The organism is Burkholderia sp. BCC0398 (assembly GCF_902833245.1).
Lineage (GTDB): Bacteria > Pseudomonadota > Gammaproteobacteria > Burkholderiales > Burkholderiaceae > Burkholderia > Burkholderia sola.
In genome coordinates this window covers 115344-170596 of the sequence record NZ_CADFEM010000014.1, presented here as the reverse complement: position 1 = coordinate 170596, position 55253 = coordinate 115344, and the positions used below count along the sequence as shown (strand labels likewise).

Genomic DNA, 55253 nt, shown 5'->3' with positions numbered 1-55253 from the left:
GCGACCTGCGATTGCGGATCGTCCTTGTAGATGTCGAAGCCGAGCGCGAGCACGAGCGCATCGGGCTGGAACCGCGCGAGCGCGCGCAGCGCGTCGTCGAGCCGCGCGAAGAACGTCGACTCCGGCGCGCCGTGCGGCATCGGCAGGTTGAGGTTGAAGCCGTCGCCGGCGCCCGCGCCCGTCTCTTCCTCGTAGCCCGCGACGACCGGGTAGAAGTTGGTCGGGTCGCCGTGAATCGATACGTACAGCACATCGTCGCGGCCGTAGAAAATCTCCTGCACGCCCTGCCCGTGATGCATGTCGGTATCGAGGATCGCGACGCGGCGATGGCGGCCGAGCAGCGCCTGCGCGGCGATCGCCGCGTTGTTCAGGTAGCAGAAGCCGCCCGCCGCGTCGCGGCGCGCATGATGGCCGGGCGGCCGGCACAGCGCGTAGGCTTCGCGTGCGCCGTCGTTGACGTCGGCCGCCGCGGCCAGCGCGCCCTGCGCGGACCAGTACGCCGCGCGCCACGTGTTCGCGCCGACCGGGCAACTGCCGTCGGCGAGATAGCGCGCGGCTTTCGCGAGCACGCCGCGCAACGGGTTCGGATCGCGCACGAACACGTTCGACATCACTTCGTCGCCCCAGTCGTCGGGCATCTGCTTCCAGTCGCGGTGCGCATCCTCGAGAAAGCGCAGGTAGTTCATGTCGTGCACGGCCGCGATCGGCGCGGTGCCGCGGTCGGTCGGCTCGCGCACGTCGAAGTCGAGCGACCGGACGGCCGCGACGAGCCGCGCCGCGCGCTCGGGCACTTCCTGCGGTTCGCGCATCTGGCCGCGCGACAGGTAGCTGCGCGGATGGTGCAGCAGTTGTTCGGGATGGAAATAGGTTTTCATCGTCGTCCTCGTCGATTAGCCGGATCAGGCGCCGTGCGCGGCGGCAGCCGCGTCGATGCGCGCCGCGATGCCCGCGCGCGCGAGCACCGCATGGAGCAGCACGTTCGCGCCGCGCGTCACGTCGTCGGGCAACGCATCCTCGGCTTCGTTGTGCGACAGGCCGTCGACGCACGGAATGAACACCATCGCGGTCGGGAAACGACGCGCGAGCAGGATCGCATCGTGGCCGGCGCCGCTCACGATCCGCTCGTGCGTGTAGCCGAACGCAGCCGCGGCCTGCGCCACCAGCCCCACGCAATCGCGATCGAACGGCGTCGCCGGGCTGCGCCAGCAGGTGTCGATCGCCACTTGCACGCCGCGCGCGGCGGCGATGCGGGCGCACGCCTCGCGCAGGTCGCGCTCCATCGCATCGACTTCGGCATCGTCGTGATGACGCAGGTCGACCGTGAACGTCAGCTCGCCGGCAATCGTGTTGCGCGATGCGTGGCGGATGCCGACCTGCCCGATCGTCGCGAGCCCGCGCGGTGCATAAGCGGCGACGATCCGTTCGAGTTCGAGCGCGATCTGCGCACTCGCGAAATACGCGTCCTTGCGATACGGCATCGGCGTCGTGCCGGCGTGCGCGGCCACGCCCGTCACCGTCACGTCGAGCCAGCGGATCGCCTGCCCGCCCGTGACGATGCCGATCGTCGTGCCGTTCGCCTCGAGCACGGGCCCCTGTTCGATATGCGCCTCGAAATACGCGTCGACCGCACCGCCCGCTGCGCGCGTGCCGCGATAGCCGCATGCGTCGAGCGCCGCACCGAGCGTGACGCCGTCGGCGTCCTGCTTCGCGAGCGCGTCGTCGAGCGGCAGCGCGCCGGTGAACACGGCCGACCCGAGCATCGCCGGCGCGAAGCGCGCGCCTTCCTCGTTGGTCCACGACACGATCTCGAGCGGCTTGTCGGTCGCGATGCCCGCGTCGTTCAGCGTGCGCACGAGTTCGAGCGCGGCGAGCACGCCGTAGACGCCGTCGAAGCGGCCGCCTTCCGGCTGCGTGTCGAGATGGCTGCCGATCAGCACGGGAGCCGCCTGCGCATCGGCGCCGTCGCGACGCGCGAACAGGTTGCCGACCGCATCGACGCTCACCGTCAGCCCCGCGTCGCGGCACCATTGCGCGAACAGGTCGCGCCCGCGCCGGTCGTCATCGGTGAGCGCGACACGCCGCACGCCGCCGCGCGGCGTCGCGCCGACGCGCGCCATGTCGGCCAGGCTCTGCCACAGGCGGGCGCCGTCGATTTCCAGCAGGTCGTTCATTGGGATTCCGGATCGATTCGTTTGTTGAGGTTCAATGCGAGCCGAGCGCTTCGGCGGCGGCCGGCTGCGCGGCGTGGCGCGCGTCGAGCGCGACGATGCAGAGCAGCGAGATGCCGGCGAGACACGTGTAGAACACCGCGAGCGGCCACCACTGGCCCGTGAAGCGATGCGCGAGCCACGTGCCGACGAGCGGCGTCAGGCCGCCCGCGATCGCGCCGCAAATCTGGTAAGCGAGCGAGATCGCCGAATAGCGCACATGGGCGGGAAACACGTCGCTGACGAAGCCCGCGATCACCGAATAGAAGCCGGCCATGCAGACGACGGCGAGCGCGATGCCGGCGATCAGCGACGCGGACGTGCCACCCTGCACGAGCATGAACATCGGATACGGCGACAGCATCGCGAGCAGCGCCGCGAGCTTCAGGAAGCGTGCGCCGCCGATACGCTCGGCGATCCACGCGGCGAGCGGCTGCGCGAAGAACTGGATGATCGCGACCGCGAACAGGCTGTCGAGGATCAGCGAGCGCGACACGCCGACGTACTGCGTCGTGTACGCAATCATGAACGTGTTCGTGAAATAGACGCCCGCGATGCCGATCGTGTTCGCGCCGATGCAGAGCAGCACGAGCCCCGACGCGGAACGGAACACTTCCGCGACCGGCAGCTTCACCGTGCGGTTCGCTTCCTTGACCCGCGCGAACTCCGGCGACTCGTTCACGCCGAGCCGGATCAGGATGCCGACCACGAGCAGCACCGAACTCGCGAGAAACGGCAGGCGCCAGCCCCACGCGAGGAAGTCGGCCTTGTCCATCGACGTGACCGCGCGGAATGCGATCAGCGACAGGATCAGCCCGGCCGGGCTGCCGAGCTGCGCGAACGATGCGAAAAACGTGCGGCGCCCCTGCGGCGCATGCTCGCCCGCCATCAGCACCGCGCCGCCCCATTCGCCGCCGACCGCGATCCCCTGCACGACCCGCAGCGCGACGAGCAGCACCGGCGCGAGGACGCCGACCTTCGAATAGGCGGGCAGCAGCCCGACGCAGACGGTCGCGACGCCCATCATCATCAACGTCGTCATCAGCGCCTTCTTTCGGCCGATGCGGTCGCCGAGATGGCCGAAGATCACGCCGCCGAGCGGACGCGCGAAGAAGCCGACCGCGAACGTCGCGAACGACGCCATCGTGCTGACGAACGGGTCGTGCGACGGGAAATAGAGTTCGCCGAACACGAGCGCGGCCGCGGTCGCGTAGATGTAGAAGTCGTACCACTCGATCATCGTGCCGATGAACGCGGCCGTCGCGGCGCGTGCCGGCTGGCGGGCGGAAGGAAGGGACTGAGTCATGCGGGCTCCTGACGCGCGCCGCGGCGGAGCGGCACGCACTATCGTGAGGACGGCCGTCTGTCGCGGCCTCGCGCCGCACGCTGCGGCGCCCCCCTTTATCGGTGGCCGCAAATCATTAGTCAAATTTCAAGTTATTATTCTCTATATAAATTCAACTAATGCCTGCCGCCGCCTGCCCGGAGACCCGATGCGCCCCGACCTCGCCCCGTTCCTCAACGATCGCCTCGACTGGAACCTGCTGCGCACCTATCTGGTGATCATGCAGGAGCGCAGCGTGAGCCGCGCGGCCGCGCGCCTGCACGTCACGCAGCCGGCCGTGAGCCAGGCGCTGCGGCGGCTCGAGGAGACGCTCGAGCGCCGGCTGATCGAGCGGCGCGGCGCGCACTTCGCGCCGACGCCGGCCGGCGAAGCCGTGTACCGGATCGCGAGCGACATCTACGGCGGCATCTCGCGCCTCGAAACCGAAATCGACGACAGCACCGCCGACCTGACCGGCTCGATCCGGCTGCTGACGGTGAGCCGCATCGAATCGCCCGTCTACGACGAATTCCTCGCGGATTTCCATCGCGCGTATCCGCGTATCGATCTGCAGATCGAAGTGATGCGTTCGTCGGACATCCTGTCGTCGCTGCTGCAGAAGACGGCCACGGCCGGGCTCGGCCTGTGCCGCACGCCGCACGACAAGCTGGAGATGCGCTGCTTCCTGCGCCAGCGCTATGCGATCTACTGCGGCCGCCATCACCGGCTGTTCGGGCAGACGCAATTGCGGATGGACGATCTGCTCGCGGAGAATTTCGTGTCGTTCACGAGCGACCAGATCGGCGACAGCCTGTCGCCGCTCACCGTGTTTCGCGACCAGAAGGGCTTCACGGGGCGCATCGTCGCGTCGTCGCCGAGCCTCGACGAAGTGCGGCGGCTGATCTTCGCGGGCTATGGCATCGGCTGCCTGCCCGAGCACATCGTACGTGACGACATCGCGCAGCAACGGCTGTGGCGGTTGCCGCCCGACGACGGGCTCGTCGATGTCGACGTGTTCCTGCTGTGGCATCGCGACCGCAAGATGAATGCGGCGGAGCATGCGTTTCTCGACGCGATGGAGCGCTGCATGCAGCGCTACTCGCTCGCGGAGCGGCTGGGGAAATGATGACGCGGGTGCGCCCGATGCACGCGCCGGGCGCACGCGGCCCGGCGCATTGCGTGCGTCAGAAGCGATGCACGATGCCGAGTTGCACGCCGCGCGCATTCGCGCCCGGGTACGCGAGCGGCAGGCCGGGGTTTGCTGCGCCGGCAAGCGTGTAGTCGGCCTGGTTGCGGTTGCGCAGGTACGACAGCGCGCCGTAGAAGCTCGTGCGCTTCGACAGGTCGTACTCGTACATCAGTCCGAGCTGGTCCGCGTTATTGCGTTGCGACGACTGGTCGTGCAGGTACGCGTAGCCGAGCGCGATAGCGTTCGCCGGGTTGATCTGATATTTGACCGACAGCCCGTACACGCGCGAATCGATTCCGAGGTCGGCCCACTTCACCGCGGAGAACCCGCCATACACGGTGGCCTTGCCGATTGCGTACGATGCGCCGGCCATGATCGTGCGATCCGTCGTGGTCGCCGCGGCGTTCTTCAACCACTGGCCCGCGACGAATGCGCCGAACGGGCCGTGTTCGTAGGTCAGGTCGAACTGCCGGCTGGAGCCGGCCGAGCGCACGCCGCCCGCGTCGCCGAACCCGAAGTACAGCCCGCCCTGGAAACCGGCTATCTCCGGGCTCTGGTACGACAGCGTATTGCTCGTGCGGAATGCGAACACGGTCAGGTTGTCCATGCCGGACGCCTGCGTGACGCCGCCGAACGCATCCTGCCCGCCCTGGTCGTTGAACAGCGGCGAATTCTGCCGGCCCGCGCGCACCTTGCCCCACTGCCCCGCGATGCCGACCCACGCCTGCCGGTTGAACATCGTGCCGGCGCTCGCGAGCGAGCCGTCGTTCGGGTTGAAGCCGTTTTCCAGCGCGAACTCGATCTTCTGGCCGCCGCCGATCTCTTCGCCGCCCTTCAGCCCGAACCGGCTGCCCCACTGGCCGCCCGAGTTGATCGCGGCCGTATAGCCGTTGCCCGTGTTCACGTATTGCGCGAATTCGTCGATCACGCCGTACAGCGTGACGCCGTCCTGCGCGAGCGCGGCGTCCGAACCGGCGACGCAAGCGGCCGCGACGGCCATCCGAAGACCGGCATGCACCGGTCGCGCCCGGGAACGATGTCCTCGTGCGTTCATTTTATTAGTCATGCTATTCAATGAAAGGAGAATGGAACGACGCCGGGCACGATGGTCCACCATGCCGGCATCGCGGATAACGAAGAGGATGTGCGGTGCGATTGCCGGTCGCGCCGGTTCGGCGCGTCGGGCCGCTCAGGCCGGCGGCAGACCGGCCCGACGAACGACGTGATACGTCGGTGTCAGACCTCGCCGCGTTCGAGCGGCAGGATCAGGCGTTCGGGAATGCTGCGTCGCGACGCGCGGGCGCCGACGTAATACAGCACGGCCGGCACGACGAGGCCGAGGATCCACGAGATGTCGGTGCCGCCGAGCGCATCGACGAGCGGCCCCGTGTAGATGTGCGTCGACATGAACGGCAATTGCACCAGGATGCCGACCACGTAGATCGTGATCGCCATCACGTTCCAGCGACCGTAGCGGCCGTCGGGATCGGACAGCGCCGGCACGTCGTAGCGCGAACGCGTGAAGCAGTAGTAATCGACCAGGTTGATCGCGCTCCACGGCGTGAAGAACGCGAGCAGGAACAGGATGAACGCGGTGAATTCCTTCAGGAACGAATGACGGCCCGCGAGCGCGATCAGCGTCGATACGCAGATCATCCCGAAGATGTACACGAGGCGGCTCTTCGACGATACCGCGCCCTTGCCGCGAAAGCCGCTGACGATCGTCGCCATCGACATGAAGCTGCCGTACGCGTTGAGCGCAGTCACCGTGACCTTGCCGAACGCGATGCTGAAGTACAGCAGCGCGGCCACGGCGCCCGTCGAGCCGAGGCCGACGATGTACGACACCTCATGGTGCGCGAACTGGCTGCCGGCCAGCGCGGCCGCGAACACGCCGAACACCATCGCCGCCTGCGCGCCAATTACCGAACCGAGGCCGACCGCGAGAAACGTCGCCACCGACGACGTCGAACGCGGCAGGTAGCGCGAATAGTCGGCCACGTACGGGCCGAACGCGATCTGCCACGACGCGGACAGCGACATCGCGAGCAGGAAGCTCGCGAGCGAGAAATGCTTGTTCGCGAGCAGCGCGCCGACGTCGTGGTTCGCGAACAGCTGCGCGAACATGTAGACGAACGCGACGATGCCGACCACGCTCGCGATCCGGCCGACGAAGTGGATCGCGCGATAGCCGAACACGGTCAGCACGACGATCACGGCCGCGAACAGCAGGATGCCGGCCGCGTCGTCGACGTGCAGCAGTTGCGCGACGGCCTGCCCGGCCAGCACCGAGCCGCTCGCGGAAAAGCCGATGTACATCAGGCACACGAGCACGATCGGGATCATCGCGCCATACACGCCGAACTGCACGCGGCTCGAGATCATCTGCGGCAGCCCGAGCTGCGGCCCCTGCGCGCCGTGCAGCGCCATCACCGCGCCGCCGACGAGCTGGCCGAGCAGCAGCGCGACCAGCGACCAGAACACGTCGCCGCCGAGCACGACCGCGAGCGCGCCCGTGACGATAGCCGTGATCTGCATGTTCGCCGACAGCCACAGCGTGAACTGGCTCAGCAGGCCGCCGTGGCGCTCGGCGTCGGGAATGAAGTCGATCGAGCGTACCTCGATCAGTCCGCCGGCTTTTCCACTGGAATTCGTTGACACGGGTCAATCTCCAAAATACTCAGGACCACACAGGGTTTGAACAGGACAGGAAGCTGCGAGCCGCCCTTTCGGCTCGACGGATGCGGGGCGCCGTGGATCGCCGGCATGCGCCACGCACGCACGGTCTGCACGCTGGCGCGCAAGCGGCACGACGTGTGCCGACATTGCCAGCGGATGATCTTGTATATACAACTTGCGAGATATCGGTGATTACCCGGAATCAATCGATTTTCGAAATCGTCCGAGAGATCCGTGCACGTCCGGGCGATTTCGCCGCAAGTCTGGCGTTGGAAAAATGAAAGGTCAGGCGCTGGATGAAATGACTGCCGGGATGGACATCGTGCACGCCGCGCTCGCCGAGCAGTTCGGCACGCTCGACGGAAACGCAGACGAATGGCCGGACGGGCGCACCCGCCCGCGCCGTATCAGACCAGTTGGTCGGATGCGACGACCTGCACGCCCGGCCGTGCATCGATTGCCGCGTCGAGCAACGCGCGCGCAATCCGCGACGCGGGATTCACGCGCCACTTCGCCGGCAGCACCGGCGCGGCGGCGCTCAGCGCGAACGCGAACAGCCGCTCGCCGAACCGGAATTCGTCGCGGCTGCCGCCGATCAGGCCCGGCCGCACGTAAGTGAGCGAATCGAACCCGACGCCGGCGAGCGCCTGCTCGACCTCGCCCTTCACGCGGTTGTAGAAGATGCGCGACGCAGCATCGGCGCCGAGTGCGGAATTCAGCACGTAGGTCGACGTGCCGTGCCGGTGCGCGAGCCGCGCGACCGCGAGCGGATAGTCGTGATCGACGCGCCGGAAGGCCGCCTGCGAGCCGGCGGCCCGCATCGTGGTGCCGAGCGTGCAGATCACGGCATCCGCGTGCCACCAGTCGCCCGTGTCGGGCAGATGGTCGAAATCGACCTCCAGTGCGCGCATCTTCGGATGCGGCGTCAACGGCCGGCGCGCGAGGACGATCACCTGGTCGACCCGCGCATCGGCCAGCGCGACGTCGAGAACGTGGCGCCCGACGAGTCCGGTCGCGCCGACGAGCAGCAGTTTCATGTCTCGTGCTTCCGTGTGGAGCCTGCGTTGGCGGACCCGAAGCGGCCCGGTTTCCGGCTATCGACATGATCGTCGGCTGACGTGGCGTCGACAACCCTCCGCTCGTCTCGAAAAATTACGGCGCTGTCGGGTGCGGTCCCGCGCGACCGAATGTCGACTGAAACAACATGACGTTCATCAGACGCCGCAAGCGCCGCCGATACGTGCGTGACGTACCGGCGGCGCCCCGTCAGGCAATTACGTCAGACATGCAGCGCATGTCCGAGCGCGCGCAACGCCGCTTCCTGCAGCGCCTCGCCGAGCGTCGGATGCGCGTGAATCGTGTCGCCGATGTCCTCCAGCCGCGCGCCCATCTCCAGCGACTGCGAGAACGCCGCGGCCAGCTCCGACACCCCGCGCCCGACCGCCTGCCAGCCGACGATCAGGTGATTGTCGCGCCGCGCGACGACGCGCACGAATCCGTCGGTCGCCTGCAACGTCATCGCCCGCCCGTTCGCGGCGAACGGGAACGATGCGCTCAGGCAATCGACGCCAGCCGTGTGTGCATCGTCCGGCGACCAGCCGGCCGTCACGATCTCGGGATCGGTGAAGCACACGGCCGGGATCGACGCGGGCGTGAATTCGCGACGCCGGCCCGCGATCAGCTCGGCCACCATCTCGCCTTGCGCCATCGCGCGATGCGCGAGCATCGGCTCGCCCGCGACGTCGCCGATCGCCCAGACATTGCGCATCGACGTGCGGCATTCGTCGTCGATCCGCAGCGCGCGGCCGTTGCGATCGAGCATCAGCGTCTCGAGCCCGAACCCGTCGACGCGCGGCCGACGGCCCACGGCGACCAGCACGCGGTCGGCCGGCAACGTCTGCTCGGCGCCATCGGCTGCCTGCACGCGCACCGCGCCGTGCGCGTCCAGCCCGAGCACCTTGTGGCCGAGCCACAGCCGCACGCCGAGCCGCGCGAGCGAATCGGCCACCGGCCGCACGAGTTCGGCATCGTACGCAGGCAGCACGCGCTCGGCCGCTTCGACGACGCTGACGTCGACGCCGAGCTTCCGATAGACGGTCCCGAGTTCGAGCCCGATATAGCCGGCCCCGACGACGACCAGCCGCTTCGGCAGCGTCGCGGGCGACAGCGCTTCGGTGGACGACACGACGTGCCCGCCGAACGGCATCGACGGCAGCTCGACCGGTTCGGAACCGGTCGCGAGCAACAGGTGTTCGCAACCGATCCGCACCGTATGGCCGCCGCCGACGACTTCGACGGTCTTGCCGTCGATCACGCGCGCTTCGCCGTGCAGCACGCGCACGCCGTTCTTCTTGAGCAGCGTGCCGACGCCGCGCGTCAGACGATCGACGATGCCATCCTTCCATGCGACGCTTCTCGCGATGTCGATCTCGGGCGTGCGCACGCGGATGCCGAGCGCGCCTTCGCCGGCATGACCGCACGCCTGTTCGAACGCGTCGGCCACGTGGATCAGCGCCTTCGACGGAATGCAGCCGATGTTCAGGCAGGTGCCGCCGAGCCGGTCGCGTTCGACGAGCACGGTCGGAATGCCGAGCTGGCCCGCGCGGATCGCGGCGACGTAGCCGCCCGGGCCGCCGCCGATGACGAGCAGTGTGGTGTGTTCGTTCTTCATCGGCTCACTCCACGAACAGCAGCGCCGGGCGTTCGAGCACCGCGCGCACGGCCTGGATGAATTCGGCCGCGTCCGCGCCGTCGACGACGCGATGATCGAACGACGACGACAGGTTCATCATCTTGCGCGCGACGATCGCGCCGTCGCGGATCATCGGCCGCTCGACGATCCGGTTCACGCCGACGATGCCCACTTCCGGATGATTGATCACCGGCGTCGACACGATGCCGCCGAGCGCGCCGAGGCTCGAGATCGTGATCGTCGACCCGCTCAGCTCGTCGCGGTGCGCGCGGTTCGCGCGCACCGCGTCGGCGAGCCGCGCGATTTCGGCGGAGATCGACCACACGTCGCGCGCTTCCGCATGACGCAGCACGGGCACCGTGAGGCCGCCGTCCGTCTGCGTCGCGACACCCATGTGCACCGCGCCGTAGCGCGTGACGACGCCCGCTTCGTCGTCGAAGCGCGCGTTGATCTGCGGGAAGTCGCGCAGCGCGATCACCATCGCGCGGATCAGCAGCGGCAACGGCGTGAGCTTGCCGCGCGTGTCGCCGTGGCGGCGGTTCAGTTCCGTGCGCAACGATTCGAGTTCGGTCACGTCGATTTCCTCGACGTAGCTGAAGTGCGGAATGCGGCGCTTCGCTTCCTGCATCTTGCGCGCGATCGCGCGCCGCAAGCCGATCACCGGCACGTCGGTTTCGTCGTGGCGTTCGTTGTAACCGCGCGGTTGCGCCCCTCGCGCCGAACCGCCGCCGGTGCGCGCATACGCATCGAGATCCTCATGCAGGATCCGCCCGGCTTCGCCGGTGCCGCGCACGTAGCGCAGCTCGATGCCCATGTCCCATGCACGCTGGCGCACGGCCGGCGACGCGAGCGGCCGTTCGCCCGGCGCAAGCGCCGCGCGCGGCTGCGCGGCCGGTTCGTCGCGGCGCGGTTTCGCCGGTGCGCGATGCGCGGCGGGCTGCACCGGCGGCTCGGCCGGCACGTCCGCCACCGGCTTCGCCGGCGCCGCCGCCGCGACCGGTGCGGTTGCTACCTTTGTTTCCCGCACCGGTGCCGCGGCCTTCAGGTTGCCGTCGCCTTCGACTTCCAGCCGAATCAGCTCGCTGCCGACCGCCATCATCTCGCCGATCCGGCCGCCCAGTTCGATCACCTTGCCCGTCACCGGCGACGGAATCTCGACCGCCGCCTTGTCGGTCATCACGTCGGCGAGCGGCTGGTCTTCCTTGATCGTCTGCCCGACTTCCACATGCCAGGCCACCAGCTCGACCTCGGCGATCCCTTCGCCGATATCCGGCATCTTGATGACATGAATCCCCATCTCACGCCTCCATCACGCGTCGCAACGCTTCACCGACCCGGGTGGGCCCCGGAAAGTACGCCCATTCCTGCGCATGCGGATACGGGGTGTCCCAGCCCGTCGTGCGCTCGACCGGCGCTTCGAGGTGGTAGAAGCAGTGTTCCTGGACCAGCGACACGAGCTCCGCGCCATAGCCGCAGGTACGCGTCGCCTCGTGCACCACGACGCAACGCCCGGTCTTGCGCACCGACGCGACGACCGTGTCGAGATCGAGCGGCCACAGCGTGCGCAGATCGATCACTTCCGCGTCGATGCCCGTCTCCTCGGCCGCGGCGAGCGACACGTGCACCGTCGTGCCGTACGTCAGCACCGTCACGTCGTTGCCGGGCCGCACGACGGCGGCCGTATCGAGCGGCACCGTGTAGTAGCCTTCCGGCACCGCGCTCGCCGGATGCTTGAGCCACGACGTGACGGGCCGTTCGTGATGGCCGTCGAACGGCCCGTTGTACAGCCGTTTCGGTTCGAGGAAGATCACCGGATCGTCGTTCTCGATCGACGCGATCAGCAGCCCTTTCGCGTCGTACGGATTCGACGGCATCACCGTGCGCAGCCCGCACACCTGCGTAAACATCGCTTCCGGGCTCTGGCTGTGCGTCTGCCCGCCGTAGATGCCGCCGCCGCACGGCATCCGGATCGTCATCGGCGCGGTGAACTGGCCGGCCGAGCGATAGCGCAGCCGCGCGCCTTCCGACACGATCTGGTCGGATGCCGGGTAGAAATAGTCGGCGAACTGGATCTCGCAGACGGGCCGCAATCCGTACGCGCCCATCCCGACCGCCGCGCCGACGATCCCGCCTTCGGAGATCGGCGCATCGAACACGCGCGATTTCCCGTATTTGTTCTGCAGTCCTTCGGTACAGCGGAACACGCCGCCGAAATAGCCGACGTCCTGCCCGAACACGACCACATCGCTGTCGCGCCCGAGCATCACGTCCATCGCGGAGCGCAGCGCCTGGATCATCGTCATCGGCTGCGTGGCCGTCCCTGTCTCGTGTTGCGCCATGATCACGCTCCCAGTTCCTGGCGCTGACGGCGCAGGTGCGCGGGCAGCTCCTTGTAGACGTCGTCGAACATCGAGGCCGGCGACGGAATCCGGTCGTCGGCCAGCGTCCCGTATTTCTCCGCTTCCTTCTGCGCGGCGATCACCTCGGCCTCGAGCTCGGCCGTCAACGCGTCGTGCGCGCCGTCCGACCAGATGCCCTTCACGATCAGGTGACGCTTGAAGCGCTCGATCGGATCCCCGAGCGGGAAATGGGACCAGTCGTCGCTCGGCCGGTACTTGGTCGGATCGTCCGACGTCGAATGCGCGCCCGCACGGTAGGTCACCCACTCGATCAGCGTCGGGCCGAGGTTGCGACGCGCGCGTTCGGCGGCCCAGCTGGAGGCCGCGTAGATCGCGAGGAAGTCGTTGCCGTCGACGCGCAGCGACGCGATCCCGCAGCCGACGCCGCGCCCGGCGAACGTCGTGCCCTCGCCGCCCGCGATCGCCTGGAACGTCGAGATCGCCCACTGGTTGTTGACCACGTTCAGCACGACCGGCGCGCGGTACACGTGCGCGAACGTGAGCGCGGTGTGGAAATCGGCTTCGGCCGTCGCGCCGTCGCCGATCCACGCGGACGCGATCTTCGTGTCGCCCTTGATCGCCGACGCCATCGCCCAGCCAACCGCCTGGATGAACTGCGTCGCGAGGTTGCCGGAAATGGAGAAGAAGCCGGCTTCGCGGTCCGAGTACATCACCGGAAGCTGGCGCCCCTTCAGCGGATCGCCTTCGTTCGACATCAGCTGGCAGATCATCCGCTCGAGCGGCACGTCGCGCGCGATCAGGATGCTTTGCTGCCGGTAGGTCGGAAAGCACATGTCGCCGTCGCGCAGCGCCATCGCGTGCGCGGTGCCGATCGCCTCTTCGCCGAGACTCAACATGTAAAAGGAGATTTTCTTCTGACGCTGCGCGATCATCATGCGCGCGTCGAAAATGCGGGTCTTGAGCATCGCGCGCAGCCCGGCGATCAGCCGTGCATCGTCGAGATCGGGGGCCCACGGGCCGACGGCCTTGCCGCTGTCGTCGAGCACGCGCACGAGGCTGCGGGCGAGATTGGCGGTGTCTGCCGCGGCAACGTCGATCGGCGGGCGGCGGACGGCGCCGGCCGGCGATAGATGCAGGTAGGAAAAGTCCGTCTTGCAGCCCGGGCGCCCGGTGGGCTCCGGCACATGCAGACGCAATGGCTCTGACAGGCTCATCGTGTCGTCTCCACGCTCGATTGTGTCTCACGCTGTTTGGGAACGCGCGGGCCGGTTGCCGGCCTGCGCGCGAGCTGACGCGCGGATAAGCACGTCAACCTTGGAAATCTATGCCTGGCAGCGACGGGCGTCGATGCCCAAGCCGCTCGTTCGTCGTGAGCAGATTTGCCATGGTGGCGATCGGCGAAGGACGTGTTTGCTGCAGCGCATCGTCGCTGGGCTGGCGGCGACGACGAGCGGGCATCGAGGGACGGACGGATCGGTGTCGTCCCGATCATGTGAGGGTACGAAGCAAAAGACCCCGCGAAATCCTGGATCGTCGCGAGGTCTTTCGTCGGATGCGGGCGCTCGTGCGCCCGGTTGCCGGCTTACTGCGGCGTGCGATCGATCACGCGTCGGGACGGAACAGATCGAAGCGACTGTCGGGCGTCACGTGTACATAGGCCGACGGGCCGCCCGCACGAAGAATGATGCCCGCGCCGAACGTGTCGAAGATGCCGTCCTTCAGCAGGTCATGGCGGATATGGACCGCGACGACCTCACCCAGCACCAGCGTGGCCGGCGTCTCGACGCCGTGGTGATCGCGCAGCCGGATCACGTCGGTCACCTTGCATTCGAAGTTCACGCCGCTTTCCGCGACGCGCGGCACGTCGACGAGGCGCGACGGCACCGCGGTCAAGCCGCCGAGTTCGAACTCGTTCACGTCGTACGGCACGGCGGCGCAGGTCTGGTTCATCCGCTCGGCCAGATCGCGCGTCGCGAGGTTCCACACGAACTCGCCGGTCTCCTGCACGTTGCGCACGCTGTCCTTCGCGGCGGTGCTCGAAAAGCCGATGATCGGCGGCCGATAGTTGAACGCGTTGAAGAAGCTGTACGGCGCGAGGTTCAGCGTGCCGTCGCTGCCGCGGGATGAAATCCAGCCGATCGGGCGTGGGCCGATGATCGCGTTCAACGGGTCGTGCGGCAGGCCGTGGCCTTGCGACGGCTCGTAATAGTGATGGGTCGATTCGGTCATGACGGATGGTCTTGCGAGAGGTAAACGAGAGGAAGGCTGTCGGCGGGACGCGTTGGCCGGTGGCGACGCAGGCGCCCGTGCGACGTGCCTGGCAGTATCACATGGCGCGGTTTTCGGCGCAGTGAAGCGCATCGTGGGCGGCGCGGACGCGCCGCTGCATGTGCGTGCGCCAAATAAAAAACCCGCGAGCGCTGCGTTTCTCACGGGTTTTTTACGCCTTCGTTGAATCGAATCGCGTCGACGCAATCGATGGTGCCGGGGACCGGAAACTAGAAGCGTGCTGAATCAAATACTTATGGCAGCATGGTGCGGATTTGTAGCAGGGAGGGGAATGTGGCGCGCCGGTCGGATCGGAGCCGAACCGGCGCCCTTCATCATACCGGAACGCCGGATGATGGAGTGACGGTCAAGGCCGCCACCACCCGCGCAATCGCATGATCCGTCACGTTCGGGAACGGAAACGCCGCACGGCCGATCTGCTGGATCGCGCCGGCGTGCTCCCAATCCGGCGGCAGGTCTGGCACGATGTCGTTCCCGTTCTTGAATAGGTTCAGCGGCACCGCCGCCAGCACTGCGGCGACGCTCCCGTTTGTGCTCACCCTGGGCGGCTCGAAGCCATAGACGGCCGCCGGCTGATTCCCGCCGGCCACCATCGCCGCCGCGGCCATGATCGCGATCGCTGCGCCGAGCGAGTGCCCGACGAGCGTCACCGGCCGGCCGTCGATCGCGGCGAGCACGTCGACGGCGATCGCTCCCCATGCCTTCCAGAACCCGTGATGCACCTGGCCGATGCCGATCACGTCGATCGGGTGTGCGTCCAGGTCGGCCGCGACGCAGTCGAGGTTGTCGGTGCCCGGGAAGGCGACGACCAGGCCGCCGGCCGTCTGCCGCACGATGGCGCGCGAGGCGCTGTCCGCTTTGCCGATGTCCGGCTTCGCGGAATACGCCTCCTGCGCGAGCAGCGCGTATTCGCGCGGGGTCATTGCAGCGGTGCGCCTGCAAGCGGCGTCGAGGCAGCAGCCGGCGCCGCCGCCGTCAGAATCTGATCGATGAGCGCCTGAACCATCGGGCCAAACGTCTGCAGGCCGAGAAGAACGGCCTGTTGCTGAGGCAGCGCGGGGACGGCCTGCACGATCGTGATCGCGGCCGGCAACAGCGTGTCGTGGAACGCCTTCAGGTCGGTGACGTTCAGCTGCGCACCGGCCTTGCAGATGGCCTGGTTCGCCGGCAGGATCGTCTTCGAGATCGCGGCCTGTTGGTCGGCATTCAGCAGCGGCGACGTTGCGAGGATGGCCAGATCGCCGTTGACGATCGTGCAGCCGGTCTGGAACTGCTGTTGGACGGTCGGCAGTGAATTGCAAGCGACGATCGCGACGGACGTGACAACGCCTGCCGCAAGCAGCATGAGCTTCTTCATGGGAGATTCCTTCTGGAGTGGCGCCGCGAAAGGCGGCTAGATGGCTACTGCGGACTTGCGGCTTATGCGGCTTCCTTGGCTGAGGTGCGCGCGTTGATCCAGTTGACCGCCGCATGGAGCGCCACGGCAACCGCGCCGGCGATCAGCGACGAAAGACTGGCGGGCACCGGGCCGCGGCAACCGCCAAGCACCCAGTCGACAGTTGGCACGAGATCGAGAGCCCCGATGGTGATGCCGCCGGTCACGAGGCTGGATTTCACGGGCATGACTTACTCCTTCTGGCATTGGACGAGCTCGTCCGGGGTGAAGACGAACCCGGCCTTGCGAGGGAACGCCTGGAATACAAAGGTCGGGAACGACCGGTGATGAATGCCGTGCGTCGGCGATCGGTGGAACTTCGCCGACAGCGGCAGCATGTTCACCATCGCGTCGACGAAGGTCTCGGGCTTGGCCGGATCGAACGCATGCCAGTCGAAGCCGCGCAGCTCGACGAGCTTGCAGACGAGCCAGAGGAACGATTCCTCGACCGGATACAGTTCTTTCGTCGGTCGATCGGTCGCGGGATCGAGCACGGGCAACGCCTTGACGTCGCCGAGCGCGACGCCGCGCACGGTCGCCCAGTCGATCGCGTCCGAATCCGCCCACTCGCAGAACAGGTGGTGATACTCGGGCGCCGGCTGCCCGCTGATCGAACAGCGCAGGCCGGCCGCATGCCCTTCCTTCTTCGTGTGCCGGAACGTCGCCGATTCAGTGCGCGGCGGATGGTCCGGGTAGTACTCGACCTCGACCTCGGTCACGCGCACGGCGTGCTCGCCGGCGATCTTCGGCAGGCTGGCGAGGCCCTCGGCCGTGCACTTCTCGCAGCGCTGCTCGAGCGCAACGTCATGGCTGCATAGGGTCATGTCTGGTCAAGAAATGAAAAAACCCGGCACGCGGCCGGGCGGGATTGCGAAATTTCGAAAAATCGAAAACTGGCTCGTCAGGCCACGCCGAGCGCCTTCTTGCAGGAATCCCAGAGCGCCAGGCGGTCCGGCATGCCATTCGGTGTTGCCGCCGAGCGCGGATTGCCGAGGTTGATCGCGCGACTGATCGCGAGGAAATCGCCAGCATCTGCGAACGCGCTGAGCGCGTGGTCGGCCCAGAACTGAGCCGAGGCATGCGCCGCAGTGGAAGGCTGCGCGATCAGGTCTGGGTTGCCCTCCAGGTCGACGTCGATCTTCTGGCCCATCTCACGGAAGTTGTAGCGGCCGGTGATCTGCAGCAGGCCGCCGCCGCGGTACCGGAAGCCGTCGCCAGCCTGTGTGTTACCCAGCTCGGCTGCCTTCGCCGCTGGCGGCTCGTACGCGCGCTGCGCCGGCGTCGGCCCCCAGATCTCGCGAAGCCACTGGAAGCCGCCCGTCTCGTGCCCGCATTGCGCGAGAAACGCTGCCTGCCGGGCAGGCGAGTCGATCGCATACAGCGCCATCGCGGCCGACAGCGGGTCGGCCCACGGCGTCGCGCGTGCGAGCGGGATCTGCAGCGCGGCAGCAAGAGTTTGTGGTGTCATGGTCATCCCAGAAGAAGCTTCACGACCGCGTTCGCCCAGTCGGGAATGGGTTCGTGTCGCATGTAGCGAAAGACGATCACGCCGACCGTGCCGAACGCGATCGTCGGGCCGGCGACGTGCCGGACGAGGAATCGCCACGCGTCAGCAAGACGGCACAGCGCGCGCACAGCGCGCGCTCCGCCCTCCCATGTGTCGACCATCGATTGCGTGTTCGTTTGGATCAGGGAGACCGAGGCGACGATGGCATCGATCTTTTCGTCCTGCCGCTGAAGGTGCGCCTTTACGGCCGCGTCACTCGCGTCGATTCGCTGCTCGAGCTTCGAGAAGCGACGATCGCCCGCGCGCAGGCGTTCCTCGACGCGCGCGTTCCCCGATACGTTGTCGGTCATTCATCCCCCGGAAATGAAAAGCCGCCCGAAGGCGGCTGATGGTCTTGTGCGGCCCGAAGGCTGCGTTTTCCGTTACTACTTTTCCGGCTCATCCGGCATTCGGCGCATGGATATAATGCCGATCTCACAGAAAGCTACGGGGAGGCAGCTCCCCTCCCCTTACCGAGGACCCTCCATGGATCGACCGCGCTTGCACAATGCCGCCCCGTTTTCTATGACTCCCGAGCGAAACTTCGCCGCCGGTGGTGAGGCACGTCGCCTGGTTGACATCACGCGTGCCTATTCCGATGAAACGGTGATCTGGCAGGAGTCGGTCTACGAAGAGGCGCGCGCTGTCGCGGAGCGCGTCGGCGCGGAACGAATCGTCGACATCGGCGTCGGTGGCGGCCAGAAGCTGAGCGCGAAATTCGAGGGTTTCAGTGCGGATCTTCTGCAGGTCGACTGGGCGGACAATCGGGAAAAGCCGGACGGCGTAGTGATGCCGCGCTTTTTCCGTGCCAATCTCGAAGACGGCCCGGATCTCGACAGACTGCTCACCGAGCTCAACAGCAGAAAGTCGACGGTCATCATTCTGTCCGACGTGATTGAGCACCTGGACGATCCGCGGCTCTTGCTACGGACACTTCGTGCTGCCCTCAAACTGCATCCGAACAACCGCCTGGTCATATCGACGCCGGATCGCGAGCGAATCGACGGACTTGGTTCTGGCGCCATTCCCGACAACCCGACGCACATCCGCCAATGGACTATCGGGGAGTTCTCGGTCCTGCTCGAGTCCTCCGGCTTCCGGCTGGACAACATCAAGCTAGCTCCCGAAAACAAATTCGACAAGTTCGATCGCACGATCATCGCCGAGGCGTCGTGTGATGCGGAGTTCTATGCGGAGTTTCTCCGCAGCAACAACCTTCCGCCGAGCTCGGACCACCTCGCCATCACGACCGAGCACTCCAATGCTCTGACAACCGGCGGTATTGGCACCTACTATCAGGTATGTGAAGAGCATTCCGGCCATAAGCGTCTCGTCCTGTACTGCGGCGGCGCTGGACTTCCCGAAGACTGGGCGGCCTACGCACAAAAATCAGGCTGGCTTCATTGCTCCGCGATCTGCGGTCGGTCGGAATCCAGCCTTCAAAATATCGCCGACGTTGACCACCACGAAGTATTGGCGGCGACACTGTGGACGATCTTCATCTACGATGAGATCAAGCTCATCGAGTATCAGGATTACCGCGGCATCGGTGTGCATGTCGCGCAAGCCAAGCGCGCCCGCATGTTGCCGGCGAGTGTGTTCATCATGGCTTACGCACATGGGAATCACCTCTACCTCGACAGCGCGGCGGGGAACATCTCGCAGGAGCGCGACCTCGCAGTCGACGCTCGAGAGCGCCTGAGCGTCGAGCTGGCGGACTGCGCGGTGTTCGCCTCGAGGTACCTAGAGGATCTGTACATCAACGTTGGCGGCTTTCAAACACGTCGCCACGTGTTCCAGCCATACCCCATCAAACTCAGTGACGCTGAGCTCGTCGAGACCGAATATAGCAAGATCAGCACGCTCGTTTTCTACGGCAAACACACCGAGCAAAAGGGGTATTTCGATTTCTGCGAAGCCGTCCTCGAACTCTTCGAGAACGACGAATATCGCGCCACTGCGAAGCAGATCAATCGTATCGTGGTACTGGGCTCAACGAACCCAGATCCTCGCCTGAGCCAAATCCCCGGCGTCCGACTCGAATCCGGAATTTTCCCGCGCAATGACGTTGTCAAGATGGTGAGCGATCTTGCGCCTCATTCGCTGTTCGTTCTCCCCTATAAGGGCGACAACCATCCACTTTCGGTGTTCGAAGTTGTTGACGCACATTGCCAGATCCTCGCCTATGATGCGGGCGGCGTCCCGGAGCAGATTCCGGCTGAACTTCACGATCGGCTGCTCTCGAAGCCGAACTACAAGGCGCTGGCTGCATCCATGCATCACTCCGTCGGCCTTCAATTCTGGGAACGGTGTGACCTGATCAAGCACACGAAGGCGTCAATCTCGTGGCATTACAGGAATCACAGCCATAACTACCTGAACCTGATCGAGTCGTTCAAGCAGTACAAGCCGGAGTCCGACTCGCCGAGCGGCGATGTCAGCATCATCGTTCCGAACTACAACGGTACTGCGGCACTCCTGGACGATGTGATCACCGGTATCCGAAATTCCTTCAAGAAACCGCACGAAGTCATTTTTGTTGACGATGTCTCGACGCCAGAAAACTTCGACTTGCTCAAGAGCCGCGGAGAGCATGTAGAAGGCATTCGCACGAAGGTCATTCGCAACGAAGTCAATCTAGGGTTGGCCGGAACGCGCAATGTCGGCCTGTCACAGGTGACGACGCCTTACGTGTGCGCGCACGACAACGACAACATCTTGCTGAACCGCTTCCTCGACATCGCAACGCGCATCATGGACGAAAACCCGGAGATCGCCGCGGTGACATCCTGGACGGTCGCGTTCAACGATGGCGATCAGTGGCAAGCAGACAGCACTACCACGCTCAAATACAAGTGGCGCCCGATCGGGTCGGACATCGGACTCGGCCTGAAGGACAACACATTCGGCGACGCGATGGCTGTGTATCGCACCGATGTCATTCGCGAACTCGGCGGATGGGACCAATCGTCAAAGGCCCTCTGGGAGGACTGGCAGTTCTTCCTGAAGCTCGCCGCACATGGAAAGCAGATCCTGACCATTCCAAAAGAGATGATCCTCTACCGAGTCAGGCCAAATTCGATGCTGCGCTCTTACCCGAAATTTAACGGGTGGATGCGTATCGCGAATGCCATTCCCGGCATCCCGACCAACCAGAGATTCGGATTCATGCGTTCCGTCACGACGCCAGACTGGAAGTTCGTGCAAGATCGGTGGTCACTTCAGTGGCAAGTCAAGCATCTGTCCGACGAGTTAGACCGCCTCAATGGGGAGGTTCGTCGGCTGATGCCGGCCGAAGCAGCCTCGCACCAATTCCCGTATTTGATCAGCGAGATCGACAGGCTGCGGAAGATTGAGCAAAGCACAACATGGCGCGCGACGCGTAAACTGCGTTCCATAGTCTCCCATCGCCCACTGCTGCGACGAACCCTGAATTTCGGCGCGCGATGTGCCGCCGCCATCGTTCGTCGCCTTCGATAGCGCGCGAATAGGCAGCATCAGGGCACACGGCTGATGGAGACCCAGTTGTTCGCAGCAGTACTCGACAGGGCAAGCGCTGCCCCTGTGTTCTGATACAGACCCAGGGTCATCGTTTGCCCAGCCGTCAAGCTCACGATCGTGTTGACACTTACAGTCCGCGCAGTCGAATTCGCCGCCTCGACGAAGTACGGGCTTTGTGCTACTACAACGGCATTCGCCGTCACGACCCAGCCGAGCTGGTTACCCACGGCACCGGCTGTTGCTGCAAACTGGGCGGACGCGCTCACACGGTAGTAGCCCGTGGCCGGCGCCGTGAATACCCCCGTCGTTGCGTTGAAGCTGCTGTTCACTCGATCGAACAGCTTCGTCCAGTTCGTGACGGTCGTCGTCGTTGCGTTCGGGATCGATTGGCCACTCGAGTTCTGGTACACCAGCGCATCGTTGCCGCTGGCCGACAGCGTCGTGAATGCTCCAGTGCTGCCGCTGATGGGGCTATTCGTGATGCCGTCAGGCATGGTGACGGCACCCGTTGAGTTCGAAACCGAAATAGGACTATCTGCGAACGAGCCTCCGACATAGCGGTCGAGAGCAAAGGAGTTGCTCGATGACGTCGCATGAAGCGCCCAGTTCTGAACGCCGTTGTTCTTATAGATGGTTCCAGGGAATCCGGTCCCGCTCGTATCGTTGAGGGTAAAAATCGGCCCGGCATACGATAGCGTCATGGCCCCATTGGCGGTCAATCCGTCCGCGATCGTCACCACTCCGGTCGAGTTCGATACCGAAATCGGATTATCTACATACGAACCGGAAACATATCGGCCTAGGTTCCACGAAAGAACCGTCCCGTACGATTTCGTTTCCCATAGCTTGGTCCCATTGCTCCGATATTCGATTGAAGCACCGACACTTGCTCCGGTGTCATTCAGCACGAATACCGGCGCCGCATAACCAAGAGAAACGCCGCCCGTGAACGTCGCTCCCGCGATCGTCGGATTCGTGCCGAAAACAAGTGAACCGCTACCGGTTTCGTCCGAGACGATGCTGGCCAACTGCGCCGATGTCGTTGTGGCGAACTGATTCAGGCCTCCGGACGTCAGCGCCAATCCAGTCGAGCAGTGGAACCCCGTTCCGCTCTGCCAATTCAATGCGTTCCCTGCAGAACTGCACGAAGGCATCGCATAGGCAGTCGGGCTTGCGCTCGATCCGGTCGCATTTGCGATCACGGTGTTCGCCGCGATCGCGGCAATACCGTTGACGCCGATACTGCCCCACACCGGCGAAGTGGACGAACCAGTGGAAACGATCGCCTGGCCTGTCGTAGACCCGGCCGGGTTGATGAGGCCGGGCGAGACGAAAGTTGTTGCGTAAGCAAGCGCACTGATCAACAGCAACGCACAGAAAGCACCAAATTTCTTCATGGAATATCAGCCTGCAGAATAAGAAATCATGTCCAGATATACCGTTTGTCCAGGCGATCCGCCGGCAATGTTTGGCACGACATTTCCATTCGTGTCAACGATTACTGATGCCAACGTCCCAGTCGAAGTCAGAGCGGCGAAATTAGCTCGCTGCGGGGGCCAATAGGCTTGGGGAAGCGTAAATGCAGGAGACCCCAGCGTTCCGGCGACGACAGCGCCGCGGAGTTGCACTTTCCCATCCGAAGACTTCTTATAGCCGACCGCGTATGCGCCCAGTGACCACCCATTGGTCAACGACCCAGAAGTAACCACTGCAAACGGCGCCGGCGCCACAATGAAGCTACCGGCGTTGTAGTTGTGTCCAACATCGACGTCGGATGCGGTGGCGTCCCACGCCACCGACATTTGGTACCCAGTGTTGTTGCTGAATGACCCACCACTCCAATTTTGGAACGTTGACGTTGCACCACCACCCGGACCGCCCAAAACGCCACCGGTATTCAGCGCAATCCAGTTATCCGAGACATCGATGCTGTAGCAAAGTCCCTGATGGTAGAACTCGAGATTGACGCAATACTCGATGTAGCATCCGATCACGCGCACACTGCTTGAGCCCGCCGCCAACGAATACACGCTCGCGCATTGCTCAAAATCGCAATTCTGAATAACGATATTGTTCGTCGCGCCGTCGATCCTCAAAAATTGGCCAGTGCTTCCGCCGACGCTATACCCCTTGCAACTGTCGAGAACGATGTTGTGTGCCGGGCTCGACGAATAGATCGCCTGAACTTTCGTCCCGATCCACTGGCAGTTTCGGAAGCGCGTCGCGTAGCACTCCGTCATCCAGACGCCAACCTGCAGCGCACCGAACTGGACATCCTCGAAACGGATGCCGTTCATATTCAGGCATCGGAATCCGATCGTCGAGATAGATTGCCCCGGAAGCACATACATACCGGCGATCACACAGTCGACGCCGCCCGCCGCTGAACTTCCTTGCCCCAGGTCGAACATCGGGCCGGCAGGCAACGATGATCCCGCCTGAAATGCTGTAGCACCTCCGGCGCCAATCAGTCTGAGGGTTTTCGCCGTGTTCTTCGGGATCGAAATCTTCGCGTTGATCAACCACGTACCAGCCGGCGCGTAAATCTGCCCTCCATTGGGAAGAGACAGTACGTAGTTGATGGCGGCCTGTAGTGCAGCCGAGGCATCCAGCCCCGGCACTGCACCGAATGCCGGATCGGTAATGTGTATTTCGTCGTTGATCCGGCAATAGAGCTTCGAGCCGATAGCGACTTTGACATCGGTCACCGTTCCGTCGGATGGTGTGCCGATCGATCCGGCATTCGCGCCCTTGACAACGACTTGCTGGGTACCGGCCGGGATCACCGGGTTGAACGTGAGCGTTTTCCCGCTAAGCGTGCAATCGAGTTGCGGCACCCCGTCGAAATAGACGTCGATAGCATTGATCGACCCATAGCTGCCAGCGAGCGTCAACGACGGCGTCGTACCAGGGGTGAAATTCGTTCCTGCGACGAACGTTTCGACGGATCGATTTGCAGCCAATGCCGCCCGCAATTGGGCAACGGTCCCCTTCACCGTCACACCGGACTGCGACATGTACACCAGGTCGGTGTCGGTGAAACCGCTTGCTGGCGGGAACCCCGTAAGTCTGACGCCTGCGCCAGTTGTCATGTGTATCGTTCCCAGAAAAGCAAAAGGCGCCAAAGGCGCCCCGGTCTGCAATTGATGGCTACGTCACGCTAAGCTTGTTCGCCGCGCTTCAAATGGCCAAGCCCATATCGGACCAAAAATCGATTTAGACGTGCGTCGCAAAGCTTCATGCTGTCGGGGTGCTCGGCCAAGCCGGCGAGGCTTTCGTCAGATCGACTCGGCTGATGTCGACCCGATATTTCTTCCACGCGGTGAGCAGCGCTTTTTCGCCGTCGGTCGCCATGCCGAGATCATCCGCATCCTGAAGCGGAGCGATCGACAAGGCCGCTGAGGCAAGAAGTCGATCTCGAACCGCTGCATTCGCCTGCATGACTACCTGAGCGGTTGGCGCCGGCGGATCTACCGCAACGACACAACCGTCTTTGACGGTGATCGTTTTTCCTTCTTGGCTGTTCGCTGCGAGCAAAACAGCATACTGATCGGCGGCGACCTCGACGGCGTCGACCGGAATTCTGCAATCGGGGTTGTCAACAGCCACGCCGTCGACAGTGATCGTGCGCGGGCCGAATTCGCTATCCAGATACCACCCATTCGAAAAATAAAATCGAGTCGTCATTGTTACCATCCGATAGCGAGCCAGTTGATCGACTCCGTCGATGTCCCGTAGTTTTGCAGCGCGATCTGACTGAGGCTCGCAGAGGACGCATTCACCGCGTGATCACTGCCCCCACTGGCGCGCGTCGCGAATACAGCCAGCACGCCGCTCGGGAATGCAGTCGCATAGTTGACGTTCAACGTGCTGTTCGCCCCCACGGAAGCGATGCCGAACTGAACGTACATCTTTCGAAGGACGCCGGCAGTAAAAGGAATCGCTAGGAACCCTGGATTGCTGATCGACCCCGTGAACTGATCGAGCCGCAGAGCCTGGGTGTTGCTCGTAGCTTGCGCCACGTTGAACGCCTGTGATGCACTCCCCGATACAGTTGCAAAAAGCAACTGAGCAGCCGCCAGAACTTGGTTGTTCGTTCCCTTGGCGGGGGCGATGTTTGCGGCAGTCAAAAACGCCAGCAGCTCAGCCTGAACCGCATTGAACCAGTCCGCATCGAGCACAGTGGCCGGTGTCGCGGTCGCCGGGTTGCCATTTGTCCACCATCCAGGCGAACCGGCAGGCGCCGGCGTCGGCTGGCTGACTGCTGCGCCGCTGGAATCGATTTGATACATGCGCTCTCCCTCTTGTTTCTTACAGGATCACCGGAAGGCCGATGCTCGTTACAACCGGATGTCCAAAATCATCGATCACCGAGTTGTCGAATACTGGCGTGATGTACTGGAACATCACTGTGGAGTGAGCGGGCTTCACCGCGCTGATTTCGCATTCGAGCACGCTGTTCCCCCAACTCGCGAGCGGATCGCCGGCCGCCGATTGACCGGCTCTGGCCACCGTCACCGTGCTGAGCGGCACATTGATAGCCCATGCAAAGGCCCAATCCACCCCATTGCACGGGTCACCACACACGGCCTGCCCCGCGCGGGCCGGCGCGAAGCTCTCGACGGTAATCTGGTAACCCAGGTTCGCGGCAAACTGGACGAAATACGCCGCTGACTGCCCCCCACCATTTGAAAATCTAGCGACGACTTGCGCGCGCCGTGCTTGAATGCTTGGCGACGGTCCGGCGCAAGGGTCTGGCAACCCGAGAGTCAATTCCCATTCAGGGAGAAGTTCGTACGTAGCCGCTGGAAAAGCGTCTACGAGCAAATAATTCGCACGCGCCGTATTCCGCTCATACGATGGCGCCAGACCAGCCAAAGCCTTGGTCTGCACTGCATCTTGATCGCGAGGCCATACAAGGCCCTGCGGAAGCAGCGATTGAATCGCTTTTAGAAAATTCGCAGCGAGAAGAACGGGGGCCGCCATTCAGCCATCCTCCTAGATGAACGTGACGGTCCCGAGAGTCGGCAAGCCACCTGCCGAATTCTGGATGTTCCCGGCCGGAGACACGATTACAAAGCCTGCAGTCTCGGGCACGGCAGCAATTCCTGAATTGACGTCCGATAGATCAACCGTTCCGCCGGGTGCTCCTTCGCGGAAAAATGCATCTGAAATCGCCGCTTTCACAGCTGCTTGTGTTGCGGCCGAAGCCGTGCTCAATCCGGAAATCATGAAGTTGATGGGATTGGCGATCGGAGCGCACGCATAAACCAGAGCAGTGACGGGCTGAACAGAAAAAATAGCATTTGCAACTGCCAGTTGATCCCCCGTCGCCACCGGCGCGCGCCGCGTCTCGTTGGACGAAACACCATTCGTCCCTTGCGGGAATCCCGCATTTGATGCTTCCGAACCATCCATCATAAAATAGACAACGACGGTCCCAGCGCCAAATGCATTCGGCGCGCACCACGCACGCGTGACGCCCGGCACTGCCGTCGCCCACGTAACGTAGTCATCCTTGTCGCCACCCTGGGGGCTTGCCTGGTACGCGGCGATCACTCGCCCGCGGAAGTCGGCCGGCGACTCGACATCAGCGCCGCCAGTAAAAGGTGTAGAGGCGACGCCTGTCGACTGGATTCCGGCGATAGAAATCCCGAGGGATAGTGTCGTGCCCGCGTCGCAGTTTCCCGCCGCGCCTGGCTGAGCATCCACCACCGAAACAGTAGCTGTTCCACCATTTCCAGCGGATGCCGATGCCTGGACCGTGTATGTCCTGCCATCTCCGCGAACAACCGTCGCTCCGGACGGAATGACTTTCCCGACTGCCCCTTGAAATGACACATTCCCCGATGCGGTGGTCGCGCCTTTCTGGAAGATGTTCTTGAGCGCCCCCCATCCGACGATGTATTCATCGGTAGCCGTCCATGGGACCGCCTGCTTGGCGATCCAATCAAGATAGCCATAATGCAGGTACGCCAACCCCGCTTGGACCACCGTGATGACGCGCAGCACGCTATTGCGAAGGAGCGCACTGACGCCCTGCAGGTTGGCCTGCACGTCAGCCGCAACCTGCGCCTTCAATTCCGAAAGTGTCGGCCGCGAGAATGGCATTTATGAATTTCCGTTCCAAGCCCACGAGTAGGCCAGTGAGACTTTCGTCCCGTCCTGTTGATAGGCAATGATCTTCGCGCCGAGAAAACTGGCCCTCGTCCACTCGACCATGATGTCGAACTTGGCTACGACGCCATCGTCGATCAACCACTGCAGCGCCTCGGCGATATAGTCGTACGCGCGCTGCAACGTCTCCGTCGTCTGCTTCGCGCGACGAAGAAGCCAGAGCCGAGATCCAATCGGGCTTGCCGCGTCGTCGCCCCACCAACCTCTTGGGTTGCCGGAGCCGTCAGGAATCACGTCGTCTGCGGCGGCCATGCGATCGGTGAAAAGGCTCACGAGAACTGCTGTCTCGAGATCGTTCCCGGTCGCAAGCACCGGCCCGAGCGTCGCCCAGTCGCCGCGATTGTTCGCCGCGTCCCAGAAAATCTGGATGTCTGTCGGGTTCATTCGATCTGGTTCGGCGTATCGGTCGTGACGGTACTGGAACCGCCCTGGACGTTTCGTACGTTATGGTTATGCTCATCGAAGATCACGCGATCAGCCGCCATGCTCCGTCCGATCGTGTCGCAGTTGTCGACGATGTCGCCAGTACATTCAAACCGAGGCGTCACCATACGCACCTTCGTGGCCGCGTTGATCGTGACGATAGATGCATCGTTGACCGTGACAGCCTGCCCCTTAGCCTCGACGACGACACCACCACTCGCGGTGAGATACACGCTCTTTCCATCCTGGCTATACAGCATCGTTTCGCCAGATTGCAGGTTGCGTGGCCTTGACGGCTGATGATTTGTGCCGACGATCACTGCATTATTTCGACCGCCGCCGAGATTGAGCATCGTCACGTCGGATCCGTTCGGCGGGACGCTGGTCAGCCCAAACTCGGCACTACGGGGCAAATTGTCGATCGTCTCGCGCTCGTTAACCTGAACCTGCAACAGCTGCGCACCGCCCGCGTCGTCCTGATGCGTTACGCGCCCCCATCCCGTGACCACGGTGATGAACCGCGCAATGCGCGCGGTCACTCCGTTCGCTTGATCGCTCATTGAGGAATGGTGCTGCCGTCGACAAACATCGGTTGGAGAGCCGTAGGCTCGGGGAGATATGCGTCCGGTCGCATCGCCGTGATCGTGGCAGTCGTGCCGGATTGCAGATTCCGCTGATAGGTCACTTCGCCGATCAACCACGTCACCGGTCCGGTTCCCGATTCGTCAGCCAGCTTCAACTGTGGCAGGAGGATCGGAACCAGCGTATTCGGTGTCCAGAGCGCTCCAGCGGAGTCGCGCCACGAATCAGTCGTGAGGGTCACGACTGCGGCTCGACCGATCCGCCGATTCATCTCCCAGATTGCTCGCTGCTTCGCAAGATCCTGGAAGCCCTGAACGGCTTCGGCGATGATCACTCGCTCGCGCGGGCGCTTCACGCCTGCATCGGTAGCAGTCGCGATCACATTGCCGGCAACGCCAATGTCGGAATACATCTGCACCGACTGCGTGAAGGCCGTGTACGTCTGGAACCGCTGATCTGCCGAGTACTGGACCGTCGCGGCCTGCACGTTGATGCCCTGCTGAAACCCGCTCGCTGCGTTGACCGTTCCGGCCTGCGCGAGGACAAGATTTCCGTCTGGCGCGTCATACACGAGCAGCGAGCTGTATCGGCTGATCCTCTCGATGATCTCGTAGCACGATTCGCCGAGAAACAGATTGAACTGCGGGATCGCCCGCAAATTCTGGACGTCGCACGAGACCATGATCCCGTAGTGCGAAGCGATCTTCGCCGCGACATCGAGCGCAGACGTCCCGCTGATTTGTCCGTTCGGCCAAAACGCGGCGCAGTCGACCAAGTCCTGACACTTGCCGCGACCCGCGACGCGAATCGTGTGGCTGTGCGCATCCATTGATGGTACGTAACGATCCACGTAACCGGTGAGCACCACGTCTGCACCGATCTTCACGATGCATTCGTCGCCCGGCTGGACCACGACGCGATCCAACTGCCCCGGGTACAACTCGGTCAATCCCAGTTCGAAATCGCTCGGCAGCCTCTCGATGCCACGAGTGACGCGGACGTCAGTCCACCCCGAGATCGACTGGCCGCCGATACTCAGGGAGAGTTCGTCATCCATGGGTTACGTCGCGAGCGCCTGAAACGAAGTGGGTAAAAATGCCGGGTGCACTGCATCGGCTTGCTGCACGAGACCGTCCGTCCGCGCCGGATCGCGGTAAATCCGATTTGCGAGGACCAGCGCCGGCATCGGAGTGGCGAAACTGAACGTCGTAGCCGGCGCGATTCCCGCGCCTCGAGCCTGGAGATCCGCGACGACTGATTGCCGGAGTGCGCGCAGCGCCGTATAGCTCGAATCGTCGCCGGCGTCACCCGCAATCTCAATCTCAGCATCGAGCATCGCCGTTACATTCGCCATTACAGCCTGCGAATCCTGCTGCGATGCGGGCTGATACGCCGAAACCGTCGTCGCGAGCTGCGCCAGCACCGCGCGCCGGAACAACGCGCCGCATGCGGACTGCATCTGAGCCATTGCATTCCCGATTGCCGATGGCGACGTGATGCCGTTCGGCGAGTACGTCGCCATGCTGGAAAGCATCCGGATTGCATCAGCCGGATCGGACGCGGATGCCGCTACGGCCCGAACGAACGAGACGGCTGCCGCAGAAAATGACGCTGTGTCGACGACCGCTGCCGCAGCCGACTGAAGGGCCGCACCGGTGGAGCTCACTGCCGCGCGCAACACCGTGTCGTTCTGGATCAACATCGAAACAGTCGTGCCGGCGGGTGCCTTCTGGTTCGATCCGAGATAGCCGGAATTCCCGCCGCCGAACAAGCGGCCGAAGTTGCCCGAAAGAGTCGACACCGCGCCGAGAAACCGCTTTACATCATTCACCGCCGTCACGCCTAGCTGATAGATCCCGACAGCCGCCGAGACAGCCGATTGCACGACAGCAGCCCCCCCCTGAATCGCTGACGCCGTGTTCTTGACGAAATCGAGAAGCGAAGAAGCATTCAGCGCGTCGGCGGCGGCAGAAACCACATCCTGCGTCGAGTCGACGGCCTTCGGATAGATTCTCAGGCCACTCCGGATGAAAGTGAACATCACCTCCACGACGCGGCCGAGATCCTTCCGCTCCATGAATTCGACATTCAGGCAATTCACGTTCTCGACGGTGCCGAATGTCGGATGCACGAGCGTTTGCGGGCCCGCGGCCTCGCACACGTTGAACATGCGATCCCGCTGACCGATGACCGAGCCACCGCCATAGATGAGGCTGTCTTCGACCAAAAATCCGACCAGGTTGAACTGGCGCGGGAGCTTGCCGAGATCCTCGACCCAAACCTCATCGCGATACGGGTAATCGTGGACTGCATTGCGCCGACCGCCGGCCGTGCGCGCAGCCTCTACCGCGAACGGAACACCCCCGTACGAGGCCCCGCGCATCAGGCTTTGCCAGTTCCCAGAAAGCAGGTTCGACACGCCGTTGACGACGCTCGAAACCCCGCTCACGAGATCCGAAGCTGACGCAGCAACGCCACCGATGCTGCCGGCGATCACCACACCCGTCGTGACGCTCATACCTTACAGCCCCATCAACAATGAATGACCGATCTGCCCGGTCGCCATAACCTCGCCGTTCGAGTGCACGCTCGCGCGGGTGCCGTGCGGCGCACCGGGCATATGGATCGTGACCTCGAGCTTCTGGGTTCCATAGTTCCGTTTCGCTGCCGAATCGATCTCCGAAGCCATCTGGCCTCGTCGGTATTCTTCGCGTGGGTCTGCCGGGCGCTCATACAAGCGCGATACGACGCCGCCGGCGCCGACTGCAGAATCCTGCGCTGCAAGCGCATTCCCGGCCACCTGCTCATTACCCTTGCGGAGCTCGTAATCGACGAATTGCAGTTGCTGATCAAGCGTCGACTTTCGTATGTCGATGCCGAATCGTTTCTTGAACTCAGCCTGACGATCCTCATGCCACTGCGCGATCCCGTATGCATGCCCGTTGTCGCCAATGGCGCCCGGGTTGTACATGCTTTCAGCCCAGAGATTTGCGGCAATGCCAGCTGCCTGCTCCCTGGTCCAACCCTTCAGCATCATCGAATTCACGATGCTCGCGGTTTGCGAATCGGCTGCAGCACCGCCGCGGCGTCGCGCGCCAATCGGATCCCCATCCCATACATCGCCAGGCTGCGTCAGACGAGTATTGCCCTCGCCTTTGTTCAAACCCTGGCTGTAGAGCAACCCGAGCGCACCGGCGACAATCGGATTCGCGGCAAGCGGCATCAACACGCCGGATAGCGCCGCCGCCTTCACCAGCATCGACGCCAGCCCGGCGATCGGGCCAGCGAACGTGACAGCCGCGACGGCAAGTGCAATGCCCTTGACGCCGCCGAGCGCCTCGCCAACTCCGGCGATCGATTTCGCGGTCTTGTCCCAGTCGACGTTGTCGATCCAATGCGCGATCTTCGGGCCGTAATCGTCAGCAAGACGCGCGAACTCATCGACAGCTCGGCCAAGCGCCGGCGCGAGAGCCGATCCGATCGAATTTTTCAGTTTGTCGACCGACGCGTCGAGCGAGATCATCGACTGATTGAATTTCTCGCCCTGCGCGATCTGCTCCGGCGACATCGTCGCGTGCAATTCATCGAACTTCGAGACGAACTGGTCGATCGTGCCGCGGCGAATCATCGCCTGGATGCCACCGAGCCCGAAAATGTCGAGAAACTTGCGCTGCGCCTGCGTATTTGTGATCTTCGAAGCAGCCGCCGCGACGTCATGAAGGCCGCGTACGACGTCGATCGTGCCGTCCTTCAGGCGATGGATGCCGATCCCCTTGTCGGAGAGCACACCGGCGACGAAGTTGTTCCGACCCGCAGATGCATCCTCGAACGCGTCGCCGAGCGACTGCATGCTGCTCGTCATCGCATCGGCAGACAGGCCCGCGACGCGAGCCGCTCCCCGATAGCGCTGAAGGTCCGCCGTGGTGACGCCGATCACGCTTGACGTGTTAGCGATCTCTGCCGCAGCGCGGCCCCAGCTAGTCGCAAACGCCGCGATTCCGGCCACGCTGCCAACGCCAACGATCGCCGCAAGTGGAGGCGCAATCGATGCGACGCTGCGCGCTACGGTCTGCGCCGACTTGCCGACCGATTCGAACTTCTTACCGAGCTGATCTAGGCCGGTTTCCTTGTTGAAGGCAGCCACGGACGCCTTAACGTCCGTAATCGGCTTCGTGATTTTCGCGATGGACTCGTTGACGCGCTTGGCGACCGCTGTCGCCTTATCCACCGCGTTGATCGTGATCTGAAAGACCGGCGCTGCCATCAACTAACTCCCATGTCTTTCAATCGCTTCGCCTCCTCATACCAGTAGAGAAAGCGGCTCAATTTGAGGCGCCATGCATCTTCCGGCCCCCAGTGGTAGTACTTCGTGACCTCGGCGACCAGACCTCGCCAGCCGACGGGCCACGCGGTCAAAAACCCTGGAGGTACGTGACCGCCTCCTCGAAGTCGCGCTTCCCGAGGTTGCGCACCGCTTGCACCGGAATCCCCGTGATAAACGCGATGAGAGCCGCATTGTTTGCAAGCGACGTATCACCAGCCTTCAGCGAGCGGTCGAGCTCGTCGACCGTCGGTTCGCGCAGCTCGAGCTGCGAGTACGCGACCGTGTCGCCCTTCATCTGAATCGGCTTGCGCAGCACGAGAGTGAGGGTTTCCGGATGCTCGGGAATTGCCGGTGCAGTATTGTCGTGATCGGTCATGTTCAATTCGTCGTCGTTTCGGTGACTTCCGGACCCTCGAACTTGACGTCGAATACGGCGTCCTCGGAGTCCACCTCTTGATCTTCGACCGACCACATGTTTCGGCCGATGATCGTCTTTCCATTCGCGAGCTCGGCGACGACCGTCACATTCGTCATCCCGTTGATGTCGGCGACGGCGAGACCGCCCCAGTCGCGCATTTGCATCGCGATCGACGGCGCACGGTACTTTTCCTTGTAGCCATGGACGCCATCCATACCGGTCAGCGACTCGCGCGTCTTCGCACCCGGGCTGTATTTGAAGTTCGCCGACACCATGTAGGTCTTGCCGTCGACGGACACGGATGCCGTGCCAGCGAGCAGATTGCTAGGCATCGAATGCCCTCCTGAAATGAAAAAAGGCGCCCTATGGCGCCTTCGTGGACATCGCTACCGTGATCAGGCCGCGGCGACCTGATTGCTGAACTGCATGAGCAGCGCGAAGATCCGGAGCTGATCGATCAGCACGGCCGGATACAGCACGTCAACGCGATTCGGGTTCGTGGCGTTCTGCTGCACGATGAGCCCCTGCGCAAACTGCGCACTGCCCTGGACGTATCCGCTTTCCTCCATCGCCTTGTAGTCAGCGATCAAGTCCGCACGGATCATGTTCGGCGTGACGACGTTGTTCCCGGCGGTGAGCCGTGTACCGTTCGCCGCCAGCTTCACGCGCGCGTACTTCGTCGTGACGACCGATTTCAGCCGACGCAGCACGTACGCGAGCGTATTCATCGTCTCGACTTCGAGATAGCTGTTGTCGGGTTGGCCGAAGCTGTTCAGCTGGTATGTCGTGATCAGATTCTCGATCGCGACGGTGCCGTCGTCCGCCACCGTGAAAGTGCTGATGCCGGTATACAGCAGCGTATTCCGGTCCGTCAGCTGAAACCGTGACTGAACCGGCGGCGGCAGCGCCGTAGCGAGCGTGACGGTCTGCAACGGTTGAGCCGGATCCGCCTGAGCCGAAACAGCGACGGCCGCCGTGATGTCAGCCGCCCAAATCCAGTTCGGCGTCGGCGAATCGTAGAAGCCGGTGATCGACATATGCTCGTCGTTCCGCGTCGCACCGAACGTTTGGCACGACGCAAGCGTGCCGCGATACGCGCCGTATGCGCCGCCATAGAGCTGTTGCGCCCAGCTCCATCGGCCCGTCTGCGTGCTTAGGAACGACTTGATCGCATTCAACGACGTGGTGTCGTTGTACGGGAACGCGATGAAATCGAACGTCTTGTCGCCCAGATTCGCAAGCGCTGCCGTGAGCGACGGATTCGTAGCGCCACTGGCCATCGCGACGATGGATACCGTCATGCCTGTCGGCGTCGACTCGCCGCCAGCCGTGCCGAGATAGTTCAATCGGAGGTCGATGTCGTTGCCGCACGCACCATTGTTCTTAGCGGTGATGTTGACCTTGCTCGCCGTCGTTCCGTCGACAGCGGCCGTCACCGGCAGGTCGCCTACGGCATTGATCGCTGCGGCCAGAGCCGTCGCCAGCTGCGCAGGGGTCTGCGACGTCGATACGTTCAGCGAGATTCGCGTGCCCGCGATATACAGCGATAGCACTCCTGCAGCGGTCGCGGCTGCCGTGAAGTTGAGCGACCCGGTCGCCGCTACTGCAGCCGGATCATCCGCGAGCGGGAGATACCACATCTCGCTGAACTGGTCTCGCGTGCGATATGTCGCGGTCATCAGTGCCAACATCGAACCTTGTCCGCCGACAGACTTCGCGTCGGCGATGCCTTGACTGATCTGCGGGACGTTCGGTGTTGCTGAGCCGGAACCGGTCACCTGACCAATGATCAGCGCGCGCAGAGTCGGCTGGCCGGTATTTGCTTTGCGGGGATCGATGTCCGCATAGAACAGCGGTACGCGCAAGTTCTGCGGAATGTTCGGAAACGAGATGGTCATTGATCACCCTTTTCGATTTTTGCCACCTTCGCCGCTGCGGGCGCCAGGGGCTCGACGATTCGCGCGTCGCCGTCAGCGATGCGGCGATGCCAGTACAGGTCGAAGTCGTCCACCGTGATGCCCTCGGGCGGGATGAACTGCTTCGTCACCGGATCGAGCACGTTCGGCCCGCCCGGAACAGGTTGAACGACCATGCGTCGCTCCTTCAGAAGTTGATGGTCAAGCCAGGCTGCGTCGTGCCGTCCGGCTCTTGGATCGCCAGATCAACGCCCTGCAGCGGCATGAGCGGGATCGGGAAGAAGTCATCCGCCGATTGGAAGAACTCGACGTCGATCGTCATCAGCAACTCCGCGATCGGCATCTCCCCATCAGAACTCGTCGTGAGCTCCGAATCGACGGATGAAAACTGCTGAATACGCTGGCCGCCGGCCGGATCTGCCCAGATCGCAGGGTTGTTGATCAGCGCCGATTCGATCTGCGCCTTGAGGTTCTCCGCTGCAGCAAGTGCCGCCGCAGAGCCCGCATCCCCGACCACTGCTCCCGATTTGGTTCGCGCGATGATCTCGAGCGTCGCCGTAACTTTGAACTGCGGCACGTTGCGGCCGAGCGATTCCTTCCGCTCCTTGCGCGCGTGCACGAGGATCGATCGATATGCGTTCGGCGCCGTCGGCCAGTCGTATGGCGAGAAAACTGCGTCCCCCGCATCCGTCGCACCCTTGAGCGCCGTTACGAACAGCGCCCGAAGATCTGCGGATGTCGTCACGGCGAACTCACCTTATTGAGAAGAAGCCTTGCAGCACCACGCGAGTCCGGGCGAACCTGCCGAACTACGTAGGTGCTATTGACGCTGGGGATTGAGAGCTGGTCGTTTTGGACCGGAAGCGATGGAAACTGCGAAAGCTGCACACCCAGTACCGCCGACACTTCGGTCACACCCGACGATGCATCCTCGAACATCACTTCCTTGAGGTATGCATCGTCGAATACGCCGGTGATCGAGAACGATCCGCCAGCGAACGGCTTGTACGTCACCGGTTCAGCGAAGACACCGTGCAGCGACCCGATGACGACGCGGTTCCAGTCGATGGGCATTTACGCCTCCGCACGGCCGCTCTGCAGAACCTCCGGGCGCGTGCACAGGTAGAGCGGGTAGGAGTAGACCTCCATCTTCCACCACATGCGACGGTCGCGATCGATGATCGGCAGTACGTAGACCGAGGAGCCCGGCTGGTTGATGAACTCCGCCGATTCGCCCGGTGCCAGCACTTCCTGGAAGATTCCGGGCGCATTCACCGGGAAGAACTTGACCTTGTCGTCAGGGATCTTGATGGTGGCGTTGTCGTCCGAGCCGCGGTAGTTGACCCACGTGATGCCGTCAAACTCGAACGATGCGAACGCATCGCCGAATGCATCGTCGCGGATGTCGCGAGCGCCTTCCCAGTTCAGGAACGTGCGGATCACGTCCGGATGGTTGGCGAACTGGTCGTAGAACTGATCGCCGCAGAGCGCCATGATGCGGGTCTGGTTCGTGAACGCACCCTGGGCCTTGCGAGCCATGCTTCGCTTGATGCCGTTGATGATCGGTCGCAGGCTGTTCGCGGTCCCAGCCGAGAGGTTGAAGCCGACTTCCGGAACAGGCGTGATCTGAAACTCGTCGAACCAGTTGTAAAGTTGCGAACCGTCCTTCGGATCGAGCACGAGGCCCTGTACCGCTGCGAGGCGCAGATATTCCTTCGTGTATTCGACGCTGGCGAGCAGGCCCGTCGGACCCGCAAGCCGGCGCGCGACTTCGCGTTCGAGCTGCATCGGCACGGTCACGATCTGGCCGGTCGGGCCTTCCGGGAACTCGCGGATGTTCTGGATTTCGTACGTGTGGATCGTGTCGTCATGCATCAGCCGCGGCACGTCGAAGTAGCGCATCTTGCGACGCTCGGTCGTGCGCTGCGTGCCTTCGGTGCCGCGTTCGCTGAAGCCGATGAGCTTCAACGTGCCGGTACGCTCTTCGACCGATACGGCCGTCGTGCGAATCGGGTTTTCGTCGAAAATGTTCAACCGCCCCAGCGCGCCCGGTTGGTACGGGTTGCGCTGGACGCCCTGCGTGAGGGCCAGTGCGCTGAAAGCGTCACCGTTAAAAATGTCGATGATTTCGCCAGCCATGGCTTGTTCCTTTTCTGGAAAAAGAAAAGCCGCCTTGCTGGCGGCCTCGGAATTGCGGAAATGAAAAAGCCGCCCGGAGGCGGCTTGATGGTCGGCCTGCGGCCTTATCAGCGCGGCACGATGCCGAGCGCTTTCAGCTGGGCCTGCGCTGCAGCGATCGCTGCGGCACTCATGCCAGCCGGCCAGACGAGTTCCGATGCATTGACTTCACAGAGCCGCACGACGACTGCGCACGGCTTGTCGCCGGTCGTGACGTCCTTCGTCGCGAAGAGGATGCCGGCCGGCACTTGTGAGCCGTCGACATTGGCGGGATCGAATGCCTTATATTTCCCCGAGCCCGCCGCGACCGTGACCGCGAAACTGTCGCCGGGCACGAATGCCGTACCGCCGGCGGTGATCGTGAACGAGAGGCCGCCGGCCTTGAACGCGACGCCCGTCGTGCCGTGGCCGACTTCAGCGCCAGTGGGATCCGTGACGACGAAGTGCGTTGCGTCATCGAATTCGACCGTATAGGCGCCCACCTTGGCGGCGTATCCCGCCACACTCAGCGAATCGATGGTGCCGTTGCCAGTGTTGCCGGCGCCAGCTGCCGAAGCGATGTTCGGATTGCCAGGCGCATTCGTCGTCGTGAGCGTGAACGAGTCGTTCGCGGCAAACGGCGTGCCGCCGGCCGTGATCGTGAAGCCGATACCCAACCCGCTGAACGGCGTTCCGGCGGCGCCGGTAGCAGTTTGACCGTCCGGCGCCGTTACCGTAAATGCCGTCGCGCTCGTCATCAGCACGCTGTACGCGCCGATCATCGTCGCGGGGGCAGCCTGGGGCGTTACCGTCCCGATGGTCCCGTTACCGGTGTTCGTGCCGAGCGCCGCAACCGCTGCCGTCAAAGCAGCGGTAATCAGACCCAAGACCGTGCCGGCGAGCACCTTGACACCCCCGGTGAGGATGCCTTGGTCGATCGACTGATGGCCATTCGCCAGCGAAACGATGAATCCGCCGTTATGCCAGTTTTCCTGGAGCGGCGTATAGGTGGGGTTACCCATGTTTCAGTTCCTTTGAGGGAAGATTGAAGATCGATGGTGCGAATCAGCGGCGACGGGGATTGCTCGCGGCCTGCAGGTTCGCGTCCCAGCGCGCTGCCACAGCCTGCTGTTGCGACGGCTTCACACCGCCGTCCGAGCCGAGATTCGGATTGCGTGCGGCCCGATTGACGTGCGCTGCCGATGCCGGCGCCGGCGTTGCCTGGAGCATCGCAATCGCTTCGCTCCGCTTCATGCTCGTTTTGAATGCGAGGTTGGCCGCGAGCACCGGATTGCGGGCTGCTGCCGGTGATGCGAAGATTGCGGCGCAACGTGCCCGTTCACGCTTACGTGCGCGCGCCGATGCACTTTTCCCCCGCATCTCTTCATCGTCGTCATCGGCCTCGAGATCGCTGTCTTGATCGTCTTCGCCGCGCGCGCGAGCCTCTTCGTCTTTGCGCTCTTCTTCGGCCCGCCGAGCCTCTTCGTCCTTCTTTTCCTCTTCCGCTCGACGCGCTTCTTCCTCCTTCTCGTCGAGCTCCTCCATACGCGCGGCGTAATCGTCATCCGATTCACCTTCGCGCTGCTTGCGCTCGTCGTCTTCGTTCTCAGCGCGGGCCGCGCGGGACGACAGGCCGGCCAGATGGGCGAACGAAAGCCCGCGCGCCGCAAGGGTGCGAATGCTCATAAATGAACCTTTTGGGGTTTGGGAAATGTCAGCCCAGCTCGGCGAGCAGGGAACGGAACGCCTCATCCGGCGCCATCACGGCGTCGGCGAAGCCGATCTCGACGCCGTCTGCGCCGAGAAACGTACCAGCCTGCGTGCCGCGAACAGTGGCAGCAGACAGTTTTCGATTGCGAGCAACCGTTTTGACGAACAGCTCGCCCATCGCATTCACATCGGCCTGGAACCGGCCCAGCGCCTCATCGGAAAGCGGATTGAATTCATTCCCGTCGGCCTTCCGATCTCCATAGTGGATCATCGTGACCGTAACGCCATCTTTGGCGAGAGCCTTCGAGAAATCCACGTGAGCGCAGATAACGCCGACCGATCCGGTGCCGCCGGTACGCGGCACGGTGATGCGATCTGCTGCGCTTGCGATTGCGTATGCTGCGGAATAGGCATTCTCCGAAAGAACAGCCCAGATAGGCTTTGTGCCGCGCGCGCCATAGATCGCGTCGACGAGATCGAAGCAGCCGGCAACCTCGCCCCCGCCGCTGTCGATGTCGAGCATGATGGCGCGAACGGCAGGGTCTTCGAGTGCCGTGCTCAGATTCGCCCGGATGCCGTCATAGCCCGTCATCCCACACGTCGGACGCATATACCCCGACTTCTGCACCAGCGTGCCCGTGATCGGGATGATCGCCACGCCCGCGACGACATCGTAATAGCGGTAGTCCGGCTCGGATTCCTCTTCCTCGAATCCGAATTCGCTCATTGCGAACGATTCACCGCTCGCGCGAAACAGCTTCGTGATCCCGAAGCGATCGGCAAGCGCAGCCATCACCATTTCCGCTTTCGCGGGAGTGATGGCGAGCGGCGTATTGAACAGCCGCTGCGCAAGAAACGGGAGATTTTTCATTGAGGTTGAGGTTCTTCTTCAGGAGAGGCTGCATCGGCCGCAGTCTCGATTCCAGCCCAGCTGGGCGGGGCGATTCCGAGTCTCTTGAATGCAGCCAACTCGACGGCACGCTGTGCGATCACTTCTTCCCAGTCGAGCCCCTGTTCAGCACATTCACGCTTGAGCGTAGACAGCCCCGCATCCATGCCAAGCACCGCGCCCTGCTTCTCCTTCACCGGATCCACCCAGCCGCGTGCGACGCCGAGCCAATCGCACCGCGCATATGCAGTCGGTGCCTCGACAAAATCTGGCGCATCGCTCGGCAAAACGTCGTCGAGATCACCCCGTTCGATCACCTCTTGCAACCAGGTTGCATATAGCGGGGTAGCCGATCCCATCTTGAACTCAGCACTTCGTCGGCTGAGAGTCTTCCAGCTCTCGAGCAACGCAGCACGCGCGCTCGAATAGTTAGTCTTGCTCCAGTCCTGCGTGATCTGCTCCGCGGAGACGCCGAGCGCAGCCGCGATTGAGCGCAGCATTTCATGCGCAAAATCCTGGAAACCGCTGTGCGGATGCGCCGCAGCGACCTGTTTTATTTCCTCGCCCGGGGCCAACGTCGGGACGCGCACGTTGTTGAGCATTGCCGGCCGCTCTTTCGACCAGTCGGCGCGGAGATCCTGGTAATAACCAAGCTCTCCGCCATCGCTATCCATCGCAGCTTCGATCATTGCCGGGTCGTACGGGCTCGTCACGTACGTACCGAAGATAGTCGCCACCGTCGCGGCTTGGAGCTCGACGCCGTAATAGCGGGCGAGCATCTTGGCGTGAGACAGCACGGGCGTGAAGATGCCGATGCCGCGGTGCTGCCCAGCGCGATCACGCTCATAATCGTGGATGACGCGGCGCCATCCATCCTCATCCTCGCGCTCGACACGCTCCCACTCCATCGATTCGACGGTGTTGTAAGTGTCGTACGGCTGCGCCTTCCGGATGTGATACGCGAGCGGCACGCCGTCGTCATCGATCTCGACGCCACCACGCATATATCGGGTATCGACTGCGAGATATGGATTCGACAGCCTGTCCGGATCGACCACTTGGAACGCGGTCGCATATTGGGCGCCCCCGCGGCCGACGCGCTCAGGCTTCCAATATGAAACGAAGAGAGCTTCGCCGTCGATCAGCTTGTGGCGCAGTGCGAGGCGCATCTGCTGCGAAATGGTCAGTTGCCGCGACACGTCGTTGTAACGACCGAGATCTTCCGAATATCCGCGCCAGAGCGACTCGATCGCCTGGCGCATTTCATTTGCCCAGGTGGCATCAAACTTTTTGCTGAAACGCGCGAGCGCGCGCCAATCTGGATTTGCCGACAGGCGCAGATGTGCGCCGACCGTATTGTCGAGAATCCGAGTAATGCCACCGTTCGCCCAACCGTCGTTCCGGGCAAGATCGCGCGATCGCGCGACCATGCGGTCGCGGAACTGGTTGATCTCAGAATCCGGAGACCGAATATAGGGCAGCCAGTCGCCCATCTCCGTCGTCTGGATATTCGAAGCCTCATATGGAAACAAGCTCGAATACGGCGGAAGGATCACCCCTGGCGACGGCGAGTTATCGGCGCGCGCACGACCGCCAGCCGGCACATCCCCGAAGGGTCGGCCGGAACTGTCGACGATGAGAGATGACATTAAAAAAGCACCCTACGCGCGCGGTGAAACCGAGGAATGAGGCCGAGAGCTTTTTGCAGCATCTCGATCGCTTTCATGATCTGTGCGAGATCACTGGGCTTGTATGTGACTGACTTCGTTCCGTCGCCCTGGTTGTACGTGGCGGTCACGATCTTGGCCCCGGAAGCGAGATCGAAATAGGCCGCTTGCAGCGCGGCCAATCTCGACTGCATATCCGCAGTGCTCATCCCATCAGTGATCGCCATTTCTTTCCTACGCGAGACGGTTCGTTAACTTCTTTCTGACGGGCTTCGAATCGGCTGCAGTTGCCTGTGATACCGGCTCAGAAGCTGGCACCGGCGCGGGCGAAATTGCCGCGGACACGGCGTCATAGTCGACCGGCATCGAAACGAGATCCGCACGCTTGTTCAGCTTCAACCCGAGGTGTGTTAGGCCACAGAGCGCGGCGTATGCATACACGCGGCAGTCCAGCGCTTCGTTTGCGCGACCAGACGGCAATTCCCACACGCGATATTTCTGGCCACCCGACACCTTCACGACGGATCGCTCCGACGTGAGCTGCTCGAAATAGCCGATGTCGCGATCGTTCGGGAAGTGCATAAACCCGGCGCCCGCCTCTTCGACGTGCAAACGGCTCCGGACTGTGTCCTTCGCCGAATTCACGCCGATGATCACCGGCCGGAACGATGCTTTCGTGCGGCGCGACGGTTTCTTGACCGGCCACACGGGGTTACGCTTGCCGCTGACCGCCGACTCGCCCTTGATCGCCCAGACCTTGCGGCCAAGACGCGCTTTCGAAAAGTCATAGACCTTCTGCGTATGGTGACCGCCGGAGTCGATACAAACCGCCATCGCCTCAAACGGGCGCCCATCGGCGCGATGCCAGATTCGATTCAGCAACGCGTCGAGGCGCTCCCAGGGATCGGGGGTTTCCATGTCACCCTCGATCACCTCGTAGGCGATCGACCAGCTTTCTTCGTTGCGCCCCCAGCCGACAACCTCGACTTCGAAGCGATAGTCCTGGGTATCGACGCCGACCGTGATGACGGCGACGCCGTCTGGCACTTCCGCGGCCCATCGCTCACCGCGCGCGACGAGCGCCTCGAGACGCAGCGCCTTACCCGAGTTCGGGCGATACGGCATGCCGGCCTGCGTGTTCCACCAGGTCTGCTTCTTCTCTTCGTCGCCCTCGGCCTTCAGCCATTTGGTCGCGATGTCGGACGGCTTGTCCTTCTGCCAAGGGCTGTAGAGCTTGCTCGCCTGGAATCCGGCGTGCTCGTTGTCCACCTTCCATTCGCCGCACTCCGGGCATTTGGCGCGGTAGACAGCGTGGCGATCGCTCTCCCACCAGTCCCACACAACACCGATTGCGGCGTCGGTCGTCGATTCGCGCTCGTCTTCAGGTCCGCGCCATGCTCGCTCGTAGGCGTCGAGCGGGACATGCCGAGAGCCGCAGCATTCGAACGGCCGCGTCTGATGCCAGCGTGCCGTCTGCAATGCGCGGAGCCGATCGCCTTCGGACCAGATCTGCCCGCATGACTCACACGAGATCCGCGCCGTCTTCGGGTAGTGCTCGACCACGTTCCCGCTTTCGTCGCGGCGCTTGTCCCAGTCGACATGCTTGAAGAAGTCGGGAAACATGCGATGCCCACAATGGGGGCACGCGATCGATGCTCGACGCTGATCCGATTCCTTGTAGCTGGCCTCGATCCGGCTTTCGTCTTCGACCGTCGGCGAGCATGCTCGGATCGACAGCCAGTTGACGCCGAACGTGGCGGTTCGCTCTTCGGCAAGCGCAATCGGCTCAGCAAGACATCGAATTGCGTAGCGGGCGCGACGCGCGCGACTACTTCGCGGGGTATTGCTTGGATGCCGTTTGGCTTATTCCGGCCGGCTCCATGCAGCGTATCGAGCCGAAAGGCAAAACGCCGTTTGCAGCTTCGACATACGAATATCGCTGGTAATAGCCGCGCCCGCTACGGCGGCCAATCACACAACACCGAGAACGTCATGAGCCAAACCGCACGCGATTTACTCGAGCTGCGCCGCGACTACCCCCGTTCGGGCGAGCTTCGGCGTCTGGCGCTGAACCTCATCGCGCCTGGCGTCGCGTGCATGCGCGGCGGTTGCTGAATCGACCACAACGAGGAAAGACCATGAATTCGACGGATCGACCGACGACTCTCTTCCCGATCACTTGGAAACGCGCGAAGCCGGAAAACCGCACTGTGCGAGTTGCGCGCGCCATCTTCCGTGTCGCGCGCAACGTTCTCGCTGCGCTCGGCGTGTGCTTCGTCTATCTGCTCATCGTCGGCTATTTCCAGTATCAGGACCAAGCGGCGCAAACCGAAATCCAATGCGCGTTGTCGCGCTGCATGTGAGCATTGCCATGAACCAGTTCAAGCACACGCCCGGGCCGTGGATGCCCCATGCGCTCTACCCGGAGATTCTCGTTTCATCGCATGCACCGACGCTTTCCCTGCTGACGGTCGACGCAGCTGGCGCGGCTCGCTTCATCAGCCCGGATGATTGCCAGACTGCAAGCGCTGCCGTCGATATGGCCGAGGCGCTGCAGCTCGTGCTACGCGAGATTCCGGCGGATGCGCTGAAGTCCAGCATCCGAATTGTGGCTGAGACCGCGCTCGTGAAGGCCGGCTATCTGTCCGTCGAGCGCCCTCGTGATCCGCCGACCCATATCCGAATCTGCGGGGAGAACCTCTGATGCGACTCGCCTCTAACAGCCTGCAGCCTGTAATTCATAAAAACAAGCGATCGCTTGTTTTGCTCGGCGCGAGCGATAACGAATTGCTTGGCGCCTGCGGCGAGATCCACGGCTACGTCATCAAGGGAAGCCTCTGGGCCGTTGGCAGTGGAATCGCGGTCGCCTGCGTATGGTTTCTCTGCGTCGCATTTCGCGCGGGCGTTCTTCCATGGTGATCCTGAAAATCTGGATCAGCGCCTTCGTCGCGCTCGCCGTGGTCCTGAGCATTCAAGCAGTTCGGCAGGAACGGGCCATCCGAGTCGACACCCGTATGGTCGCGCATCGGACCTGACGATTTCCCTCTTTCTTGGCAGTAGCACTTCGCGGGCGTCTTGTGCGGCGCCCGCTCCTTTTTCATGGAGATTCCATGCAGATCCAGCTTCCCCCGCTCGCTGAAGGCGAGATCTACCTCGGCGGCTTTGTCGACAAGAACGGCGACGTCACACATACGATCCTGCTACCCGGCGACAACGATCGCGCAACGTGGCAGGCCCAGATGGAGTGGGCCAAGAGCATCGGCGGTGATTTGCCGACGCGCGCCGAGCTCGTGATCGCATACGAACAGCACCGCGACCTGTTCGAGAAGGCTGGGTACTGGTCCAACACGCCGGACGACGATCCCGACTATTCCGGCTGGGCGTGGTGCCAGGGCTTCATCACTGGCGGCCAGGACAGCACCCACCAGGGCAACGAGTTGCGCGCCCGCGCCGTCCGCAGATTGTCGATTTAACCCTTCATCCATTCACAATCGGAGCATGCAATGACAATCACGCTGGAACAGATCGAAGCAGATCACGCGCGCATCGGCGCGATGAACGACGAGTTCAAGAAGCAGCCGAGAGCAACCGAGTACCACGTCGACGCCGTCACCATCCCGCTCGCGGCCGGCGAGCGCATCGCCGGCCAGATTCTTCTCGAAGACGGATCGTTGAGCCACTATCTGATTCTCCTGCCGGGGGAGGCCGAAGATCTGGATTGGGAGGCGGCGAAGGCATGGGCCGCCGAACGTGGCGGCGAACTGCCGACGCGGCGGGAGCAATCGCTCCTGTTCGCCAATCTGAAGGGCGAGTTCGAGCCGACCTATTACTGGTCCGGTGAACGCCACGAATCGAATTCCGGCTGGGCGTGGTACCAGCGCTTCGACGTTGGCGGCCAGAACTACTACCCCCAGTTCGGCGAGTTGCGCGCCCGCGCCGTCCGCAGATTGTCGATTTAACCCTTCATCCATTCACAATCGGAGCATGCAATGACAATCACGCTGGAACAGATCGAAGCAGATCACGCGCGCATCGGCGCGATGAACGACGAGTTCAAGAAGCAGCCGAGAGCAACCGAGTACCACGTCGACGCCGTCACCATCCCGCTCGCGGCCGGCGAGCGCATCGCCGGCCAGATTCTTCTCGAAGACGGATCGTTGAGCCACTATCTGATTCTCCTGCCGGGGGAGGCCGAAGATCTGGATTGGGAGGCGGCGAAGGCATGGGCCGCCGAACGTGGCGGCGAACTGCCGACGCGGCGGGAGCAATCGCTCCTGTTCGCCAATCTGAAGGGCGAGTTCGAGCCGACCTATTACTGGTCCGGTGAACGCCACGAATCGAATTCCGGCTGGGCGTGGTACCAGGGCTTCCTCAATGGCGGCCAGGGCAACTGCCCCCAGCTCAACGAGTTGCGCGCCCGCGCCGTCCGCAGATTTATCCCTTCAGTTTTTTGATCATTTGACCCACCGTGGCCCTGCACAACCAACTCCCGATATATCGAGCGGCCTACGGGCTGCTCGATGACGTTACCAACCTGGTCAAGAACATGCCCCGCGACTTCAAGCGCAGCATCGGCGAGAAGATCAGCGCGGAGTGCATCGAGATCATGGTGTTGGTGTTTCGCGCGAACGTCGCAGCCGACAAGGCACCCCACCTCGTCGAATTGCTCGAGCGTCTGCAGGTGATCGAGCTTTTGCTTCGTCTCAGCATGGACAAGCGCCTGATCGCACGTGACGGCTACGCAGCTGCCGTCGAGAAGACGACCAGCATCGGGAAGCAGGCTACCGGCTGGAAAAACGCCGCAAACCATCGCCCGCTCCGCTAAGGTCAAGGCCTTCGCGGCTGAGCGATATATCAATCTGGTCGTGCCGCTGGCTCACAAGGCCACCGCCATGCGCAATGAGGAAACCGGCCGCCGGCGTGCGGAAAGGTCCAGCGCAGTTTCCCGGCTGAGAAATCGGCCGGGCGACGTAGATCGCACGATACCTCCAGCTGGGCGTGGTACCAGAACTTCAACAATGGCAACCAGAACAACAACCACCAGAACAACGAGTTGCGCGCCCGCGCCGTCCGCAGATCGAGGGCCATTTTCGTTCGCCGAGCTGGTCGAAGCGTATCTCGACTGCCGGCGAACGAAGCGAAACAGCAATGCAGCGCTTGCGTTCGAAATGCGGCTCGAACGCAACCTGCGACGTCTGTACGACGAGCTGGCCGACGGCAGCTACATGCCAGGCCGCTCGAAGTGCTTCGTCATCACGCGACCGAAGCCGCGCGAAGTCTGGGCGGCTGCGTTTCGCGATCGCATCGTGCACCACCTGCTTTACAACCGGATCGGGCCGCGCTTCGAACGGTCGTTCATCGCCGATTCTTGTGCCTGCATCAAGGGCCGAGGCACGCTATACGCCGCCGAGCGTCTGGAATCGAAGGTGCGCTCGATCACGCAGAACTGGTCGCGGCGCGCGTTTTACCTGAAGTGCGACCTCGCCAACTTCTTCGTCAGCATCGACAAGCGGATTCTGCTCGATCTGTTGCTCGCGAAGATCTCCGAGCCATCCGGACAACGCGCGCTTCGCCGCCGATTGCGAGCGCTGGTTTGGTGTTCCGATCACTCGGCTGATCAGCGAAAAGTTCGGATCATCGATCTATACCGTTTTCGAGAAAGAGCGGTATATCGCAGGCGTGCGCGGCGCTGCTTGCACGCGGGCCCTGAAGAAGCACGTCCGAGAGGCATTCCAACGCCATGGGGATATGCACGTGTTCGGTTACTCAGCCGAGGAACAAGGCCGAGTCGACCAGTTCATCGACGGAAACAATGACGTTCTGATTTGGCCGATTCTGGTCGAAAGAGGCATAACGCACGACGACTGCCTTGCGATCATCGACCGAGCCGGAATCGAGATCCCGACGATGTACAAGCTCGGTTACTTGCACAACAACTGCATCGGATGCGTCAAGGGCGGCGCCGGGTACTGGAACAAGATTCGCGTCGACTTCCCCCCTCAATTCGATCGCATGGCGAAGCTAAGTCGCCGTCTGGGCGTAAAGCTGGTGAAGGTCGGAGAGGAACGCGTGTTTCTCGACGAATTGCCGCCGGACGTCGGCGACTATCAAAAAGAATTGTCGATCCAGTGCGGCATCTTCTGCGAACTGGCCGAGAAAGACCTTGAAGGAGCGAATCATGGATAACGCCGCATCCCCTGTCGAGCAGCACGAAGCAGCTCCGGCCTCCGGAATGGAGCGCGCGTTCAGTAGCGAGGCGATGAGCCGCCGGGACGAGCTGGAATTGCCGGGCGCGACGGCCTACATCGACCGGTTCGTTGGTGCGTTGGGCCTGCTCTGCCGCCGCAAACCTACGCGGGAGCTGTGCGAGCAATGGCTCAACCATGAGAACGACGACCTTCAATCGTGGGCTATCGACAACCGCTGCATCTACTGGCAAACGGGCATCGGAGCGATCGAGGCCGCGCAGCACCTTGCGGACAACCCCGAGGAAGGCGAAGGCCACGAGGGGTTCACCAGCGACTATGCGCGTGATACAGCGGATGCGCAGCACGAAGCAGCGCCGGCCGGTGAAATGCCAGCAGCGTATTCGCCGTTATATGTCCTGCGCGGCATCTATAAGCCTGCCATCGAGTATTTCATCGACGGCGAGCCATGCACTCCTGACGAATACATCGCGTGGCAGGCTGGGATTATCGAAGCGGTAACGAAGGCGAAACTTCCCGATCCGAAGTACTACGGAGGCTATACGGAAGATGGCGACCAGCACGACGTGAAGTGCGCATACGTGGATGGCTGGAATGATTGCCGAAATTCGATCCTCACATCGCACCCCGCACCCTCCGCCCCGCTCGAAGGCACGGGCAATGGGGCCTTCGAGCGGGCGGCATACGCCTATCCAACCATCGACCACTGGCTTACCGAGATAGCAGGTGATCGTGAAGTCGGGCACATCGTTAGCGAAATGACCCACATGGAAGTCGCACGACAGGCATGGTGCGCTGCCCGCGCGTCAGCATCGCAGCCCGCAGCGGCAGCGGGGCAAGAGGCGGTGGCGATCGTCACTGAAACGCACGAGGCGCGAGAAAAACCGGATCTGTACACCATCAAGGCGAAAGCCCGTCTGAACATTGGCGACAGGCTCTACACCGCCCCGCCCGCGCAGGTCGCCACTCGGCAGGGGCTGACCGAACGTCAGCGCATGGACTTGCTGCTCGTCGCCGATGACATGGAGGTCAGCGGTGATGCGAAGCTGGCCGACGCGCTCCGCGCCCTTCTCAAAGGTGACAAGCAATGAAACTCGATGAATTGATCCAGCGCGTCGGCGTTGATAACGTCGGTGTGCAATTCCTGGCCGATTCGATCACGGGTGGAAAGCAGAAGCGCGGCTACGTGGAAGTCTCATTCGGAACCGATTGCGTCTCGATGCGCGACATTGCCACCGGTGAATGGGAGAACGTGGTTTTCGTCGTCAGCATCAAACGTCAAGCATTCGAAGCCGCTCGCGATGCGTCACTCGACGAAGGAGCCAAGCAATCATGAAATGCGTTTGCAGACACTGCGGCGGATCGGGCTGGCTCGGTAAATACGAGCAATGCCCGTGGTGCGATGGGACGGGTAAAGGAGCCAAGCAATGAGCAGAAGCGGATATACGGACGAGGACGAGGACGGCACTCTTGGCCTCTGGAGGGGTGCAGTACATCGAGCGATCAGCGGCAAGCGCGGTCAAGCGGCATTGCGAGAGCTTGCCGCGGCGCTCGATGCAATGCCAGTCAAGTCGCTTGCGGCTGAATCGCTCGTGAACGAAGACGGGCAGTTCTGCACCCTCGGCGCGCTGGGCCACGCTCGCGGTATGGACATGGCGCCGATAGACCCGGACGATTGGGATGCCGTCGCCGCAGCATTCAATATCGCGCCGGCTATGGTCCGTGAGATCGTCTACGAGAACGATGAAAGGCTCTATCCGTTCGAACCCGTCACGTTCGTGCTGTGCGGCCCGGTTCGCCCTTGGTATCCGGAATGGGGAAAGCATGTGTTCGAAAAATACGAGCGCATCCCGGAGGATCGTCTTGGCGCCATGCGTTGGCAGCGCATGCGCCAATGGGTCGAATCGAATTTGGAGGCAGCCAAGCATGAATAAGACGCTGACGGACCTGCTGCCGTGCCCGTTCTGTGGCGGTACGAATTGCACCATATCCACCACGACAATCGGCAAGTGGAAGTTCGTCTATTGCCCCGACTGCCTCGCCGAAGGGCCGGCCGACGATATGGAGGTCGTAGCCATCGCCGATTGGAACCGTCGCGCCCATCCGGGCCATCTGGAGCCGCGCGCCGAGGTGACGGAAGAACAGCCGAGCCTCACGAATCCGCTCACGCCATACGGCATGCTTGTCCGTGCGCTGCGCATCGTAGCTGGCGTTACGCTGATGGACATGACGACCGCGCTGCTGACGACTCCCGCGAAGCTGTCGGCGATGGAGTTCGGGCGCGCCCCTGTCACTCCGGAGTTTGCGTTTGACGTGGCGGCCTACTTTGACGCGCTCGACGTGCCCCACACGGCGTCAGCGCTTCGTGCCGCTATCGCCGCCCGCGCAGGAGAAGGCCAATGACCAAATACGAAAAACTCGACTCCCTGATTCTCGCGCAGATCGGCGATGCGCCCGTCTCTTTCACTCAACTGCGCGGCTGTCGCGCACTCATGACCGAATGCGACCGGCACGCCAAAGAAGCAGGCACGAAGCGTTCGCGTTACGGCGTCGACGACTGGCGCGTTCTTGATCGTCGTCTCCAGGCGCTGCGCAAAGCCGGGCATATCAAAGCGACCGGCAAGGGATGGGTTCGTGTGGGAGAAGACCAATGACTGAACCGATTTTGACGCGCGACCAGATCCTCAAGATCGTCCGCAAGACATTGAAGGAGAACGGCGACCGCGACAAGCTGTCGTCCGAGTCGTTCGTGAAGCTGTATGAGGCGATTGAAGAGGCGTGGCTGGAGAAGGTTTGCGGGGAGCCGGCTGCACACATGTTCCCGAGCGATCTGGAGCGCTTCAAAACGAATGAGACGTTCGCTCACGCGTACTCAGTTGCAGTCGGCAATCCTGACGAGCACAGCGTTCCGCTCTACGCCCTCACCCGGAGCAAGCCATGAAGATCATCCATCGCGGAAGCGTTCCCGAGAACCGCGTTCACCAGGCGGTTTGCTACCACTGCCGATCGACGGTCGAGTTCGAGCAACGCGAGGCCGAGCACGTCAACGATCAGCGGGACGGTGATTTCCTGCGAATCGAGTGCCCGGTCTGCCGTCACATGATCACGAAACCCGCATGACGGCGCGGCCTCAACAAGGAGCCACAACGTGACTGAGAGAGAACTAAAAGAGGCCCGCGACGCCGCGACTGCATATGCCCGTGAGCATGTGCAAGAATTGGCCGAAGAGCTGCTCGAATGGAGCGATTCGACTTTGCTCAGGAATGGCCGTATGCGTGAACTTGCGCGAATTCTCCAATCCCTTGATGGGGCCCATTCGCTGACGCTCGCGCGCTCCTTCGCGGAACGCGCTGTGCTGGAGCAAGCCGGCCGCCGTACCACTCCCGACAGGGAGGCGATCATCGAGGAATGCAGGCAGGCCGCACTTCAAAGGAGCGCAATGCTGCCGAACGATAACGATTTCTGGCGTGGATACGCGAACGGAAGAGTGGACGCAGCAGGCGACATTGCAAGATTAAAGACCGCCCCCAATGGAGAGAAGGGAGACAGCCATGTCTAGCCGCCGCATCAACAGCGCTGCTGTGGTTGGCGTCCTCGCAACCGGGACGCACACCGCGCGGCAGATCGCGACCGAACTCCAGACGTCGACGGCGTTCGTGCAGTGCTTCCTCGACACGCTGTTCTACGCCGGCCGCATCCGGATCGATCGGCGCGTCACGACGGACACGGCATACGAGCTGACACCGGTCGCCGCACCACGCGCCCCACTCGACACGCCGGCCGCCGGGCCGCGCCTCGCACCGAACCTGCAATCCACGCTCGCCGGCTACGATCGCGAGATCAGCCGCCGCGTCGAGCTTGCTATGACCACGAGGGCACGATGACTGAAATCACCGAACTGGCTCAAGAAATCGCTGCGCGCCTTACGCCGCACGCGCTATGGGATCTGGCCGAGCTGGCCGCCTACCTGCATCGCAGCGAGCAGCACACGCGGCAGTGGATCATCACGCAGGAAGGGTTCCCGCGGCCGATCCGAATTCCGTCGGGCAAGAGCGCAACCGAGCGCGCCCGCCCGCTTTGGCGCGCGAAAGACGTGATCGCGTGGGCCGAGTCTCACGTCGAAGCCTGATGGAGCTTGTCGGCAAGATCAGCGGCATGCGGGGCGTAGTAGACGGCCTGCAGGATACGCAGATCCCGGTGGCCGCTGATCTTCGCCAGCTCCATCACATTGAAGATCTTCGACAGCCGCGTCAGCGCCTCACGGCGCGCGTCATGGAAATGCAGGTCGCTCAGTGCTGCGGCCGTCTTCGCCTTCCGAAATAGCGCATCGCGCGCCGGCGCATCGACACCAAACACATTCCCCTCGAATTCCTTTCTCAGCGGGCCAAGCTGCTCAAGCACTGCCAGCGCGCGCGGCGACAGCGGGACATCGCGCGCGACGCCAGTTTTCGTGCGTGGCAGGTGCACATAGCGCTTTTCCAGGTCGACCTCATTCCACGTCATCCCCTCGATCTCGCCGGCCCGCATCGCCGTCTCGATCGCGAACACGAGCATGGCACCGATCCGCGCCGACTTCGTGGCCGGAGTCTCATCCGTGTGATAGCCAAGCCGCTCGAGCAGCAGCTCGACCTCCTCATCCGTAATTCGCCGCTTCCGCGGCTCCGGCTCTGTCGGCCGGCGCATACCGGTGAGCGGGCTTTCTGTGATCCACTTCCACTCGTCTCGCGCGGTCGTGAAGACGTGCGACAGCAAGTTGATCTCACGCAGCACCGTCGCCGTACCGACCTTGCCGCGGCCCGCGCTCTCGTCGCCGGCAAGCCGCGCGTCGCGCCATCGTCCCATGTGCTCGGCCGTCACATCGGCGAGCGGCATCGCAGCCAGGTCAGGAAAATCCCGGATGAACGCGGCGAAGCGTATCGCCTCCCAGCGCGCGGTGCGCTTCGTTGGGCTGACGCGCTTTTCATACTCGCGGAGCGCATCGGCGAGCGTGTGCTTCGTGCCCGGCGTCAGCTTGCCGACGTTGATTTCGTGCTCGATCCGTGTCGCCCAGGCGACAGCATCCGCTTTGCTCTGGAACGTCTCCGATACGCTCACGCCCTTGCGTCGTACCTGCGCGCGCCAGACGCTGCCGCGCTTCGTGTATGTCGCCATACTGCCCCTGGTGCAAATCGTGGTGCATTTCTGGTGCACGCGGGTGCAAAAACGGCTTGTTTTCGCTACAACGCGGCTACCTTCCCGGAGCGGGAAGATAGCACGGAAAGCCTTGATAGGATTGGGTTTGCTACAGGCAGGATAGCTTTCGCTACAGAATTGGATGGTGCCGGGGACCGGACTCGAACCGGCAAGCCAGTTAAGGCGGCGGATTTTCGTCACACTGCTTCTTTCAAAGCCGGCGGCGCGTACGCGAGCCGTTCGTGCGCTGGACTATGCCTTCACCGTCGCGCGCGGGCATGACCGCTGCCCATGCGCCTTAGGCGCCCCCCGTCTAGTCTCTACACCTTCCTCGCGGATGCCGCGAGGCTTGGCTCGGCGTTGCCTCGATGCGCACATCAGGGGTTTCGCCGAATTTGAAGGGTTCTGCACCGACCGTTTCCGGCCGGGCACTCAATCGTTTAAGTCCGCTATGTTTACCAATTTCATCACCCCGGCAAGAGGGCGGACGCGATTCTACCATTGCTTGGCGCATGCGTTCCCTTATTCCGCCGTGCCGCATCGCGACACCGGCCGTCATCGCATCGCTTCTTCCTCAGCGTTCGACGCCGATACGACACCGACTCCACACGGCCCGCCGATTTCGTCCCGCCCCGCGACCTGCCCCGATACAATCGACCGCGCGTCGTCCCACGGCCCCAACGGTCTGACGTTTGTATCGTGCTTCTCGCGAAACAAGCGTCGCGTGCGTCATCGCGAAGTCACAAACGTTTTCGATAATTCCCCGGCCGAAAACGTTTACATCGCATGACTTCATGACCTCGACCATCAAGGACGTCGCCGCCCTCGCGGGCTTCTCGATCGCCACCGTTTCGCGTGCGATCAACGCGCCGCATACCGTCAGCCCCGCCACGCTGCAGACGATCCGCACCGCCATCGACACGCTGCAGTTCCGCCCGAGCCCGCTCGGCCGGCAATTGCGCGGCGAGCGCACGCGGCTCGTCGGCGTCGTCGTGCCGACGCTGTCGAACCCGGTGTTCGCCGACTGCCTGCAAGGCATCGACGAACTCGCGACCGCGGCCGGTTTCAAGCTGATCCTGATGACGACCGAATACGACGCGGCGCGCGAGCGTCATGCGATCGAGACGCTGCGCGAGCAGCGCGTCGAAGGGCTGATCCTCACCGTCGCCGATGCGGACACGCATCCGCTGCTCGACATGCTCGACCGCGACGGCCCGCATTACGTGCTGATGCACAACGACACGCAGCGCCGTCCATCGGTGTCGGTCGACAACCGCCGCGCCGCGTATGACGGCGTGCAACGGCTGACCGCGCACGGCCATCGCCGCGTGCTGATGCTGGCCGGTTCGCTCGCCGCGTCGGATCGCGCGCGCCAGCGTCATCTCGGTTATGCGCAGGCGCTCGAGGAAGTCGGCGTGGCGCCGCTGCCGCCCGTCGAAGTCGACTTCAACGCGCCCGAGCTGCCCGATGCGGTGCTCGCGCATCTCACCGCGCACGCCACGCGCCCGACCGCGCTCTTCTGCAGCAACGACCTGCTCGCGATGGTCGTGATGCGCGGCCTGCGCCGCGCGGGTTTCTCGATTCCCGACGACCTGTCGGTGCTCGGCTTCGACGGGATCGCGATCGGCGAGCTGCTTGCGCCGCCGCTCGCGAGCGTCGCGACGCCGAACCGCGACATCGGCCGCCACGCGTGGCAGCGTCTCGTCGAATGCATCGGCGGCGCGCCGATCGACCGCACGCCGATGATCCTGCCGCATGCGGTGCGCGACGGCGCGACGATTGCTCCGCCCGCCACCGACCTGCAACTGCGCAACGCCTGATCGCAACACGCACGCGCGACGCAACCGATCACCCCGTACCACACCACTCGCCCGGAGATTCACCGTGTCCTTTCGCCTGACCTCGCTGCTGCGCACGCTTGCCGCGCCGCTCGCCCTTGCCGCGCTCGTCGCCGGCGCCCCCGCTGCCCATGCCGACGAAACGGCGATCTGCTACAACTGCCCGCCCGAATGGGCCGACTGGGCCGCGCAGATCGCCGCGATCAAGCAGAAGACCGGCATCCGCGTGCCGTCCGACAACAAGAACTCGGGCCAGGCGATCGCGCAGCTGATCGCCGAGCAGAAGAGCCCGGTGGCCGACGTCGTCTACCTCGGCGTGTCGTCGGCATTCCAGGCGAAGGACAAGGGCGTGATCGCGCCGTACAAACCCGCGCACTGGAACGACATCCCCGCGAACCTGAAGGACCCGCAAGGCTACTGGTTCGCGATCCACTCGGGCACGCTCGGCTTCTTCGTGAACAAGGACGCGCTCGACGGCAAGCCGGTGCCGCGTTCGTGGGCCGACCTGCTGAAGCCCGAATACAAGGGCATGGTCGGCTATCTCGATCCGTC

Annotated in this window: 66 protein-coding genes and 1 pseudogene (2 of these 67 cut by a window edge); 25 read left to right on the top strand and 42 right to left on the bottom strand. The window is 63.1% G+C overall.

Features of this window, described 5'->3' with window-relative positions; translation table 11 throughout:
* The 3 genes in view from HWX76_RS27905 to HWX76_RS27895 are tightly spaced (at most 31 nt apart) and all read right to left on the bottom strand, a layout consistent with a single transcriptional unit that may run on beyond the window.
* Positions 1 to 875, bottom strand: partial view of a histone deacetylase family protein gene (locus tag HWX76_RS27905; protein ID WP_050015152.1) — the 5' portion only. It extends 148 nt beyond the left edge of the window; the window shows 875 of its 1023 coding nt (coding positions 1–875); the start codon lies at positions 873 to 875; its stop codon lies beyond the left edge, outside the window.
* A 24-nt stretch (positions 876 to 899) separates the two neighbouring features.
* Positions 900 to 2171, bottom strand: a complete 1272-nt coding sequence (locus HWX76_RS27900; RefSeq protein WP_176016664.1) for a Zn-dependent hydrolase — start codon at positions 2169 to 2171, stop codon at positions 900 to 902.
* A 31-nt stretch (positions 2172 to 2202) separates the two neighbouring features.
* Positions 2203 to 3513, bottom strand: coding sequence for an MFS transporter (locus HWX76_RS27895; protein ID WP_176016663.1), 1311 nt, complete (start codon positions 3511 to 3513; stop codon positions 2203 to 2205).
* Positions 3514 to 3700: 187 nt separating this feature from the next.
* On the opposite strand from HWX76_RS27895, the gene HWX76_RS27890 reads away from it, so the two are divergent.
* On the top strand, positions 3701 to 4657 hold the full coding sequence (locus HWX76_RS27890; RefSeq protein WP_050015147.1) for a LysR family transcriptional regulator: 957 nt from the start codon (positions 3701 to 3703) through the stop codon (positions 4655 to 4657).
* 58 nt (positions 4658 to 4715) lie between these two features.
* Here HWX76_RS27890 and HWX76_RS27885 read toward each other — a convergent pair whose 3' ends face one another.
* From HWX76_RS27885 to HWX76_RS36810, 14 genes are all read right to left on the bottom strand, one after another.
* Positions 4716 to 5786 carry a porin gene (locus tag HWX76_RS27885; protein WP_176016662.1) on the bottom strand — a complete coding sequence of 357 codons (1071 nt, stop codon included), beginning with the start codon at positions 5784 to 5786 and terminating at the stop codon, positions 4716 to 4718.
* A gap of 170 nt (positions 5787 to 5956) precedes the next feature.
* Positions 5957 to 7381, bottom strand: coding sequence for a cytosine permease (locus tag HWX76_RS27880; protein ID WP_050015144.1), 1425 nt, complete (start codon positions 7379 to 7381; stop codon positions 5957 to 5959).
* A 425-nt stretch (positions 7382 to 7806) separates the two neighbouring features.
* Positions 7807 to 8436, bottom strand: a complete 630-nt coding sequence (locus tag HWX76_RS27875) for an NAD(P)H-binding protein (RefSeq protein WP_050015142.1) — start codon at positions 8434 to 8436, stop codon at positions 7807 to 7809.
* A gap of 242 nt (positions 8437 to 8678) precedes the next feature.
* Positions 8679 to 10070, bottom strand: a complete 1392-nt coding sequence (gene lpdA / locus HWX76_RS27870) for a dihydrolipoyl dehydrogenase (protein ID WP_176016661.1) — start codon at positions 10068 to 10070, stop codon at positions 8679 to 8681.
* Positions 10071 to 10074: 4 nt separating this feature from the next.
* Entirely contained in the window at positions 10075 to 11388 is a 1314-nt protein-coding gene (locus HWX76_RS27865; protein WP_050015139.1) for a dihydrolipoamide acetyltransferase family protein, read from the bottom strand.
* A gap of 1 nt (position 11389) precedes the next feature.
* The gene (locus HWX76_RS27860; RefSeq protein ID WP_050015137.1) at positions 11390 to 12430 is read right to left on the bottom strand and encodes an alpha-ketoacid dehydrogenase subunit beta; all 1041 of its coding nucleotides are present in this window, start codon (positions 12428 to 12430) and stop codon (positions 11390 to 11392) included.
* A gap of 2 nt (positions 12431 to 12432) precedes the next feature.
* Positions 12433 to 13665, bottom strand: a complete 1233-nt coding sequence (locus tag HWX76_RS27855) for a 3-methyl-2-oxobutanoate dehydrogenase (2-methylpropanoyl-transferring) subunit alpha (RefSeq protein ID WP_050015135.1) — start codon at positions 13663 to 13665, stop codon at positions 12433 to 12435.
* A 388-nt stretch (positions 13666 to 14053) separates the two neighbouring features.
* Complete coding sequence (locus HWX76_RS27850; RefSeq protein WP_050015133.1) at positions 14054 to 14680, bottom strand: flavin reductase family protein; 627 nt, start codon at positions 14678 to 14680, stop codon at positions 14054 to 14056.
* 374 nt (positions 14681 to 15054) lie between these two features.
* Positions 15055 to 15663, bottom strand: a complete 609-nt coding sequence (locus HWX76_RS27845; protein ID WP_176016660.1) for an alpha/beta fold hydrolase — start codon at positions 15661 to 15663, stop codon at positions 15055 to 15057.
* On the bottom strand, positions 15660 to 16097 hold the full coding sequence (locus HWX76_RS27840) for a hypothetical protein (protein ID WP_176016659.1): 438 nt from the start codon (positions 16095 to 16097) through the stop codon (positions 15660 to 15662). The genes HWX76_RS27845 and HWX76_RS27840 overlap by 4 nt, the downstream gene beginning before the upstream one ends.
* Positions 16098 to 16159: 62 nt before the next feature.
* Positions 16160 to 16363, bottom strand: coding sequence for a hypothetical protein (locus HWX76_RS27835; RefSeq protein WP_176016658.1), 204 nt, complete (start codon positions 16361 to 16363; stop codon positions 16160 to 16162).
* A gap of 3 nt (positions 16364 to 16366) precedes the next feature.
* Positions 16367 to 16999, bottom strand: a complete 633-nt coding sequence (locus tag HWX76_RS27830; RefSeq protein WP_176016657.1) for a hypothetical protein — start codon at positions 16997 to 16999, stop codon at positions 16367 to 16369.
* A gap of 77 nt (positions 17000 to 17076) precedes the next feature.
* Positions 17077 to 17643 carry a glycoside hydrolase family 19 protein gene (locus HWX76_RS27825; protein WP_244138022.1) on the bottom strand — a complete coding sequence of 189 codons (567 nt, stop codon included), beginning with the start codon at positions 17641 to 17643 and terminating at the stop codon, positions 17077 to 17079.
* Between the two features lie 2 nt (positions 17644 to 17645).
* A complete protein-coding gene (locus HWX76_RS36810) occupies positions 17646 to 18032 on the bottom strand; it encodes a hypothetical protein (protein ID WP_244138021.1) in 387 nt (128 codons plus the stop codon).
* Between the two features lie 175 nt (positions 18033 to 18207).
* Here HWX76_RS36810 and HWX76_RS27815 point away from each other — a divergent pair, with 175 nt between their 5' ends.
* Positions 18208 to 21201, top strand: a complete 2994-nt coding sequence (locus HWX76_RS27815; protein WP_176016654.1) for a glycosyltransferase — start codon at positions 18208 to 18210, stop codon at positions 21199 to 21201.
* Positions 21202 to 21218: 17 nt separating this feature from the next.
* On the opposite strand, the gene HWX76_RS27810 is transcribed toward HWX76_RS27815, so the two are convergent.
* The 24 genes from HWX76_RS27810 to HWX76_RS27695 all read right to left on the bottom strand — a co-directional run bounded on the left by HWX76_RS27810 (position 21219) and on the right by HWX76_RS27695 (position 43267).
* On the bottom strand, positions 21219 to 22619 hold the full coding sequence (locus HWX76_RS27810) for a hypothetical protein (protein ID WP_176016653.1): 1401 nt from the start codon (positions 22617 to 22619) through the stop codon (positions 21219 to 21221).
* 6 nt (positions 22620 to 22625) lie between these two features.
* Entirely contained in the window at positions 22626 to 24314 is a 1689-nt protein-coding gene (locus tag HWX76_RS27805) for a right-handed parallel beta-helix repeat-containing protein (protein WP_176016652.1), read from the bottom strand.
* Between the two features lie 145 nt (positions 24315 to 24459).
* On the bottom strand, positions 24460 to 24909 hold the full coding sequence (locus tag HWX76_RS27800) for a tail fiber assembly protein (protein WP_244138020.1): 450 nt from the start codon (positions 24907 to 24909) through the stop codon (positions 24460 to 24462).
* A 2-nt stretch (positions 24910 to 24911) separates the two neighbouring features.
* Positions 24912 to 25514, bottom strand: coding sequence for a hypothetical protein (locus tag HWX76_RS27795; protein ID WP_176016650.1), 603 nt, complete (start codon positions 25512 to 25514; stop codon positions 24912 to 24914).
* Positions 25515 to 25533: 19 nt separating this feature from the next.
* The gene (locus HWX76_RS27790; RefSeq protein ID WP_176016649.1) at positions 25534 to 26208 is read right to left on the bottom strand and encodes a putative phage tail protein; all 675 of its coding nucleotides are present in this window, start codon (positions 26206 to 26208) and stop codon (positions 25534 to 25536) included.
* A 12-nt stretch (positions 26209 to 26220) separates the two neighbouring features.
* Complete coding sequence (locus HWX76_RS27785) at positions 26221 to 27333, bottom strand: baseplate J/gp47 family protein (protein ID WP_176016648.1); 1113 nt, start codon at positions 27331 to 27333, stop codon at positions 26221 to 26223.
* Positions 27334 to 27783: a phage GP46 family protein gene (locus HWX76_RS27780; protein ID WP_176016647.1), complete on the bottom strand. Its 450-nt coding sequence runs from the start codon at positions 27781 to 27783 to the stop codon at positions 27334 to 27336.
* The gene (locus HWX76_RS27775) at positions 27780 to 28382 is read right to left on the bottom strand and encodes a phage baseplate assembly protein V (RefSeq protein ID WP_176016646.1); all 603 of its coding nucleotides are present in this window, start codon (positions 28380 to 28382) and stop codon (positions 27780 to 27782) included. Before HWX76_RS27775 ends, HWX76_RS27780 begins: the two co-directional genes overlap by 4 nt.
* On the bottom strand, positions 28379 to 29461 hold the full coding sequence (locus tag HWX76_RS27770; protein WP_176016645.1) for a phage baseplate assembly protein: 1083 nt from the start codon (positions 29459 to 29461) through the stop codon (positions 28379 to 28381). Before HWX76_RS27770 ends, HWX76_RS27775 begins: the two co-directional genes overlap by 4 nt.
* A 3-nt stretch (positions 29462 to 29464) precedes the next feature.
* Positions 29465 to 30922, bottom strand: coding sequence for a DNA circularization N-terminal domain-containing protein (locus HWX76_RS27765; RefSeq protein WP_176016644.1), 1458 nt, complete (start codon positions 30920 to 30922; stop codon positions 29465 to 29467).
* Between the two features lie 3 nt (positions 30923 to 30925).
* Positions 30926 to 32668, bottom strand: coding sequence for a phage tail tip lysozyme (locus HWX76_RS27760; RefSeq protein WP_176016643.1), 1743 nt, complete (start codon positions 32666 to 32668; stop codon positions 30926 to 30928).
* 148 nt (positions 32669 to 32816) lie between these two features.
* The gene (locus HWX76_RS27755; RefSeq protein WP_176016642.1) at positions 32817 to 33104 is read right to left on the bottom strand and encodes a phage tail assembly protein; all 288 of its coding nucleotides are present in this window, start codon (positions 33102 to 33104) and stop codon (positions 32817 to 32819) included.
* A gap of 2 nt (positions 33105 to 33106) precedes the next feature.
* Entirely contained in the window at positions 33107 to 33478 is a 372-nt protein-coding gene (locus HWX76_RS27750) for a phage tail tube protein (RefSeq protein WP_163126174.1), read from the bottom strand.
* Between the two features lie 63 nt (positions 33479 to 33541).
* A complete protein-coding gene (locus HWX76_RS27745) occupies positions 33542 to 35044 on the bottom strand; it encodes a phage tail sheath subtilisin-like domain-containing protein (RefSeq protein ID WP_176016641.1) in 1503 nt (500 codons plus the stop codon).
* Entirely contained in the window at positions 35041 to 35238 is a 198-nt protein-coding gene (locus HWX76_RS27740; RefSeq protein WP_176016640.1) for a DUF2635 domain-containing protein, read from the bottom strand. Before HWX76_RS27740 ends, HWX76_RS27745 begins: the two co-directional genes overlap by 4 nt.
* An 11-nt stretch (positions 35239 to 35249) precedes the next feature.
* On the bottom strand, positions 35250 to 35807 hold the full coding sequence (locus HWX76_RS27735) for an ABC transporter permease (protein ID WP_176016639.1): 558 nt from the start codon (positions 35805 to 35807) through the stop codon (positions 35250 to 35252).
* Positions 35804 to 36136, bottom strand: coding sequence for a hypothetical protein (locus tag HWX76_RS27730; protein ID WP_176016638.1), 333 nt, complete (start codon positions 36134 to 36136; stop codon positions 35804 to 35806). Before HWX76_RS27730 ends, HWX76_RS27735 begins: the two co-directional genes overlap by 4 nt.
* A complete protein-coding gene (locus HWX76_RS27725; protein WP_176016637.1) occupies positions 36137 to 37201 on the bottom strand; it encodes a major capsid protein in 1065 nt (354 codons plus the stop codon).
* A 107-nt stretch (positions 37202 to 37308) separates the two neighbouring features.
* A complete protein-coding gene (locus HWX76_RS27720; protein ID WP_176016636.1) occupies positions 37309 to 38241 on the bottom strand; it encodes a head decoration protein in 933 nt (310 codons plus the stop codon).
* A gap of 43 nt (positions 38242 to 38284) precedes the next feature.
* Positions 38285 to 38905 (bottom strand): hypothetical protein, encoded by a 621-nt coding sequence (locus tag HWX76_RS27715; RefSeq protein WP_176016635.1) that lies wholly within the window; start codon positions 38903 to 38905, stop codon positions 38285 to 38287.
* A gap of 28 nt (positions 38906 to 38933) precedes the next feature.
* The gene (locus HWX76_RS27710) at positions 38934 to 39800 is read right to left on the bottom strand and encodes a S49 family peptidase (protein WP_176016634.1); all 867 of its coding nucleotides are present in this window, start codon (positions 39798 to 39800) and stop codon (positions 38934 to 38936) included.
* Positions 39797 to 41467: a phage portal protein gene (locus tag HWX76_RS27705; protein WP_176016633.1), complete on the bottom strand. Its 1671-nt coding sequence runs from the start codon at positions 41465 to 41467 to the stop codon at positions 39797 to 39799. The genes HWX76_RS27710 and HWX76_RS27705 overlap by 4 nt, the downstream gene beginning before the upstream one ends.
* Positions 41467 to 41712 (bottom strand): gpW family head-tail joining protein, encoded by a 246-nt coding sequence (gpW, locus tag HWX76_RS27700; RefSeq protein WP_059694115.1) that lies wholly within the window; start codon positions 41710 to 41712, stop codon positions 41467 to 41469. The genes HWX76_RS27705 and gpW overlap by 1 nt, the downstream gene beginning before the upstream one ends.
* Before the next feature lie 7 nt (positions 41713 to 41719).
* Positions 41720 to 43267, bottom strand: a complete 1548-nt coding sequence (locus HWX76_RS27695) for a terminase gpA endonuclease subunit (RefSeq protein WP_279612909.1) — start codon at positions 43265 to 43267, stop codon at positions 41720 to 41722.
* Between the two features lie 210 nt (positions 43268 to 43477).
* Between HWX76_RS27695 and HWX76_RS36965 the strand changes: the two genes are divergently transcribed.
* The 21 genes and pseudogenes from HWX76_RS36965 (at position 43478) to HWX76_RS27600 (ending at position 51820) form a co-directional block, all read left to right on the top strand.
* On the top strand, positions 43478 to 43600 hold the full coding sequence (locus HWX76_RS36965; RefSeq protein WP_279612908.1) for a hypothetical protein: 123 nt from the start codon (positions 43478 to 43480) through the stop codon (positions 43598 to 43600).
* Positions 43601 to 43623: 23 nt separating this feature from the next.
* Entirely contained in the window at positions 43624 to 43848 is a 225-nt protein-coding gene (locus tag HWX76_RS27690) for a hypothetical protein (RefSeq protein ID WP_176016632.1), read from the top strand.
* 8 nt (positions 43849 to 43856) lie between these two features.
* Positions 43857 to 44189, top strand: a complete 333-nt coding sequence (locus HWX76_RS27685; RefSeq protein ID WP_244138019.1) for an acetyl-CoA carboxylase — start codon at positions 43857 to 43859, stop codon at positions 44187 to 44189.
* A complete protein-coding gene (locus tag HWX76_RS27680; RefSeq protein ID WP_176016594.1) occupies positions 44189 to 44404 on the top strand; it encodes a hypothetical protein in 216 nt (71 codons plus the stop codon). The genes HWX76_RS27685 and HWX76_RS27680 overlap by 1 nt, the downstream gene beginning before the upstream one ends.
* On the top strand, positions 44398 to 44520 hold the full coding sequence (locus tag HWX76_RS36960; protein ID WP_279612907.1) for a hypothetical protein: 123 nt from the start codon (positions 44398 to 44400) through the stop codon (positions 44518 to 44520). Before HWX76_RS27680 ends, HWX76_RS36960 begins: the two co-directional genes overlap by 7 nt.
* Positions 44521 to 44595: 75 nt before the next feature.
* The gene (locus tag HWX76_RS27675) at positions 44596 to 44958 is read left to right on the top strand and encodes a DUF1566 domain-containing protein (RefSeq protein ID WP_176016630.1); all 363 of its coding nucleotides are present in this window, start codon (positions 44596 to 44598) and stop codon (positions 44956 to 44958) included.
* 30 nt (positions 44959 to 44988) lie between these two features.
* A complete protein-coding gene (locus HWX76_RS27670) occupies positions 44989 to 45444 on the top strand; it encodes a DUF1566 domain-containing protein (RefSeq protein WP_176016629.1) in 456 nt (151 codons plus the stop codon).
* 30 nt (positions 45445 to 45474) lie between these two features.
* On the top strand, positions 45475 to 45939 hold the full coding sequence (locus HWX76_RS27665; RefSeq protein ID WP_176016628.1) for a DUF1566 domain-containing protein: 465 nt from the start codon (positions 45475 to 45477) through the stop codon (positions 45937 to 45939).
* A gap of 14 nt (positions 45940 to 45953) precedes the next feature.
* The gene (locus HWX76_RS27660) at positions 45954 to 46310 is read left to right on the top strand and encodes a four helix bundle protein (RefSeq protein WP_176016627.1); all 357 of its coding nucleotides are present in this window, start codon (positions 45954 to 45956) and stop codon (positions 46308 to 46310) included.
* A 193-nt stretch (positions 46311 to 46503) separates the two neighbouring features.
* A pseudogene (locus HWX76_RS27655) lies at positions 46504 to 47037 on the top strand (reverse transcriptase); the annotation flags it as partial.
* Positions 47038 to 47392: 355 nt separating this feature from the next.
* Entirely contained in the window at positions 47393 to 47671 is a 279-nt protein-coding gene (locus HWX76_RS27650; RefSeq protein ID WP_176016626.1) for a hypothetical protein, read from the top strand.
* Positions 47664 to 48782, top strand: a complete 1119-nt coding sequence (locus HWX76_RS27645) for a hypothetical protein (RefSeq protein ID WP_176016625.1) — start codon at positions 47664 to 47666, stop codon at positions 48780 to 48782. The genes HWX76_RS27650 and HWX76_RS27645 overlap by 8 nt, the downstream gene beginning before the upstream one ends.
* The gene (locus HWX76_RS27640) at positions 48779 to 49027 is read left to right on the top strand and encodes a hypothetical protein (protein WP_176016624.1); all 249 of its coding nucleotides are present in this window, start codon (positions 48779 to 48781) and stop codon (positions 49025 to 49027) included. Before HWX76_RS27645 ends, HWX76_RS27640 begins: the two co-directional genes overlap by 4 nt.
* Positions 49028 to 49118: 91 nt before the next feature.
* A complete protein-coding gene (locus tag HWX76_RS27635; RefSeq protein ID WP_176016623.1) occupies positions 49119 to 49625 on the top strand; it encodes a hypothetical protein in 507 nt (168 codons plus the stop codon).
* Positions 49618 to 50094, top strand: a complete 477-nt coding sequence (locus HWX76_RS27630; RefSeq protein ID WP_176016622.1) for a Lar family restriction alleviation protein — start codon at positions 49618 to 49620, stop codon at positions 50092 to 50094. The genes HWX76_RS27635 and HWX76_RS27630 overlap by 8 nt, the downstream gene beginning before the upstream one ends.
* A complete protein-coding gene (locus HWX76_RS27625) occupies positions 50091 to 50345 on the top strand; it encodes a hypothetical protein (RefSeq protein WP_176016621.1) in 255 nt (84 codons plus the stop codon). The genes HWX76_RS27630 and HWX76_RS27625 overlap by 4 nt, the downstream gene beginning before the upstream one ends.
* Complete coding sequence (locus HWX76_RS27620) at positions 50342 to 50632, top strand: hypothetical protein (protein WP_176016620.1); 291 nt, start codon at positions 50342 to 50344, stop codon at positions 50630 to 50632. Before HWX76_RS27625 ends, HWX76_RS27620 begins: the two co-directional genes overlap by 4 nt.
* Positions 50629 to 50811 carry a hypothetical protein gene (locus HWX76_RS27615; protein ID WP_176016619.1) on the top strand — a complete coding sequence of 61 codons (183 nt, stop codon included), beginning with the start codon at positions 50629 to 50631 and terminating at the stop codon, positions 50809 to 50811. The genes HWX76_RS27620 and HWX76_RS27615 overlap by 4 nt, the downstream gene beginning before the upstream one ends.
* A 28-nt stretch (positions 50812 to 50839) precedes the next feature.
* Entirely contained in the window at positions 50840 to 51250 is a 411-nt protein-coding gene (locus HWX76_RS27610) for a hypothetical protein (RefSeq protein WP_176016618.1), read from the top strand.
* Positions 51243 to 51575, top strand: a complete 333-nt coding sequence (locus HWX76_RS27605) for a DNA-binding protein (protein ID WP_176016617.1) — start codon at positions 51243 to 51245, stop codon at positions 51573 to 51575. Before HWX76_RS27610 ends, HWX76_RS27605 begins: the two co-directional genes overlap by 8 nt.
* Entirely contained in the window at positions 51572 to 51820 is a 249-nt protein-coding gene (locus tag HWX76_RS27600; protein ID WP_176016616.1) for a hypothetical protein, read from the top strand. Before HWX76_RS27605 ends, HWX76_RS27600 begins: the two co-directional genes overlap by 4 nt.
* Here HWX76_RS27600 and HWX76_RS27595 read toward each other — a convergent pair.
* Positions 51805 to 52842: a site-specific integrase gene (locus tag HWX76_RS27595; protein WP_176016615.1), complete on the bottom strand. Its 1038-nt coding sequence runs from the start codon at positions 52840 to 52842 to the stop codon at positions 51805 to 51807. The two genes, HWX76_RS27600 and HWX76_RS27595, sit on opposite strands and share 16 nt — an antisense overlap.
* A gap of 815 nt (positions 52843 to 53657) precedes the next feature.
* Here HWX76_RS27595 and HWX76_RS27590 point away from each other — a divergent pair.
* Positions 53658 to 54683, top strand: coding sequence for a substrate-binding domain-containing protein (locus tag HWX76_RS27590; RefSeq protein ID WP_176016614.1), 1026 nt, complete (start codon positions 53658 to 53660; stop codon positions 54681 to 54683).
* Between the two features lie 64 nt (positions 54684 to 54747).
* On the top strand, positions 54748 to 55253 hold the beginning of the coding sequence (locus tag HWX76_RS27585; protein ID WP_124629988.1) for an ABC transporter substrate-binding protein. 523 nt of this gene lie beyond the right edge of the window; only the first 506 of its 1029 coding nucleotides appear in the window; it begins with the start codon at positions 54748 to 54750; the stop codon falls past the right edge of the window.

Coding starts and splice junctions, on each gene's coding strand:
- HWX76_RS27900 (WP_176016664.1), bottom strand. CDS start 2,171: ATGAACGACCTGCTGGAAATCGACGGCGCCCGCCTGTGGCAGAGCCTG.
- HWX76_RS27895 (WP_176016663.1), bottom strand. CDS start 3,513: ATGACTCAGTCCCTTCCTTCCGCCCGCCAGCCGGCACGCGCCGCGACG.
- HWX76_RS27890 (WP_050015147.1), top strand. CDS start 3,701: ATGCGCCCCGACCTCGCCCCGTTCCTCAACGATCGCCTCGACTGGAAC.
- HWX76_RS27885 (WP_176016662.1), bottom strand. CDS start 5,786: ATGACTAATAAAATGAACGCACGAGGACATCGTTCCCGGGCGCGACCG.
- HWX76_RS27875 (WP_050015142.1), bottom strand. CDS start 8,436: ATGAAACTGCTGCTCGTCGGCGCGACCGGACTCGTCGGGCGCCACGTT.
- lpdA (WP_176016661.1), bottom strand. CDS start 10,070: ATGAAGAACGAACACACCACACTGCTCGTCATCGGCGGCGGCCCGGGC.
- HWX76_RS27865 (WP_050015139.1), bottom strand. CDS start 11,388: ATGGGGATTCATGTCATCAAGATGCCGGATATCGGCGAAGGGATCGCC.
- HWX76_RS27860 (WP_050015137.1), bottom strand. CDS start 12,430: ATGGCGCAACACGAGACAGGGACGGCCACGCAGCCGATGACGATGATC.
- HWX76_RS27855 (WP_050015135.1), bottom strand. CDS start 13,665: ATGAGCCTGTCAGAGCCATTGCGTCTGCATGTGCCGGAGCCCACCGGG.
- HWX76_RS27850 (WP_050015133.1), bottom strand. CDS start 14,680: ATGACCGAATCGACCCATCACTATTACGAGCCGTCGCAAGGCCACGGC.
- HWX76_RS27845 (WP_176016660.1), bottom strand. CDS start 15,663: ATGACCCCGCGCGAATACGCGCTGCTCGCGCAGGAGGCGTATTCCGCG.
- HWX76_RS27840 (WP_176016659.1), bottom strand. CDS start 16,097: ATGAAGAAGCTCATGCTGCTTGCGGCAGGCGTTGTCACGTCCGTCGCG.
- HWX76_RS27835 (WP_176016658.1), bottom strand. CDS start 16,363: ATGCCCGTGAAATCCAGCCTCGTGACCGGCGGCATCACCATCGGGGCT.
- HWX76_RS27830 (WP_176016657.1), bottom strand. CDS start 16,999: ATGACCCTATGCAGCCATGACGTTGCGCTCGAGCAGCGCTGCGAGAAG.
- HWX76_RS27825 (WP_244138022.1), bottom strand. CDS start 17,643: ATGACACCACAAACTCTTGCTGCCGCGCTGCAGATCCCGCTCGCACGC.
- HWX76_RS36810 (WP_244138021.1), bottom strand. CDS start 18,032: ATGACCGACAACGTATCGGGGAACGCGCGCGTCGAGGAACGCCTGCGC.
- HWX76_RS27815 (WP_176016654.1), top strand. CDS start 18,208: ATGGATCGACCGCGCTTGCACAATGCCGCCCCGTTTTCTATGACTCCC.
- HWX76_RS27810 (WP_176016653.1), bottom strand. CDS start 22,619: ATGAAGAAATTTGGTGCTTTCTGTGCGTTGCTGTTGATCAGTGCGCTT.
- HWX76_RS27805 (WP_176016652.1), bottom strand. CDS start 24,314: ATGACAACTGGCGCAGGCGTCAGACTTACGGGGTTCCCGCCAGCAAGC.
- HWX76_RS27800 (WP_244138020.1), bottom strand. CDS start 24,909: ATGACGACTCGATTTTATTTTTCGAATGGGTGGTATCTGGATAGCGAA.
- HWX76_RS27795 (WP_176016650.1), bottom strand. CDS start 25,514: ATGTATCAAATCGATTCCAGCGGCGCAGCAGTCAGCCAGCCGACGCCG.
- HWX76_RS27790 (WP_176016649.1), bottom strand. CDS start 26,208: ATGGCGGCCCCCGTTCTTCTCGCTGCGAATTTTCTAAAAGCGATTCAA.
- HWX76_RS27785 (WP_176016648.1), bottom strand. CDS start 27,333: ATGCCATTCTCGCGGCCGACACTTTCGGAATTGAAGGCGCAGGTTGCG.
- HWX76_RS27780 (WP_176016647.1), bottom strand. CDS start 27,783: ATGAACCCGACAGACATCCAGATTTTCTGGGACGCGGCGAACAATCGC.
- HWX76_RS27775 (WP_176016646.1), bottom strand. CDS start 28,382: ATGAGCGATCAAGCGAACGGAGTGACCGCGCGCATTGCGCGGTTCATC.
- HWX76_RS27770 (WP_176016645.1), bottom strand. CDS start 29,461: ATGGATGACGAACTCTCCCTGAGTATCGGCGGCCAGTCGATCTCGGGG.
- HWX76_RS27765 (WP_176016644.1), bottom strand. CDS start 30,922: ATGAGCGTCACGACGGGTGTGGTGATCGCCGGCAGCATCGGTGGCGTT.
- HWX76_RS27760 (WP_176016643.1), bottom strand. CDS start 32,668: ATGGCAGCGCCGGTCTTTCAGATCACGATCAACGCGGTGGATAAGGCG.
- HWX76_RS27755 (WP_176016642.1), bottom strand. CDS start 33,104: ATGACCGATCACGACAATACTGCACCGGCAATTCCCGAGCATCCGGAA.
- HWX76_RS27750 (WP_163126174.1), bottom strand. CDS start 33,478: ATGCCTAGCAATCTGCTCGCTGGCACGGCATCCGTGTCCGTCGACGGC.
- HWX76_RS27745 (WP_176016641.1), bottom strand. CDS start 35,044: ATGACCATCTCGTTTCCGAACATTCCGCAGAACTTGCGCGTACCGCTG.
- HWX76_RS27740 (WP_176016640.1), bottom strand. CDS start 35,238: ATGGTCGTTCAACCTGTTCCGGGCGGGCCGAACGTGCTCGATCCGGTG.
- HWX76_RS27730 (WP_176016638.1), bottom strand. CDS start 36,136: ATGCCCATCGACTGGAACCGCGTCGTCATCGGGTCGCTGCACGGTGTC.
- HWX76_RS27725 (WP_176016637.1), bottom strand. CDS start 37,201: ATGGCTGGCGAAATCATCGACATTTTTAACGGTGACGCTTTCAGCGCA.
- HWX76_RS27720 (WP_176016636.1), bottom strand. CDS start 38,241: ATGGGTAACCCCACCTATACGCCGCTCCAGGAAAACTGGCATAACGGC.
- HWX76_RS27715 (WP_176016635.1), bottom strand. CDS start 38,905: ATGAGCATTCGCACCCTTGCGGCGCGCGGGCTTTCGTTCGCCCATCTG.
- HWX76_RS27710 (WP_176016634.1), bottom strand. CDS start 39,800: ATGAAAAATCTCCCGTTTCTTGCGCAGCGGCTGTTCAATACGCCGCTC.
- HWX76_RS27705 (WP_176016633.1), bottom strand. CDS start 41,467: ATGTCATCTCTCATCGTCGACAGTTCCGGCCGACCCTTCGGGGATGTG.
- gpW (WP_059694115.1), bottom strand. CDS start 41,712: ATGGCGATCACTGATGGGATGAGCACTGCGGATATGCAGTCGAGATTG.
- HWX76_RS36965 (WP_279612908.1), top strand. CDS start 43,478: ATGAGCCAAACCGCACGCGATTTACTCGAGCTGCGCCGCGACTACCCC.
- HWX76_RS27690 (WP_176016632.1), top strand. CDS start 43,624: ATGAATTCGACGGATCGACCGACGACTCTCTTCCCGATCACTTGGAAA.
- HWX76_RS27685 (WP_244138019.1), top strand. CDS start 43,857: ATGAACCAGTTCAAGCACACGCCCGGGCCGTGGATGCCCCATGCGCTC.
- HWX76_RS27680 (WP_176016594.1), top strand. CDS start 44,189: ATGCGACTCGCCTCTAACAGCCTGCAGCCTGTAATTCATAAAAACAAG.
- HWX76_RS36960 (WP_279612907.1), top strand. CDS start 44,398: ATGGTGATCCTGAAAATCTGGATCAGCGCCTTCGTCGCGCTCGCCGTG.
- HWX76_RS27675 (WP_176016630.1), top strand. CDS start 44,596: ATGCAGATCCAGCTTCCCCCGCTCGCTGAAGGCGAGATCTACCTCGGC.
- HWX76_RS27670 (WP_176016629.1), top strand. CDS start 44,989: ATGACAATCACGCTGGAACAGATCGAAGCAGATCACGCGCGCATCGGC.
- HWX76_RS27665 (WP_176016628.1), top strand. CDS start 45,475: ATGACAATCACGCTGGAACAGATCGAAGCAGATCACGCGCGCATCGGC.
- HWX76_RS27650 (WP_176016626.1), top strand. CDS start 47,393: ATGTACAAGCTCGGTTACTTGCACAACAACTGCATCGGATGCGTCAAG.
- HWX76_RS27645 (WP_176016625.1), top strand. CDS start 47,664: ATGGATAACGCCGCATCCCCTGTCGAGCAGCACGAAGCAGCTCCGGCC.
- HWX76_RS27640 (WP_176016624.1), top strand. CDS start 48,779: ATGAAACTCGATGAATTGATCCAGCGCGTCGGCGTTGATAACGTCGGT.
- HWX76_RS27635 (WP_176016623.1), top strand. CDS start 49,119: ATGAGCAGAAGCGGATATACGGACGAGGACGAGGACGGCACTCTTGGC.
- HWX76_RS27630 (WP_176016622.1), top strand. CDS start 49,618: ATGAATAAGACGCTGACGGACCTGCTGCCGTGCCCGTTCTGTGGCGGT.
- HWX76_RS27625 (WP_176016621.1), top strand. CDS start 50,091: ATGACCAAATACGAAAAACTCGACTCCCTGATTCTCGCGCAGATCGGC.
- HWX76_RS27620 (WP_176016620.1), top strand. CDS start 50,342: ATGACTGAACCGATTTTGACGCGCGACCAGATCCTCAAGATCGTCCGC.
- HWX76_RS27615 (WP_176016619.1), top strand. CDS start 50,629: ATGAAGATCATCCATCGCGGAAGCGTTCCCGAGAACCGCGTTCACCAG.
- HWX76_RS27605 (WP_176016617.1), top strand. CDS start 51,243: ATGTCTAGCCGCCGCATCAACAGCGCTGCTGTGGTTGGCGTCCTCGCA.
- HWX76_RS27600 (WP_176016616.1), top strand. CDS start 51,572: ATGACTGAAATCACCGAACTGGCTCAAGAAATCGCTGCGCGCCTTACG.
- HWX76_RS27595 (WP_176016615.1), bottom strand. CDS start 52,842: ATGGCGACATACACGAAGCGCGGCAGCGTCTGGCGCGCGCAGGTACGA.
- HWX76_RS27590 (WP_176016614.1), top strand. CDS start 53,658: ATGACCTCGACCATCAAGGACGTCGCCGCCCTCGCGGGCTTCTCGATC.